The organism is Ensifer adhaerens, assembly GCF_002940685.1.
Taxonomy (GTDB): Bacteria; Pseudomonadota; Alphaproteobacteria; order Rhizobiales; family Rhizobiaceae; genus Ensifer; species Ensifer adhaerens_E.
Genome location: NZ_PNFP01000014.1, coordinates 56,156 through 112,440, shown reverse-complemented (window position 1 = coordinate 112,440; position 56,285 = coordinate 56,156). Strand labels below are relative to the sequence as shown.

Here is a 56,285-nt window from a genome sequence, read left to right as displayed (position 1 = left end):
CCGCCGTCATCGATGGTCCTGCGCCGCCGCAGGGAGTGGCCGGAGCGCTCCTCGCCTCCATCGGCGTCGCGATGCCACCCCGGGCACGCGGCAGTGCCTCGGAGATCCTCGCCTGCGCTGGGATCCGCCTTCGCACCGTTCAGTTGCGCCAAGGCTGGCAGACAAGTTCACAAGGCGTCATGCTGGCGCACTTGCGCAAGCAGGAGGTGGCCCTTGTTCCCGGGAGCTTTTCCGGATACCGCATGGTCACGACGGAAGGTTCGTATCCGGTCACGATGGCTCTCGCCGAAGAACTGGAGGGCGAGGCCTACCTGCTGCACGCCCCCCTTCCGGACGGCGCCCGGGAATGGCGTGCGCTTGTGCAGTTTGCAACCTCAGGCAGCAAAGCCGACGGGCTTCACATTGCAGCACTTGCGACGGCGGGCGCGTTGCTTGCTTTGCTGCTGCCGATCGTCACGCAACAGATGTTCAATAACGCCATTCCCCAGGCGGATGTCTCATCGATCGCACAGATCGGCTTCCTGCTGCTTGCCGCCGCTCTCGGCAGCGCCGCGTTCGCCGCGCTTCAGGGATGGGCGGCCTTGAAGGTAGAAGGGCGGCTCGATCCTCGTGCGCAGACGGCTCTGTTCGACCGACTGTTGCGGCTTTCGCCACGGTTTTTCAAGAGTTTCACCATCGGTGACCTGACGACGAGAGCTCTCAGCATACAACGGGCTCGCGCGATTGCTTCGACCTCGGTGTTTCAGGTGCTCATGGGAGCAGCGACCGGAATACCGAGCCTCATGCTCTTGTTTTTTTATGACGCAAGACTTGCCGCCGTTGCAGTTCTGCTCGCCGCGTTCGGCGCGCTGACCTTGACAGCGATTGCCCGCCGGCAGATCAAGGCTGGCGAAGCGGTGGTGGAGAACGGCGTTAGCGGCCTGACACTGCAAATGCTTTGCGGAATGGCAAAACTTCGGGCAGGACAGGCCGAAGAGCGGGCTTTCAGCGTCTGGCTTTCGCACTATGCAAAGCTCCTGCGTTTACGGCACAAGGAGCTTGCCTGGGGTAACCTCACGGAAGTGTTCTCCAATAGCTACCCGCTCCTCGCAAATCTCATCGTCTACAGCCTTGCGGCCTACTTCCTGAAGCAATCGCTTGCCGAGGGAGGTGCCGCAAAGGCGATGAGCGCCGGCACCTTGATTGCCTTTTCGACGGCCTTTGGCCAATTCATGGAGGCTTTGACCTCCACCGCGCTTTCAGCGACCCAACTGCTTTCCGCTTTGCCTCACCTCGCACGCGCCAAGCCCATTCTCGAGGCCCAACCCGAAGCCACCAGCTCGGCGCGCGACGTCGGCAAGCTCGAGGGCACCATCAGCCTTAACGCGGTGTCTTTCCGTTACACGCCACAGACGCCGCTTGTGCTCGATCGCTTGAGTCTCGACATCCGGCCCGGGAGCTTCGTCGCAGTTGTCGGGGCTTCCGGCAGCGGAAAGTCGACCCTGTTGAGATTGCTGATGGCATTCGACGTGCCCGAAGGCGGCGACATTCTTTACGACAATCAGCCACTTGCAACCTTGCGCGCGGAGACTGTGCGCCGACAGATCGGCGTTGTGCTGCAGCACGGTCAGGTCCTTTCCGGAACCATCCTGTCCAACATCGTCGGCGCCAGCGGGCGTGGAATTGATGAAGCCCGCCGCGCCGCGGCGATGGCGGGTCTTGATCGCGACATCGACGCGATGCCGATGGGCTATCACACCGTAATGCAGGCCGGCGGGGCAAGCCTTTCCGGAGGACAGCGCCAGCGGCTCTTGATCGCCCGGGCGCTGGTCAACAAGCCTGCCGTGCTGTTGCTCGACGAGGCTTCGAGCGCTCTCGACAACGTTACTCAGGCCTTGGTGATGGAGACACTGGCCAGCCTTTCCGCAACGCGGATCATGGTGGCACACCGCCTCTCCACCATCAGGCGAGCGGATCGAATTCTCGTCATGGAGCGCGGTCGGCTGGTTGAGGATGGTGCCTATGACGATCTCATGCGCAAGGATGGCGCCTTCGCTCGCCTTGCGCAGCGACAACAGCTTTGAGGACAGCAGCATGCGAAAGGTACTTTATATTCTTGGCCAACTCACCGATGAGGATGTGGAATGGCTGGCCCGGTCGGGCGAGAAGCGCTCGCTGTCGGCCGACCATGTGCTGATTGCCGAGGGCGAAGCTGTGCCCGCCCTTTTTGTCCTGCTTGCCGGTGAACTGGATGTGGAGGTCCGCGGCATTGGCCAAGTGGCGCGGTTGCTGCCCGGCGAAGTCGTTGGCGAGATGAGCTTCATCGACAGAGCTGCGCCTTCAGCTTCGGTCGTTGCACGCGGACCCGCGCAGGTTCTCTCCGTCGCCAAGGCTGCAATCGAAGCCCATATCGATCGGGACCCGGCCTTCGGGATGCGCTTTTATCGTGCGCTCGCCACCTTCCTTTCCGATCGCCTGCGGGGCACAGTCAAACGGCTCGGCTACGGCGACAAGGCGGTCAGTATTGCCGAGGAAACAGCCGACGAGCTGGACGACGCTGTGCTCGACGGCCTGTCTCTGGCTGGAGAACGGTTCAACCGCATGATGGAAATGTTGAAGGCCTGATCGTCCTGCACATCCGTCGGTCCGAGGTCGCTTCGGACCTTATGTCGACCTGCCGAAACCGACCGCGAGATCCGGTCGAAACGAGCTCCGCGTGGCCCGTCACAAACGACGAGCGCCGCGGACTTGGTAAACAGGTCCGCGGCTTCGGTACAAACAATCCGTGCAAAACTGGCACCGACTAGACGTCAGAGAAGCAGGAGTAGTAGGTCAGCCTCGCTTCGGAGTCGACACATAGGGGCGACCACATGAATCCGTCGGGCCACGAACCTGGTCGTAGCCCCCGGAGACAATCTCCAGTTCCATTTCCGTAAGTTCGTCGCCACCAGCGACCTGTTGAACGATGGCGCCGAGGTCGGAAAGACCGGCCCTCACAAGTTCCTTTGAGGGAGCAAAACCACGCTTTTTGGCTTCATCCATAATCAGTTCGATGAGTTCGGACTCGCTTGCCGCCTTCGCCAGGCGATCGAGTGTTTCGCGATCCTTGCGGATCGCAGAATAGAATTGAACGGTCTGTGTATCGGTCATTTGCACATTCCTTGCGAGTGGAGGCTTAAGCTTGCGCAGCAGCCAGTGAGGTCTCTTACTTGCAGCCGGTGCCCGAGCGCCGGCCGCCCTCGTCGAAGAGAACAAAGGAGCTGAAGGAGACCCCGCCGGAGACGATTTCCAATTCCACTTCGCTGAGTTCATCTCCTTTCGACGTCTCCTCGATAATCATCGGCAAATTATCGAGCCCATTCTTGACGAGCTCGACCGTCGGATCGAAGCCGAGCGCCTTTGCCTCATCGAGGATCCGTTCAATGAGTTCGGTTTCGCTCGCTGCCTGGCCAAGACGGGCGAGCACCGCCGGTTCCTTGCGGATTGCGGCATAAAATCTGACGGACTGTGGTTCAATCATTGTCGTTCCTTTCTGCTGCCACCTTGGAGCAGTATCGGTCACACGTGCCCGACTGGCCCCGAAGCCACGGCACCTTCGCAGGCGGATGTTCGGACGTTCGATCGCCGGAGGAGACGCGGTCGCGGTCTCAGCGCCTCCTCCGCCAGGTCACTTGCAACTTAGCGTTTGGGTCGTTCTGTGCTCGCGGAAGGTTGAGAACATGGTGCCGCCGGAAACGATCTCGAGTTCAAGCTCCGTCAGTTCTTCACCGCTTGCCGCTTCCTTCACGAGAGTGCCGAGATCCGCAAGCCCAGCACGAACGAGATCCGCCGTCAGCGCAAATCCACGCGCGCGCGCTTCGTCCATGATGAGTTCGATGAGCTCGGCTTCGCTCGTCGCCTGCCGGAGCCGCGACAAAGCCTCGGCGTCGCCGCGGATTGCGGCATAGAAGCGAACATTATCGCTATTCGTCATATCTGGATCCTTTCTCAGATCGCTCGGCTTTGTTGCCGATCGCCGTGATCATTGGCGATGATCCGCACCATGGAAAGAACGGAGCGCTATGGCATTCGGGCAGCGGCTATGGAAATCGCAGCATGGTGAGCATCATTCATAGTCGTGCGCGACCATTCATAGTTCGGTCGGCAGGACGTGCCTGTCGCGGCGCCCCTATGATTGCGGAAAGCCCTCCGTACTCGCGTGGTTGTCATGCTCAATGATGTCGACACTTCCTTGCTGTCCCCCGTCGCGCGCATGCCGTGGCTGACCTTGAAAGACGTCTGCGACGTCACGGATGCGCAGTTGCAAACGGAAATCGACCGCATCCGCCAAACACATGCCTGGGCGCTCGTCGAGGGCAACGATCTTTGGGACGACGTCACGCTCTGGCACCGTCTGACGGCCGCGCAGCGAACGGACGGTGGCCCCCTGCTCCTTCTCCTCGCGCCTGCCGCATGGCCCCTTCCAGACGACCGGACACTTGCCGCGGCCGCGACGGCTGGATTGCTCATGCTTACCCTGCGGCTGGACGGCACCGAGATCGATGCAACCTTGCCGGATGAAATCGCTCGCCTCGCGCGTCACGGCATTGCGACGGAGATCGTCACCACTGGCAGTGCTCGTCCGTTCGCGCGCTGGCCCAATCTGCCGGTGCCACGCATTGCCCCCGCGGACCCCGACGTGGATTTCTCCGACTGGCGCGCACTCAATGCGGCGGACCTCTATACATCCCGCGTCCAGGCCCTCCTTGCGACGCTGTGCCCCCCCGAATCTGCCATACGAAAAGCCGACGCCCTCTCAAGAGGCACAGACGCCCGACCGCAAGCCACGCTGATGCGACTGGGCGAGCGGCGGCTGGTGGAAGTCCTCATGGATCAGAATGTCGTCGATGGTGGCACGGCCGCGCTCATCAGCTTTTGCCTCAATCAGCGTCTGAGAGACCTGCTGACCTGGGGCGGCGCCACCCTTCCGCCGCCGGTTCGTTTTCGGCGGCGTGGCACGGACGGTGTCACGCTCGAAACCCTTGATGCTCCAGAGCCCGGTTGCATGCCCCTGACCTACGGTCGCTTCTGGTTTCAATGGTCCATGCGGCGCCCGGACTGGCTGGCCATTGCGGCGCGCGACGGCGATGGCCAGATCGTGGGACTGGCACTGCTATCGGAGCCCCTGTCCGTTGAGGGCAGCGTGGGGCGACGCCTCTTGTCTCTTTCAGTTAGCAACGCCCATCGTCGCCGCGGGCTTGGACGCAGCCTTCTCACGGCCGCATCCGAGGCTGCGCAGGCGAGCGGCACGCCGGCCTTGTTTACGACCTACTCGCATCACATGGCCTCGCGTGCCCATTTCGAGCGCACCCTGGCTGCAGCCGGATGGAGCACTCCTGAGCCAATGGAATACACGATTGTCGGCCAGGCCAAATGGGTTCGTGCAGCAGAAGAGCAATGGAAGCCGCTCTTGGCCCGCGCTGCTCGGCAAGGGTTTTCCATGCAGCCCTGGACTGAGATCACCAGCAGTGACCGAATGGAAATCGATGCCACCATCCACCAGGGTGAGGCTCCGGCGGAATGGCATCCCGACCTCTTCCTTAGGGAGGGTGGCGAGGCCCTTTCGCTCCTCCTTCGCTACCACGGGAAAATCATCGGCTGGATCATTGGCGAGCGGGACGGCGATCTGTGTGTGCACTACCGACGCGGCTGCCTCTTCCCCGCCTATCGCAAACACGGGTTTCTCATCGTCGGACTGTTTGAGGCCTGTCGTCGCCAGGCGGAACTGCTGGGTGAGCACAGCGTTTGCGTAAACTGGGCGAGTGCCGGTTCCGACATGGCCCGCTTCATGGAGACGCGGTTGCTACCGCTCCTGGACGGAAACTTCGCATCTCCGCCGCAGCTGGCCGCGACCCGTTCAGAACGCCCCGGCGGCTACCTTGAGATTCGCTACCTCGCGCGTCACCAGGCCGGTACACAATCCGTCTGTCTGACGGCAATTTCATAGTCTTTGCTGCTGTCTCATAGCTTTGTTGCACGGATTTCCGCCGCCTGGGCCGATAACGTACAACTGAAAACCAGGACAGCTGTCATGCCCGCCTTCACATCCGAGGAAGTCCGTCGCGCGCTAGCGGCCTTGCAGGATCTCGTCGATTACGACGAAGAGTTCCGGCAGGCGGCACGTCAGGACGCACGCTTGGCGGTTGAGCAGGCATTGGGGTTGACGTTGCCAGCCGATCTCGATGTTCGGCAGCAGGAGGCGGGCGGGCGAATGCGCCTTGCCGCTGACTGGCAGCCAGCGGAAGAATTGAGCGACGAGGAACTCGAGGTCGTAACCGGCGGATTGATGGATCCTTCGACCTCCGCACGGGAAAAAAGTGTGGTTCAGCGGACTTGAAGGAACCGCTAACCTTCGAGGTGATGGAACGGCCGGAAGTCGGCTGCAGATCCCTTACCTACCCAAGGTTCTGGAGTTTCTGGTCGTGCGGAGGCTCCGGTTGGCTGGGGATCATGGCACGGAGAGTAGACGGCAGGCCTGCTGGGCTCGCGCTATTGGGAACCATCCACGCGCACAACGGCAAGACAAGTCGGCGGCTGCTTTCACTCGCGGTGGACCGATCGTCGCGCAACGCAGGCATTGGCCGCGCCCTGCTCAGGCTGGCCGAAACAGTGGTGCGACGTGACGGCCTTGAGGAGATGTTTGCTCTCTATTCAGGCCACATGACTTCGCGCAACGCATTCGAAAGCGTCCTCGCTGCATGCGCCTGGGAGGCGCCGCGCGCCAGCGAATACATGCTGAAGTGCGAAGTGAAGTGCGCGTTTGGTGCCCTCGACGAATGGTCCTTTTTGCTTGAACGTCTAAAACGGGGTGGTTTCCGCACGGTATCTTGGCAAGACCTTTCCACAACCGATCATCGAGCAATCGCCGAGACATCCGCCACTGGTCGAGTCCACTCCGACTGGCAGCCAGGTGCTCATACGGATCAGACATCCGCCGACTTCTCCCTTGCCATGTATCACGACAAGGAGATTGCGGGCTGGATTGTCGGTTGCAGGAGCAGTGAGACCCAGGTTCATTACCCACTCGGCTACACGTTGCCTCGATTTCAGCGCCGGGGCTACCTCATTGCCGGGATGTTAGAGAGCTGTCTCCGCCAAGTTGAAAAACTGGGCGGCGACAGCGTGGCCGCCCATTGGACCCTTCCTGGCTCGGCAATGCACAGGTTCATGGAAACGCGCCTCGTGCCGCATCTACGTGGCCAGGGGGATTTAAAAGGACGGTCGATGAACGCGACCGGCAGCAGCACCACCGGTGTTCGCTACCTGGCGCTCAAGCGGCTCTGAATACGTTCAATTGACCTCGTCCCTCATCAAACATCCGCATCCACGCGCATCTTGAGTAAAGCGGGTCAAACGACCCGTCTTGCCACGAACGGTTTCCTCCAGGCCCACCAGCAACTCCTCAGTCGGTACAATGGTACGTGGCAAGGTGACGATATCGGCGCCATCGGAGCCGCGTCGCGTATTGACGAGGAGGGTGCGCCCTCCCTCCGGATAGAACAGCGGATCGCGTCGAAGGTCGCCGACGAAAGTCACGGGAACAGGGAGGCCTCCGACGTCCGCAATCAGCGGAGAATGCGGCACAGGTTGCGGCCACAGCGGCAGACGGGAAGGCGTGGTTGTCGGAACTGTCGGAACTGTCGGAACTGTCGTAGCCGGTAAAATGCTCAACAGACCATCCACCCACGTTATCGCATAGTTCGAGGAACTCAGTCCGGACGCCGACAAGGTGTAGACACCAGGAGATACTGCCCCTTGCGCGGAGCCTCCATAGACGAGCGAACCGGACAACACCGCGGCACCCTCGCCATTTACGAAACCGGAATAGCTGACGCCATTGCCGCCGGAATAACCGATCCCGCTGTAGTTGCGGCTGCCGCCATTAGCCGTGACCGTAAGCGCTGCCGGGGTGATCGAAAGCGTGCCGGCAACGTAGGAGATATCGTACCCGCCCTGTCCGGAATAGAGGCCGGTGGGTGTAAGAGTGTAACTGCCGGCATTGCTGCCAGCGCCCCCGATCGACGGCGTTCCCATCAGGAGGCTCGTGTCCACAGTGCCGCTAAGAGAAGAATAGCTCACCCCCAGCGTCGGAACACCACCGCTGTAGATGGCGGTGCCCGAATTGGCGGTGACCGTCACCGGTTTCAAAAACGCTGAAAGGAGCGGAGCTGTCTGCCCTTGGTAGATCCGCCAGATCGTCTTTTGCCCCCCGCTTGAGGCGATTTCCCAGGTGGAGAACGTCGATGGATCCGTTAGTTGCGCACTACTGATTGCAACGCCGTAGCCGTTGTCGGGAGCGGTGTTGAGGAAGTAGCTGGCCGAAATGGTGGTCCCCGAGGATTCCGCTATCAGGCCGCCGGTTGTTGCCGCGGAGACGGCGCCGGTCGCATAGGTGTTGGTAACGCTTCCGCCCATGCTGTCTCCGACGAGCCCACCCGCACGGGTGACTGCGGTGACCGCGCCGGTGGCATAGGAGTTGGCAATCACCCCCTGATTGATGCCAACGAGGCCGCCCGCAGAAGCGCTGAAGCCGCTTGCACCATTCGCTGCCACATTGCCCGTCGCGTAGGAGCCGCGGATAATGCCTTGATTGCGGCCGACCAAGCCACCCGCCCCGTCGTTGTTGGAGGTCACCGTGACGCCTCGAACGCCGACGTTGACGATTTTCGCCGCGCTCGCGCCAAAACCACCACTGGAAAGCATGCCGGCCGCAGCACCGACGGTATAGTTCCCGGTGACGGCTCCGCCTGAGATCGTGAAATTGCGGATTACGCCGTCGCCGCCGACAAAGCCAAAGAGGCCCACGCCCTCAAGCGTCGGCCTGTTGATGTTGAGGTTGGACATCGTGTGCCCCAATCCGTCGAAGATGCCGACGAAAGCATCCCGCCCCTCTGGCTGAAACATGCCGCTGATGTTTACGATCGGTGCGAAATTGGTGATGGAAGACAGGTCGATATCCGACCCGAGGACATAGTAACCGGGAACATTGCTGAGGTTCGACGCGTCACCTATGGCCTGCAGCTGAGCGGCCGAATTGATGATCGAGTAGTTGATGATAGACCCATTAAACCCCTGTTTCGTCTGGAAGGACGACGTCGACGCCAGATTGACCGCTCCCCTGACCACGTAAGTCGAGGTGTTGCCGAGAGCCGGCGTTGCCTGCCCATAGTTGAAAACGAGACCACCGGTCCCGCTCACATTAAGGGCACCGTTCACGACAATATCGTTCTGCGCTTCGAGCGTGAGCGTGCTGCCATTGCCCCAGCTCACGGTATCGTTGACGTAAATGTCGCCTTCGGTGCCCGACGCGCCGCTCACCGATTGAATGGTTACGGTCCCATTGCTCGCCAGCAGGCTCGTAAGCATGGAGCCGGTCATGTCTCCGCCAGAGGCTGCGATGGTGTAGTTGGTGGGGTCTATAAGCAGGTGGCCAGACCTGCCATGCGCGGATCGGGTCGTGACCTTTGCCTTCTCGGAAATGCTAACCTTCCTGGCGGAGGTCTCGATGAACCCCCCATTGCCATGTTCCGGGGCGGACGCATCCAGCGTGCCGGAGACCTTGACTGTCCCGGATGCCATGTCACCCAGAAGCAGGATGCGGCCATTCTTGTTGACCATGCCCTTGGCTTCCACAGTTCCGGAATTGTTGATGACCGACGCCTTGGCTGCAGTTGCACCCTTGGCGGTGAAGATGACGGTGCCGCCAGGCGCCTTCACGACCCCTCTGTTGTCGACAAGGGTCGCAAGCGTCGATTCCTCGACCTTGACCGAGATCAGTCCATCTCCGCCAAAGTCCAGCCCCACCTTGGTCCCGGCCGCCAGGGCGGTGTCACCGGTAATCGTGCCCGCGTTGGTCACTTCCGGCGCAATCAACGCCACGACCTTGCCATTGAGGCTGCCGTGGTTCGCGATGCTGCCACCAGAACCTGAGAACGTGTAGCTCCCTGAAAGAAAATCTCTATTGGCGATATCAAGTGTGGAGGCGACGAGCGCTGCAGTATTCACCTGCGAACCCGCACCGAAAACGATCCCGTTCGGATTGACGAGGAAGACCTGACCGTTCGCGCTAAGCGACCCTCGTATCTGGCTCGGTTCCACGCCGGTCACGCGATTGAGGGCAACCGAAGAGGACGAAGGCTGCCGAAACACCACCGAATTGGCACCGCCGATCGAGAAACTGTTCCAGTTCGTGACCAGCCGGTCGCTTGTCTGATGAACCGAGAGCGTCGAGCCTTGCGTGGAAATGCTCGCCGAGCCGGAAACGACAGTACCGCCGGTCGGCAGATCGCCAGCCAAAGCGGGCGCCGCAACCGCCGCGCTGCCGAGGAGCGTCATCGTCACGCTGGAATAACGTATAGCCAAGTTGGTTCCTCCTAGAAGCTAAGGCGACCCGACAGCCAGAGCTGATAGCGGCCAGTGCCTCCATCCACATTGGTACCGTTCGTGTTTCGCCCTGGATTGTCGCCGAGGCCCATGCCCCAGCCGGCGGTCAGCGCGAGATTCTCGCGCTGCCAATCGAGAGTGAGGCCTGCGGCGAACAGGGCATACTCATTCTTCCTGGTGGCGGTGGAGAGCGTGACACCCCCAGGGCGGGCATTGATCTTTGCATAGCCGCTATCAAGGAAACCGCCCAATTGAAGCTGTCCCCAGCCCTCTGGTACGGCCAGATCGTGGCGCAGCTCGAGTGTCCCGATCGCGCCCATGTCCGCAGACGCCTCCCCGACAGGCCAGCCACGTACGCCATAGGGTCCGCCGAGCGCAATTTCCTCGGATGATTCAAGATTCTTCGAGGCCCATTGCCCACTCACACGCGCGAGCAACGTCCAACGGTCCGCGAGGTTTTGCTGTCGCTCGATACGCGCATTGAGGCGCGCAAATCCACCTTCGGTCTTGAGGCCCGCGGCATCCGCCGCAGCCGAACTTTCGATGCGCGACAGATCAAGGACGCCGTAGGTGGCATCCAATCCCCAGGTCGTTGCCCCATCAAAATCCCGGCGAACGCCACTCAAGGACAGGGTGCCGGTGAGCAGGCGCTTGTCGTCGAGTTCGCCTGCGGCAGAATCATTTCGCAGTGCCTTCCCCGTCACAGCTCCACCGAGGGTCAGTTCCGTGACCCGGTCGCGAAGCAACGGATGGGTGAGACCGAGAACCAATTGATGCCCATCCCCATCAAGGTCCGCGGCACGCCCCGTATCGGTCACATCGTGATAGGTCAGATAGCTGTAGGCGCCATTGAAAAAGGTCCCTGCCGTGCCGACCGGAGCACTTGCCGAGAACCGGCCGTAAACCAGGCCTTGCGAGGTGACGCTCTGAAGTCGGAATTGCTCACCATAACCCCAGGGATCGGTAAAATTGAAGAGCGCATTGCCTTCGGCCCGACCAGTACTCGCCGAACCGAAATTGTCTGCCCAGACCTGTCCCGAGAACATCGGTCCTTCCTCGATACCGATCGAGACCTTCGAGGTGCCGGGGCTGTCTCCTGCTTCTACGCTTGCCCGAACCTTCAGGCCGGGCAGACTGTTCATCTGCAGCAACGCCGCCTCGAGCTGCGGTTCCGTCATTGAAGAGCGGTCCGTGAGGTAGCGTTGCTCGATCCCGCGCAAGACCTCTTCTCGTACCCGCACGGACCCGACCCGCACCAGCCCGATCTCCTCGACCCGGGCTTCCATCAGGGCAATTTCCACGACGCCTTCGGTCACGTCCTGCGGCGGTAGAAACGCCCGCGCAAACAGATGCCCCTTTGTTTGCGCAAGTCTTGTCACCTCTGTGGTGAGATCGCGCAGACCAGCAAGATCGAAGGCCTTTCCGGCGACACCATCGACCAGCCGTGCGCGTTCATCCGGGGTGAGGAGGCTGGTCTTGCCGGAGAAAATCAGGTGGGTGACCTTTACGGTCACTCCTCCCGGCGCGGTACGCTGCCCGTCGGCGCGAATGTCTTCCACTTCCGCTCGAAGCGCCTCGGGAAGCGGCTGCACCGACTGGAGCTCACGGTCGCGCAGAAGTGAGCCGGCGTCCTGGGCAAGCGCCGGAACATCGAGCAAGGCGGCAATCGCAAGGCCAAGGAATACGACGCGGGACACAGGGCCAACCTTTCCGGAACGGGGTGCTGTCCATCCGCTGACACGGACTGGGCGCGCGCGGCAATGCACCCGTCCGGCATTCATAGTTCTTGTCGAGGAATCATAGTTTGCGAGGTACCCGCACAGCGCACGACCGATATGCCGGATGAAGGCATCATCTTCCGATGCGGCCGATCCAGTGACTCCAGGCCGAGTCAGCCTCCTCGGCATGGGGGCCATATGCGAGCGCAAAAGCAAGGCCGCGCACTTCTCGCGGCGTCATTCCGAACAGGCGACGAAACGCGCGACTGAAATTTTCCGGGTTCGAGAAGCCGTGTTCCTCGGCAATCGTAGCGACGGGCACATGGCGGGTCTCGACGGCCCGCAAGGCAGCGTGCGCTCTGCGGAGCCGCCGTTCTTGCACATAATGGATAAAGCCCCCCGTCGGTTCGAACATTCTGTAGAGGCTGCGACGGGAGACCCCAAACGCGGCGGCGACGCCCTCTGCGTCCAGATTTGGATCCAGGAGATTGGCTTCGACGTGCCTGCGAATGCTGGCAAACAGCGCCATGTTGAGGGAACCGACCTTCTCCTCGTCCGCTTGGCCGCCAATGGCAAGCGCGGCCAAGTCGAGGAGGGGCCGCAAGACGGCCTGACTGTTGTCGACGGACATCTCCTTGAGGTTCTGGAAATAGCTCGCCATCGTGTCCCGCAAGAGCGCGACCATGGGCAGTCCAGCCGGCAGCACACGCTCGTGGCATTCATCCGGCGCCTTGAGCAGCGGAGCTAGCATGCGACGCGGCACGATGAGATTGAGATGAGCGTGGTCCGTCACGCTGGTGGAAATTGGCTGCGCTATATCCAGGATGTAAAAATCGCCCGGCCGCGCAACATGCCCGCCCTGGCGATCTTCACTCGTTCCTTGGGTGTAGAACTGCAGGATGTATCCGTCCATGCCGTCGCGACCGATTTTCCTTCGCGAACGGTCAAAGAGTTGCGCTCCACTTCTCATAAAGCCGACAGCAACATCGCCAACGAGGTAGGCGTCGACGGAAGCGAAGAAACCTTCCTCAACGGATTTCCGTGGGCGCGATTCAAAGAGCACGGAAATCTGCTCGTGCCACAGGCTAAGCGCGACCGGCGCCGGGAAAAGGCGAGTGTCGAAACGAGATGACGGCAAAGACATAGGAATGGCAACCAGCACGTGGCAACAAAGACGACCTCGGCAATACGGTTGCTCAGCCTACCTGCAGACGGCAAAGAACTGATTTCATGATGTTTCCCCAAGAAACTGATCTCTCATAGCGAGCGGGTAAGAGCTTGATCAACAAATAAGCGGGCCCTGGGTCAGTACACCCAAAATTGAGTCACACAAGTACCGACCCCATACTATGACGCGATACGGCATGGGTAACGATGCCGGAGGGGATACCATAATCGAGGGCGTGACAGATGAGCATAGTAACTACCGACTGCTCGAAGGCGAATGCGTTTGAAGTCGCAGCGACTTGTTCGAGTGTAAGCGTGACGTGATGGCCGCCTACCGGCGCAGCCCTGGAGTGAGATAGGTCCACCAAATTCTAAGTGGACACTATGGCGGTATCCGATGTCGGGAACAAGCGAAGCGGCGAAGCGCGGTCGACGAAACTGGTCGCTGGAAGACAAATGGCAAATTGTTGAAGAAGCGCGGCTTCCCGGCAATTCAGTTGCGGAGGTGGCGCGCCGGCGCGGTGTCAACAGCAACCTGCTTTTTCGCTGGAGGCGGACTGACGAGGCTTGGCAACTCGGTCACCCGTCGACTTCCCTTATGCGTCTGCCGAAACCCACGTTAGACTTCATTCCGATCGGCGTGTTTGGCGAGGTGATGACGAAGGACCAGCGATGGCAATACCGGGCACCCCCTGCTGCGCCCGTTACCTCGGTGGAGAGTTCGATGCGCCCAAAATCGGTGTTGCCGCCCAAAGGGCCGACATTCGACGGACGCCCCGGCGTCATCGAAATAGAGGGCGGGAGAGAATCTCTACGAACGGAGAACGCCAGGAGAGATTCAACATGGTGCTCGCCCCCCGGCCCCCTAAGGCGCGAGACATTCCTCGCAAATGCCACAGCCGTCGACGTCCATACGTGAGGCTGGGAACTTTTTATGACAACACAGACACATCGCAGTGCTCCGCGCTTTCCGTTTTTCGGGCGCAGGGGGAATGATCTCGATCACGCGATCGGCAGGGAATTTCATTGTAAGCTGTTCCATCTCGAAGCTCCATGTCCAGGCTTCATGTCGAGGATGAGGCGCCAGCGCCGGGGCAATGCCGGATGACATCGTCTCGGGCTGGCGCTTCGGGGGTCACGACCTTCGCCATTCTAAATTGGGGAATGGTGTCCGCCGACATCAGGTTTGGCCCCGAATGGGCTCTCGGCATCCGTCGACAGTCCGGCGTCTCGGCAAGCCTCAACGAACGCTTCGCGGGCGATGGCAACCGGCGTCATTCGGTTAAGCGCCCGCCGACAAGTTTGAACCGCCCTGTTGTGCTTGCGGCCCCTATAAATAGTCCATTCGCCTTCCAGGAAATCGAGGACGTCGTTGACAGACGCAAAGACCTGTCGTGTACCGTCCTTCATCTCAACCGAGATGGGTGCCATGAGCAGCAGTTCGGGATTAAGCATGGTGATCTCCCTTCGCATTGATGCCAAACGAAGACTCTCCAACGCTTGTGCGAGGAGCAGTGCCGATCTGAAAAGTCGGCGGCGCAAATCCGACGCTTGTGTCCATTACTGGTGCCAGCAGATGGTGTCTTTCGGCGAAGGCGACGAAGAGGCCCCGCACAGTCTCTGCTTCAACCTCGCCGCGCAATGCAGCCAGACAGGCCTTAAGCGCCATCGAATGCGCCGCGTCCCCAGAAGGGGCTCGCCACTCTACGAGGAGACGGTAAGCGTCCATCACTGAGCGGATTTCTGCGGGAAAACCGAGACCCACAAGGATGCCAACTGGCCGCTCGAACATATCGGGTTTCATCGTGCTCTCCTTTCCAACCCGGGATGTCGATGGGCGCCTTGAGACCGGCGCCCAGTTGATCGCCGTCAATCACGCGGCATTCGATGCCTCGATTTGCATCGGCGCCTGTGACCGTTCAGCCGTCGCGGCGCTTTCGATCGCGATTTTGCGCGGTTTCATCTCCTCGGGGATTTCCCGCACCAGGTCGATCTCCAGGAGACCGTTGTTCAGATCAGCGCCTGTCACCCGGACGTGATCGGCAAGCTCGAACCGGTGCTCGAACGGTCGACCGGCGATCCCGCGATGCAGATACGCATCGGAAGAGGGTTCCTGCTTCTTGCCGACGACCGTCAGAAGATTGGTTTGAAACGTGATGTCGAGATCATCGCGGGTAAACCCGGCAACCGCAATCGAGATCCGATAGCTATCATCTCCGGTCTTGGCGATGTCGTAGGGGGGCCAATCGCTGATCGAACGCGCGCGCTGGGTTTCGAGCAGATTGAAGAGCCGGTCGAACCCCACAGTCGAACGGAAAAGCGGTGCGTAGTCGTAAGTTGTTGCCATAACCATATCCTCCTCGAGCAACATGGGTACGGAAGCGCCGAAAGACGGCGCTTCCAGCAAGTCCAGCCCTCATTCAGCGGCTGGCGGCAAGCGATTTGGTTAGGCACAAGTTTGGTTTCAAGGGGCCGGAAGAAAAAATCTACAAAGCCCTCAACCGCCCTTAGGGCGCAGCCCCTGTGCGGACCCGGCTCCTTTCAAGGAAGCGTCTCAATTCACCCTGAACTCGCCATCCACGCGGCGCCATTCATTGGGACCTATTAGACGTTGATGGGAATACCGTACGGAATGCAGGGGGCCATCGAGATTGGCTTGCCAGAAATCGAGGAACTTCTGCATCTCAGGAAAGTCAGGTGCGAGATCGTAGTCCTGCCAGACAAAGGTCTGCAGAACGGATTCGAAATCGGGAATGCGGTAAAGGATGTGCGCGGTGGTCAGTCCATAGCCGTTTATTTGACGCTCGAAATCCGATGAAAATGGCATGCTTCATCTCCGTTTCTCAACAAGCGCCAAGGTGGCGCAATTGTTCGCGGTCATCAATGGAATTCTAAACGCGACGAGGACTTTGTTGTTCCTTTACAGCGTGTTAGCAGCCATGCGGAGCGAGTGCTGATTTTTTTGGGGCGCCCTCTTGAAATCAAAAAACCGCAAAACCAGATGATTTCGCGCAAGATGCTCAAACGAGGTTTTGCACCCGTCCGGACCGGTCATCCGGTCCGGTGATGGGGAACAACGTCATACCTGTTTGTCCATGGAGGAAAACATGACTTTCCGACCGCTGCATGACCGCATTCTCGTCCGCCGGGTTGGCTCAGAAGAGAAAACCAGGGGCGGGATCATCATTCCCGATACGGCGAAAGAGAAACCGCAGGAGGGCGAAGTCGTTGCCGTGGGCGCTGGCGCCCGCAACGAAGCGGGCCAGGTCCAGGCGCTCGACGTCAAAGCAGGCGACCGCATCCTGTTCGGCAAGTGGTCAGGCACCGAGATCAAGATCGACGGGGAAGATCTGCTGATCATGAAAGAAAGCGAAGTCCTCGGTGTCCTCGAAGCCCAGGTTGAGAGCAAGCAGGCAGCCTGAGCCAGCCTACGAAGTCCATTAGTCAAATAGCTGCCTATTGAGGAGTTAGAAAAAATGGCTGCGAAAGAAGTCAAGTTCCATACCGACGCCCGTGAACGCATGCTGCGTGGGGTCGATGTCCTTGCCAATGCCGTCAAGGTGACGCTCGGCCCAAAGGGGCGCAATGTCGTCATCGACAAGTCTTTTGGCGCCCCGCGCATAACCAAGGATGGCGTGTCAGTTGCCAAGGAAATCGAACTGGAAGACAAGTTCGAAAACATGGGTGCGCAGATGCTGCGCGAAGTCGCCTCGAAAACCAACGATCTCGCCGGCGACGGGACGACCACGGCCACCGTGCTAGCCCAGGCGATCGTCAAGGAAGGTGCCAAGGCGGTCGCTTCTGGCATGAACCCGATGGATCTGAAGCGGGGCATTGATCTTGGTGTTGACGCGATCGTGGAGGAACTGAAGAAGAACGCCCGCAAGATTTCCAACAACTCCGAGATTGCCCAGGTCGGCACCATCTCGGCCAACGGCGACGAAGAGATCGGCCGTTACCTCGCCGAGGCGATGCAGAAGGTCGGCAATGAAGGCGTTATCACTGTCGAAGAGGCCAAGACTGCGGAGACCGAACTCGAAGTCGTCGAAGGCATGCAGTTCGACCGCGGCTATCTCAGCCCGTATTTCGTGACGAACGCCGACAAGATGCGCACCGAGTTTGACGATCCCTATGTTCTCATTCACGAGAAGAAGCTGTCCAACCTTCAGGCCATGCTGCCAGTTCTCGAAGCCGTGGTGCAGTCAAGCAAGCCGCTGCTTATTATCGCCGAAGATGTCGAAGGCGAAGCGCTCGCAACGCTGGTCGTCAACAAGCTGCGCGGCGGCCTGAAGATCGCAGCAGTCAAAGCACCAGGCTTCGGCGATCGCCGCAAGGCAATGCTGGAAGACATCGCCATTCTCACCGGCGGCACGGTTGTGTCCGACGACGTCGGCATCAAGCTCGAGAATGTCACGCTCGACATGCTCGGCCGGGCAAAGAAGGTCACGATCGAGAAGGAGAACACCACGATCATCGACGGCGTCGGCGCCAAAGCTGATATCGACGGCCGTGTCGCACAGATCCGTGCCCAGATCGAGGAAACCACATCGGACTACGATCGCGAGAAGCTGCAGGAACGACTTGCCAAGCTCGCCGGTGGCGTTGCGGTCATTCGCGTGGGCGGGTCGACGGAAGTGGAGGTGAAGGAAAGGAAGGACCGCGTCGACGATGCGCTGCATGCTACCCGGGCAGCGGTGGAGGAAGGCATTTTGCCGGGCGGCGGCGTTGCGCTGCTGAGGGCGGTCAAGGCGCTCGACAATCTCCCTTCGGCCAATCCGGATCAAAAGGTCGGCATCGAAATCGTCCGTCGGGCCGTGGAAGCACCGGTTCGACAGATCGCTGAGAATGCCGGCGCCGAAGGCTCCATCATCGTCGGCAAGTTGCGTGAAAAAACGGACTTCTCCTACGGGTGGAACGCTCAGACAGGTGAATATGGTGACCTCTATGCCCAGGGCGTCATCGACCCGGCCAAGGTTGTGCGCACCGCGCTTCAGGATGCGGCGTCGGTCGCAGGTCTTCTGGTGACCACCGAGGCGATGATCGCAGAAAAGCCGAAGAAAGATACGGCTCCGCCTCTGCCCGCCGGTCCGGGCATGGACTTTTAAAGCATTGTTCAGGCCCGTTCTGCCATGGGCGGGCCTGACGGAAACCGATCGGCGCCGCCGCCTAGTAGCTAACAGGCTCTTCAGGTTGGCGTTGTGCCGCAGCCACTCAGTGAGGGAGAAATGCAAAGGAAGATGTTTGACCGGCCAGTTTACCTGCGTGAAAGGAAGGATCTGGTCGTCGAAATCACAAACCTGGACGATGCGATCGATTTTCTTGAGGAATGGTGCAAGGGAGACCGCGACATCATTCACGACGCGACCTTGAAGACGTGCTACCTAGCACATGACGGACACAAGCCAGTCGAGGTTGCGCGAGACGCCCTTCGCTCCTTCGCGAAGAAAAAGGGTATTCTCGTCAAGGCTCCCGCGGTGCTCCCGTGGATGATCAAGGCGAAGTCCGGTGGCGGTCGGATCTCGCCGTGAACCAATCTTGCCGTGAGAGGCTGCGATCGCGGCCTCTCCGCTCGTATCGTCGCGTTCGATACATCGAAATTGGAGTTACCGGGGACAGCCTCGCTCGTCGTGCAAACAGCAATCAAACCGCGACTTGAAATTGTGGCCACAAGGGTTAGGTTAGCGAACGCTTGAGGGGGCCGACATGCAGACACGACGCATAGCCGCAACCGGACGCGCCGCAGTTCACCTTGCCGGCGTTTTCTCGCTTGCGCTGCTCGGCTCGACCGCGGTGCGCGCCGCCGATTTCGACCAAGCGCGAATGGCCCCCGTAAACGACTGGACGGTGATCGTCAGCCCCTATGTCTGGGCGGCCAGCCTGAAGGGCGACGCGTCGCTTGCCGGCTTCGATACGGATGTCGACGTACCCTTCAGAGATACGCTCGACCATCTCGATCTGGCGCTGATGGGCAATGTCGAGCTGACCAACGGTCAATGGGGCGTCTATTTTGACGGTCAATACGTCCGTACCAGCCAGGACGAAGCGCTGCTCTCCCATGAGATCGGCCTCGATATCAAGATGACGACGCTGGCCTTCGGCGCGTTCTACCAGATCTACGAGCAGGAGCTCGGCGGCAATACCGCCTTCGGCAAGCCCAGAACGCTGTCGATCGAACCGACAGTCGGCCTGCGCTGGACAAAGCTCGAAGCGGATGTGTCCGTGGCCGGCTTCAACACCAGCAAGAGCGCCGACTGGACCGATCCTTTCGTCGGCCTACGCCTCAACGCCGATCTCAGCGAACGCTGGAACCTCGTTGCCGAGGCCGATGTCGGCGGCTTCGACGTCGGCTCCAAGCTCAGCGTCAACGCCCAAGCCTATCTCGGCTACCGGACAGAAATGTTCGGCCAGCCGACCATCCTGCGCGCCGGTTACCGGATGCTCTATCAGGACTATGAAAGCGACGACTTCACCGGGGCAAACAAGTTCCGCTGGGACGTGAACCAGCATGGCCCGGTCATCGGCTTCTCCATGTTGTTTTAAAGCTCCGCGCGTCCTTGAATGCACGAAGGACGCGGCACGACCCATTCAACCCAGGAAGGAAAATGGCATGCTGTTCAACGGAACGTCCGCTGTTCGCTCGGTGACCGCGGCGCTTGCCGCCCTTCTTATGTTCGGGCAGTCAACCGCTGACGCCTGCACGCGCCTCGTCTATCTCGGCCCCGAAAACAACATCATCACCGCCCGCTCGATGGACTGGAAGAGCGACGTGGCGACCAATCTCTGGGTGCTGCCGCGCGGTCTCGAACGGAACGGACAGGCCGGTCCCAATTCGTTCAAGTGGACGGCGAAATACGGCAGCGTCGTTGCCACCGGATATGACGTCTCCACCACCGATGGCATCAACGAGGCCGGCCTCAATGCCAACCTGCTCTGGCTCGTCGAATCCGAGTATCCCAATTTCGACGACAAATCGAAACCGGGTCTGACGATCGCCGCCTGGGCGCAATATGTGCTCGACAGTTTCGCGACCGTCGAAGAGGCAGTCGCAGCGCTCGACAAAGAACCCTTCACCATCGTCACCGACAACGTTCCCGGCGAGAACCGGCTGACGACTCTGCACCTTTCGATTTCCGATAGCACCGGCGACAGTGCCATCGTCGAGTATATCGGCGGCAAGCAGGTGATCCATCACGATCGCAAGTACCAGGTGATGACCAATTCGCCCGTCTTCGACCAGCAACTGGCACTCAATGCCTACTGGAAGCAGATCGGCGGCACGGTGATGCTGCCCGGCACCAACCGGGCATCGGACCGGTTCGCACGCGCCTCGTTCTACGTGAACGCCATTCCGAAGGACCAGAACCCCGACCGGGCGCTTGCCAGCGTCTTCAGCGTCATTCGCAATGTCTCGGTGCCCTATGGACTGAACACGCCGGAGGAACCGAACATCTCCTCGACCCGCTGGCGTACCGTCGTCGATCACAAGCGCAAGCTCTATTTCTTCGAGTCCGCGCTGACGCCGAATACCTTTTGGATCGACCTCAAGAAGGTCGATTTCGCCAAAGAGACGGGCAAGGTGATGAAACTCGACCTCGGCGAAAACCAGGATCACACCTATTCGGGCGACGCCACAGGTGATTTCAAGCCGGCTGAGCCGTTCAAGTTCCTGGGTCTTCAGCTGTAAGTGCTCGGATCAAACGCAACCGGAGGGTTGATTTTCGAACCCGCGGCTGAGGCAGACAATCAAAATCGATCATGTCCCAGGTGACTCGACATTTGTCACGAAGAACCCGCTCGCTTGTTTCAAAAAACGAAGGTCTCCCGGTGGGGCGCGACGAGGCCAAGTGGCCTCAATGATGAAGCCCGGTTGTGCTCTCAATGCCCGGAGTGCGGGAGTACATGCGCAATAGCTGATGTAGGGCGCGGATCTCCATTCGCCAGCGCCGCCCGAGGGATTGCAAAAGAATGGCCTCGTCCGGGGAGAGACGAGGCCATGAGGCACCTATCGAACTTCACATCCGGAGGGATTGATGAAGGCGAAACCCTGATCGGGGGCTCATGGGTCTCACAGGCCTGAAAACGCCGATATCGGAAATGAGTTCCCGCCGGCTATAAAAAAATGGCCACGAAAGCGACCCAGGGCCAACACGCGGGGCCCGCGATCGAAACGGATGAGCTCGAATCTAGTTCCGGGCCTGCTTGATTTTTGCCTCGGCGCCGTAACATCCTAAGCCATGTCCAAGTCCTGCCATGCGCGGCGATCAGGATGAGACAAGAGTCTCGTCGCGTTCTGATTGCCGCGCTATACATGCCAGGCCGCACAGGTCTAAGTCCAGGGGCCCGATTGGCTGGGAACCAAAGCCCTCCCCATGGGTCAAGGGATAGACAAAAGGCCCCTCAGGAGGAAGTTGAAACTGCGCTCATCAGCCGTTTCCATGGTCGCGACTCCCTTGATCCTTAGTCTACGTCCACCGGTGCCCACGAGTTCTGGCGAGGGAGCAAATTGCGGTCCCAACGACGCCACGCCGACTGTTTAAAATGAGCGCTTTCCGTGGTAAATTTACCATTCGAGCATGTACAATGGACCCACGCAAAAGATCGATGACCGGTGTCAATTCGCCAATCGTCTCCGAAGAAGAAATTGCTCTCTACGATGCCATCGAACGAGCGATCGCGAATGTTCGCGCGGCTCTTGCTGAAATCGATCGCGCCTGGGTTCGCATCACTGGGGAACGACCCAATCCGAGTGCGGCTGCTTTCGCGGCCCTCGATACGGCAGACGAGATGCTGACCGTCGCCCGAGAAGATCTCGCCCGCGCCCGCGCTTCGCTGAAGTCGTATCCCCGGACGAGATCTCTACAGTAGTCGTACCAAGTGAGGCGGTCCGCCACATCTCACGACCGTGAAGTCGATGTCAGGTCGCCTTCACCTCGATCTTCCTAACACGCGACAGCGCTTCGTCAGTTTTTGGAAGCGTCACGGTCAGAACGCCGTTCTCAAACTGGGCGGCTACCTTGTCCGCGTCGACGCCCGACGGCAGCGGGATCGAGCGGTAGAAGGACCCGTATGAGCGTTCCAACAAATGATACCCCTTCTTGCTTTCATTTTGCTCACGCTTCTTTTCTCCCTTTATCGTGAGCGCGCTGTCCGTCAGGGATACATCGACATCCCTCTGGTCAATTCCAGGAAGTTCGACCGAAACTTCGATGGCACACTCGGTTTCGGTGACGTCCGTTCGCGGCCCACCGGTATCCCAACGCCCGAAAGCGCCGAACGGCTGATCGAGCCGCCTCCAGAAATCCTCGAAAATACGGTTCACGTCGCGCTGCAGAGAAAACACGGGGTTCCCCTCGTCAGACTTCGCCATTTCGCTACCCTTGTTACTGCCCCAGGGGATCAGATCTCTAATCTGCATGGTCAACCTCCTTTCTCCGGACGATTACGCCATCTTCAGCTTGATCTTTCTCGCTTTCGCCGGCGCGGCCTTCGGCAAGACCAACCGCAGTACGCCGTTCTTCTGCGATGCCTCGATACTGTCCCGATCGATATCCTCGGACAGGGTGAAGACACGCTCATAATTGCCGGCGCCGTATTCGGCATAGATTTGGCGATAGTTGTCGTGCTGCTGGTCCGTCGCGAATCCGCGAATCGCCAGCGTTCGCTTTTCAAGCGTGATGTCGACGCCCTCCGAGGCGACGCCGGGCATGTCGACGAGAACAACGACATTGTCCTCTGTCTCATAGATATCGGTGCGCGGCATAAACACCGCACGCGCACGGGTCGGTTCGCCACCGTCAAGCTGGCTTGGAGCCCGGCGTTCGGTCGTTTTCAGTTCCTGAGCCATTTTGTCCTCCTTAGCCTTTGATCTGGATCTTCTTCGGCCGATCCGTCTCAGGCCGGTGCAGCTCGACTTCAAGAAGCCCGTTTGCGAAACGCGCCTCGACCTGTTCTGGATCGACGCGGAAAGGCAATTGCACCGTTCGAGAGAAGTTTCCATACACTCGTTCGCGCCGGTGCCAGACGGGTTTCTCGTCCTCCATCGGGGAAGCGCGTTCGCCCCTCACTGTCAACGTATTCTCGCGAACCGTGAGGTCGACCTCGTCCGGCGCGATCCCAGGCAATTGAGCAGTCACCGCCACGCTGTCCTCACCCATCCAGAGGTTGACGGGTGGAAACTCCTGGGCGGCTTTGGCTGTCATGTCCGATAAGCGCTGATTCATTTCCTGCTGCATTCGCCGCATTTCCAGAAATGGGTCGAACCCGGCGCGGCTATAATCAGATACCAGCATGTACATCCTCCTTTCGCTGCGTAATCAGCCACAGTTGATTTGCGACGTGCCAAGTACGTGCATGCCGGAGGCCGCATGATCGGAGATGGACGGAATTGATGATCAAAAGACCGAGACGGTCGATCGCACAATACCTTCGCAAAGGGGTCGGGCAAACGCCGGACCATATCCTCCTTGCGAAGAGATATGAACCGAACCCGGTCAACGCATAAGCGGACCATCATTCCCGTGCCAGGATCCGAGAAGGCATCCGGCACAAATGAGGTAGGTGAGCAGAGCGCGCGTTTCAAGGGCCGATCTTGCTGGATCATCTTTGCTCGCGCAGCCTTTGATCTCACCGGAACCAACGGCTTGGCTGGCGGGCCTTGATCGCCGCAGCGATTTCGCGAAGGTCGCGATCAGCGTCGGACGATTGTCTGTCCTCTAGAGCGGATTTACGACGTGGGGAGGCTTGGCAGCAAATTTCTGCCGTGCGGTCTCCAGCCTTTGCATTCCGACCCTCACTGGCTGCCGGCCACCGGGCGTTCGCTTCCGCGACTGGGCCATTGTTCCGGCATGGACGTTGCCACCTTTGTCGCTGGCGATAACGCCGCAGCTACCGCGGACTACGGCGAGTGGCGTCCATCGACCTTCGAGATATTCCTCACGCGGCAAGTGAGGCGCATCAGTTGTCGCCGTCTCCAGGCCGCCGGCACCTGGGGATCCTGCGCGAGTATCTGACCTTGGCGCCCTAGCACTTCCTGGCGCTAATGGCGCGCATTCAGGAGATGGAATGAGGCGAATGGCCGGCAAATCGGATTGTGAAGCCGCCAGCGTGCAGTCGGCGGCGCAGCGCCATACCCATTTTCTCGACAGTCCGCTCATGGCGGCGGTGATAAGTCGGTCGCATCGGCGGCAGTCCGTACGCGACGGACGGTCCGTCCACTATGGCCTTCACTCCTTGCATGCATGAGCATGGGGCCGGAGCATCGCCCAATCAGAATCACTTCAATGCTGATCCAGACTGATCCAACCGCACCCAGGTCTCGTAATTCAGCTGACAAAAACAACGGGAGCGAACGAACGACCATGTTCCGAACCGCAATAGCGATCGCAGCTGTGTGCGCAGCCGTTCCGTCAGGGGCCGCCGCGGAGCGATACAAGGCAAACGAGATCGAGGGAGAAATAGTCGGCCGCCGCATTTTCCTTGCAGCACCGCTGGGTGGAGAATTCCCCCTGAACTATCGAAGGAGTGGCAGTGTCGACGGGGACGGCGAAGCCCTGGGCCTTGGTCGGTTCGTCAAGCCGAAGGACACGGGCAAATGGTGGATAGACTCCGATCGTCTCTGCCAGCGGTTTCGCAGCTGGTACGACGGTCGCCCGATGTGTTTCGAGCTGTATCGAGTCAACGAACAGAAGCTGAAGTGGATCCGGAACGACGGAAAGACCGGTATCGCCCGAATCGGCCCCGAGCTTTGAAATGGCACCGGATACGGGGAGTGGAATTGATGCTTATGCCGCGCAATTCCGTTTGACGGAGAACGAGCATGAACACCATCTGTGTTTTTCTCACGGTCATCGCTATGAACCTCGCATTTGTTACACCCGCGGCCGCCGAAACCTTTTCGCTTGAGCGCTTCTTTACCGGCAGGTCGAGCGCCGAGGGCAGCTTTCGCAGCATCACCGGAGTCAAGAAGACCTTCCAGGTTCAGTTGCTGGGCAAATGGGATGGTCGAACCTTAACGCTCAGGGAAGATTTCACGTTTGATGACGGCGCTCGCGATCGCAAGACGTGGCGTTTCGTCAAGGATGGACCCGGCAGATACAGGGGTACGCGCGAGGACGTGATCGGTGAGACTGAGGTGCGTATTGAGGATAACGTCGCACGCTTCAGCTACCTGTTGTTTCTGGACCCGAAAAACCGCAGAAACAAAGTGCGCTTTCACGACACCATGACGTTAAACACTGATCGTCGCGTCCTCAATACCGCCTATGTGACGAAGTTCGGATTGCCGGTTGCCTGGACGCGTGTCGAGTTCAGGAGACGGTGACGATGGGGGAAGCATCGGGCGGAACAGCCTACAGGTCGCAGGCATCGACACTCATCCTCTATGCACTACCAGCGTTTCCGTTGGCCGCGCTAGCTTTGCCGATTTTCGTAATCGTTCCAACATTTTATTCCGAAGTGATGGGACTGCCGGTCGCGGCCGTCGGGGGCGTACTTTTTGCGATTCGTCTTCTTGATGCCGCGAGCGATCCGATATTCGGCTGGCTGGCCGACCGGTGGCATGGCGTCGGCGGTCGCCGTCGCGGGTTTTTTATCGCGTCGATCCCGGTGACTGCAAGCGCCGCCTTCATGCTTTTCTGGCCGCCGCAAACGGTCGGACTTGGCTATCTGGTCCTATGGGGCGGGCTTTTGTCTCTTGGCTTTACCTGGACCTCTCTTCCTTACACCGCCTGGGGTGCAGAACTTTCAAGCGACTATGCCGAGCGAACACGCATCGCCGCTTTCCGCGAAGGGGCCACACTGATCGGCACCTTGGCGGCCATAAGCCTGCCATTCGTTTTCGGGACGACAGCCAGCAGTGGTGCGGAGGGCCTAGAGACGATAGCCCTCCTCGTTGCGGTGATGCTTCCGATCACAAGTCTTGCGGCATTCGTTTTCGTCCCCGAACCCGTCAATCGGTCGACGCGGCAGCTTGGCTTGATGCAAAGCCTGGTTTTCATGTCGAGGAACCGGTCGTTCCTGCGTCTCATCACCGCTTTTCTTTTGAATGGATTTGCCAACGCAATCCCAGCCACTTTGTTTCTCTACTTTGTGTCAGAGCGGCTGGGAGCTCCGGAGTGGCGCGGCCCGTTTCTCCTGGTCTATTTCGCATGCGCAATGCTTGGCGTACCGCTCGCGGCAAAGGCTGCAAGGCGCTGGAGCAAGCACAAGGCCTGGAGCGTCGCTATGCTGGCGACGTGCGCCATCTTCGGCATATCTGGATTTCTCGGCGACGGCGACCTGGTCGCCTTCGGTGCGATATGCGTGTGCACCGGGCTTCTGCTCGGCTTCGACCTGGTCCTGCCGCCGTCCATGCAGGCAGACGTCATCGACACCGACACCGCAGTCTCAGGTTCTCAGCGTTCCGGCATGTATTTCGCCGCGTGGGCGCTTGCCACGAAGCTCTCTCTCGCGACAGCCGTAGGAGTGACGTTTCCCGTGCTCAGTTTGCTTGGCTTCGACCCGGCTCAAGATCGTCCGTCGTCCGACGCCCTCAACGGTCTTTCGATGCTTTACGCCTGGGCACCGATCGTTCCGAAGCTTGGAGCTATCGGACTGATGTGGCGCTTTCCGATCGATCGTGTTGCCCAGCGAGAGGTTGTTGGACGGATATGACGATATGGCGCCCGTCTTCGGCTGCGGGCTGAAGACATTTTTTCCATCGCCGACTGAGGTAGGTTTTTAATGACGATCGATCGCGATTTGATCAACAATCACGCCTTCCACGAGACCGATCGGCGAAAGGTGGCGTGGGTTACGGGCGCAAGCTCCGGCATCGGGAAATCGCTTGCAATCCGTTTGGCACATGACGGCTGGACCGTCGCCGTCAGCGCGCGCAACTCGGTGGAGCTCGATACTCTCGCACAATCGCCGGAAAATAAGATCCACGCCTTTCCCCTCGATGTGACCGACCGCGAAGCGACAGAAATCACCGTACGCGATATTGAAATGCGTCTGGGTCCAATTTCCTTGGCGGTTTTCGGCGCAGGAACGTACCGGCGCGACAGCCTGTCGACTTTCGACGCCGCGGCGATCGGAGAGATGGTCGGGCTCAATATCATGGGCACCGTCAATTGTTTGCAGGCGATCATGCCAGCAATGACCGCGCGCCGGTCGGGTCGGATTGCAGTCATGGCATCTGTGGCGGGCTACACCGGTCTTCCTGGTGCCGCGGGCTACGGCGCAACGAAAGCCGCCTTGATAAACATGTGCGAAGCCCTTTATCCCGAACTAGAACGGCAGGGCGTTCAGATGACAATTATCAATCCAGGATTTGTCGATACGCCGTTGACGCGTCAGAATGACTTTCCAATGCCGTTCCTGATCTCTTCGGAACGTGCGTCGGAATACATCATGCGCGGGCTTGAGCGGGGGAAGTTCGAGATCGCATTCCCGTGGAGGATGAAAGTGGTCTTGAAGCTATTGAAGGCACTTCCTCCAAGCCTGCGGTTCGCCTTGACGCGCCGCATGTTGCGTGAGGACCACACCTGACCTCCGTCACGTTGGTTCGAGCCGGAACTGGTAGACATCGATGGTACCGTTGCGAAAGCCGGCGGCGCAGTAGTGAAGGTAGTAGCGCCACAAGCGCTTGAACCGTTCGTCGAATGCAGCGGATTCAATCTTGTGCCAACTTTTGAGGAAAGCACCTTCCCACAAGAGCAGGGTTTTCTCGTAGTCACGGCCGAAGGAAAATGCGTCCAGCACCATAAATCCGGAGGTGACAGCCTTCTGCCTGAAAACTGCCGCAGAAGGCAGCATGCCACCGGGAAACACATAGGTTTGAATGAAATCGGCGTTTTGCCGATACCGCTCATACCGCCTCTCGTCGATCGTAATCACCTGGATCAGCGCTTGGCCGCCAGGAGCGAGGTTCGTCCGCAGCTTCTCGAAGTAAACCGGCCAATTCTCCTCGCCGACGGCTTCGAACATCTCTATCGAGACGATCTTGGTGAAACGTCCTTCACAATCCCTGTAGTCCTGCAGCCGCATCTCGGCCAACGGAGACAATCCCTTGTTTGCCAGCCGAGCTCTCGCAAAGTCGGCCTGCTCCTTCGACAAAGTCAGCCCGGTAATGCGACACCCCGTGCGCGAGGCAGCGTACTCCATAAACCCGCCCCAGCCGCAACCGATCTCAAGAACATGATCTTGCGGACCGATTCGAAGCTCACTTAGGATCCTGTTGTACTTGGCTTGCTGGGCTTCACCGAGTGACTGCCCTTGCCGCTCAAAGATGGCGGCAGAGTAGGTCATCGTCTCATCGAGCCATGCGCGGTAGAAACCGTTCCCGAGGTCGTAATGGAACGCGATGTTTCGGCGACTCCCGGCACGGGAGTTTCGTCTGAACAGATGCCGGAGATAAGCGAGGCGGCTTAATAGCGGGCGAGAGGCGAGCGCAGGCTTGAGGGTCTCTTCGTTGGCAAGCGCCAGATCCATGAGCGCACCCAAGTCTGGCGTCTCCCAGTCCCCATCGAGATAGGATCGCGAAAACCCAAGGCTGCCGCTCGTGAGCATACGCCAGACCGGTCTTGCATTCGTAAAGACGATCGCTGCAGTGGGACCGGGGACGGTGCCTTTCACCACATGCACTGCGCCGCAGGGGAACTCCGCGCGCAATTGCCCACGTTCGATCCGGTCAAGCCAACCGCATACTATTTTCTGCCACAGCGGGCGGCCCGACGATATTGAGAACGCCGCACTCCGGTCAAGCTCGCTCATGCATCAGGTCTTTCTCTTCCGAACTGGAGACAATCGTTGTGGCGACCCGCAGGTCCGCCGGCCGATGGCGATGCACCGGCACGCCCTTTAGCCAGATTTTGAGCGCCTCCCAGTGGATCGCACTCATTACTTTGACAGTCATGAGGGGGTGTTTCAGGAAGGTCAGAAGAAGCCTCGTGTCCGAGATCTCTTCCCTTTTTCCTGAAAACGCCGCCTTGAGAAGCCGTCCGTCACGATCGTTTTCGGTTATGTCGACGAGCACACTTTCCCCCGGCGGTGTGAGGTTGAACTCGTAGCGGCAATCCATGGGTACAAACGGAGAAACGTAAAGTTCCTTGGCGCACGACTGGCGGACCGCTCCAAGGTGGCCGTCGCTCACCGGAATGACATAGGTGTGACGTTCGTGGAACGTGTTGCAGACCTCATAGAGGACGGCCCGGACTTGGCCATCGTCTGTTTCGCAGTAAAAAACAGTCAACGGGTTGAAGACGTAGCCGAGTATGCGGGGGTAACATAGCACACGGATCCGCAGCTTCTGCGCGTGCACTCCAGCCTCGGAAAGCTGCCGCTCGACCCAACTGCGAAGCGCGCCCACTTCACCGCTCCCGTGATCGCTGTCGCGAAAACTGAACAGAGCCCAGCGATTATGGCCGAACAGGCGCAGCTTGCGGTCCAAAGACGCCAACTCATCCAGATCGAGAAGCAGCGAAAAGACTCTGTAGGAAAGCCGATGTCGGCGGGGCCGAAACCGAACGTGCCACACGTGCCCGCTGTAAAGAGCCGACATTGACATCATTGAGCCGCCGCGTAACCGATCTCGGAGGGGATCCGGCCAGAATCGTCACGGACCGCCCACGGACGCCGCATGCCGGAGATGGCCTCGGCAACAGCAAGCCCGGACTGCAGACCGTCCTCATGGAATCCGCTCCCGAAGTGCGCCCCGCAAAACCAGACACCGCCACGTCCCTGGAGACGCCAAAGCTCCTTTTGAGACGCCAAGGCTCGCTGATCGAACAGAGGATGGTCATAGTCGAACGACGCGATTATCCGCTCACTGGCTATCTTTTGATGCGGGTTGAGCGTCACAAAAAGTGGTGTTGCCGGATCGATACCTTGCAACCGGTTCATCCAATAGGTCACACACAGCTGGCGTTCACCGTAATCATCCGACGCGCCAATGTAGTTCCAGCTCGACCACACATTTCGCCGCTTGGGCATCAATGAGACATCCGTGTGCAGAACCGCCCTATTGCTCGTGTAACCGATTGCCGACAACAGCTCTCTCTCACGTGCGTCAGGCTCAGCAAGCATCGCCAGGGCCCGGTCGGCGTGAGTCGCGATGACCACATCCGTGAACGTGTCACGATTGCCATCACGATCGGTTATGGCCACCGTCCCCACCTCGCGGCGGATCTCGCGGACTGCCCTTCCTGTTCGAAGCTCGCCGGAATAGTCCGCCATTAACCTGTCAACATATTCTCGGCTTCCGCCGGTCACCGTTCGCCAGCGAGGTCTGTCCGTCAATGCAAGCAAACCATGACTGTCGCAGAACCGAATGAAGGCATGGAGGGGATAATCGCGCATGCGCGTGGTCGTCGTAGACCAGATCGCAGCGCCCATGGGAAGGAGATGGTCGGTAATGAAAGCCTGGCTATAGCCATTCTCGTCGAGATACTCGCCCAGTGTCTTGGCAACCAAATTCCGGCACTTGAGGGCCCCGGGAGCGGCGCGATAGAAGCGCAAAATGTCTGACAATATCCTCCAAAAGCGCGGACGAAGTGCGTTCAACGGCTGAGCAAACAAGCCTGACAAACCAGAGCCCGAGTATTCGAATGCCCCGCCATCCAAAGACGCTGAGAACGACATGTTGGATGCTTGGGTCGGGACGTTGAGGTGGTCAAACAGCGCAACAAGGTTGGGATAGTTGCGATCGTTGTAAACAATGAACCCTGCGTCGACGGGAACCGGCCCAGAAGCCGTAGGGGCGACAACTGTATTGGCATGACCTCCGGGCTTATCGCCGGCTTCGTATAGCACCACCTCCAAGCTTTTACCGAGTAGCCAGGCCGCGGACATACCCGAAATACCGGCGCCAATGACAGCCACACGCCGTTGTCCGAATTCACCCCTCATACCCCGATCAAATCGCATGTCGTCCCCTCATTTTGACCAGCAATTACGAACGCACTACGGAAAAATCTCCCGATCGGATTGAACCCGTCGGAAAATTTTGATCGACCATGATCCAAGAAGCGGAAGGCATCGTAACTGGTGCCATGGAGACAATTCTTGCGATTTCGGCTACCGCTGGTCCAGATATCCCATTTGTTCGACCTGAGCATGAGTCGCTGGTCGAGCTTGGGAGGTACAAGAAGCGTGGACGCATGATAGAGCCGGCCGGGGAACTGACGAACGATGAAGCCTGCTCGCTGCTGGAGGCTGTTGGCCGCGACGGGGACATCCAATCTTTTGAGACACTGTTCCGGTATTACGGTCCGCGCGTTAAGGCCTATATGGCGCGCCTCACGCGTGATCCGAACATCGCCGAGGAATTGATGCAGGAAGTGATGATCACTGTTTGGAACAAGGCAGGCCAGTTCGAAGCGACACGCGGTAACGCAGGCACGTGGATCTTCACGATTGCCCGCAACCTTCGTATTGACGCCTACCGCAAGAACCGGAGGCCGGATTTCGACGTCAATGACCCAGCATTTGTGCCGGACGATACCAAAAGCGCGGAGAACGCGCTGGCAGATCGCCAGGATGCGACGCGGTTGAAGGACGCGATGAAGGACTTGCCTCAGGAGCAGATCCAATTGCTGACGCTGTCGTTCTTCGACGATTGTTCTCATAGTAAGATCGCCACCAAGCTGAACCTGCCGCTTGGAACGGTGAAGTCGAGAATCCGACTTGCATTTGCCAGGCTTCGAGCTGCGCTGGAGGACGGAAAATGAATATCCGTCATCATCTGAGCGACGAACTGCTGGTGGGATTTGCGTCCGGCACGCTTGAAGAGGGTTGGCGACTGGCTGTTGCAACGCATCTTGCCCTGTGCCCGAACTGCCGGGCGAGGCTGACGCTGATGGAAGACGCGGCCGGAGAGCTCTTTGAGAGCATATCGCCAGTACCAATCGAGGTCTCGTCCTTCGATCGGTTGAAACAGCGCATACGAAACGGGGAGAGAAACCGTAGCGCCTCGCCGAGGCAGCCGACGGAAGCAGTCAAAATGGTTTCGCCACCAACTATCCCGGAACCGTTGCGAACCTATCTTGGGGGAGATCTGGCGGACTTGAAATGGAAGTCCCTGGGACGTGGCGCGTATCATATTCCGATCAAGCTCGCCGATCGGTCGACAACGGCGCGTCTGCTTCGCATACCCGCTGGAAAACCGGTGCCTGAACACAGTCACGGAGGGCGCGAATTAACACTGGTGCTCCGCGGCAGCTTCCACGACGGTGAACTCTTGTTCGCCCGCGGTGATATTGAGGAGGCAGACGCGAGCGTTGAACACCAGCCCGTGGCAACGCCCGGCCAAGACTGTATCTGTCTGGCGGTAACCGACGCGCCGCTCAGGTTCTCGAGCTGGTTTATGCGTTTGCTACAACCTGTGCTTCGGATCTGATCGGAGACGACCGGATGACCTACGCGATCTCCTACGTGGCGACAGCGATCGTCTTCCTCGGCTTAGACTTCTTATGGCTGACCGGGTCGTCGAAGTTCTATCGCAGCCGAATTGGAGAACTTCTGCTCGACCACCCAGATTTCATTGCCGCAGCGGCGTTTTACCTCATCTATGTCACCGGCGTTTCGTACTTTGCCGTCATGCCTGCGCTCAGCGCCGGACGTTGGACGACAGCACTGGTATCGGGCGCTGTGCTCGGCCTTGTCGCTTTCGGCACCTACGACATGACAAATCTGGCAACGATCAAGGGGTGGTCGTTGGAGGTAAGCTTGGTGGACATTGGTTGGGGTGTGTTCATAACCACGGCGTCCGCTCTCGCCGGGTATTTTTCCGCTTCGGCGGTGCAAAAGTTGATATGATCCGACTTCTCCAGATCACCCAACTCGGAGAAGCGGCCAGGGGCGCTCAATTCGTGTGCCGCGAAGAAAGAAAGCTTTGAAGACGTTCGGAACTCGGATTGCTCAGAACGTCGCGTGGATGGCCCTGTTCCTCGATCACACCCTGGCTGAGAAAGATGACATGATTGCCAACGTCGCGCGCAAACGCCATTTCGTGGGTGACGACGATCATCGTTCTTCCCTCCTCGGCCAATCCCCGCATGACCCGAAGCACCTCGCCGACAAGTTCGGGATCAAGCGCCGAGGTGGGCTCGTCGAAAAGCATGATCTCCGGTTCCATCGCGAGCGCCCGGGCGATCGCTACGCGCTGCTGTTCTCCGCCTGAGAGAAATGCCGGAAAGGCGTCCCGTCGATGCGATACGCCAACTTTCGCCAAGTACCCATCGGCTAGCTCAGCGGCCCCGGCGCGGTTTATCCCCTGAACTCGCATTGGCCCCAGCATCACGTTCTCCTTCGCCGTCATGTGGCTCCACAGGTTAAACTGCTGAAAAACCATCGACAAACGAGAGCGCATCGAAGCGATGCATCTCGGCGTCCTGTACCATCAGGTCACCATTGGATCTGCGCCGCGACCACGTCCGCCAGGCTGATATATTCGGAGTTCGACATTTATTGCTCCGAGTACAATGTTTAGATTGCGCCGAGCATTCTCTGCGATCATTCTTCTCCCATCAACCCACTTCCACTGAAAAACGCGAGACGCTTCGGCGTCGCGGGCGCGTCGACGCGGAGCACCGTAGGTTTGAGAAGGGTCACAACGAAAGCATACGCCGGCGCATTGTCGATGTCGCGTCCAAGCGCTTTCGAAAGGACCGCGCTTCGGCCACCGGATTGGCGGGCATAATGGCGGATGCCGGTCTGACGAACGGAGCATTCTGCACCCATTTTGAATCCGAGGAGGCGCTTGTCCGAGAAGCCCTCTCCGGCGCCCGGTCTCATCAATATGATGAATTGAAGCAAGAGGATGCAGCTATCGGGCGTGGAAGCAGCGCTGATACTGGCTCGAAAGACGGAGTGAACAGCCAACGGGGATGTGCTGGGCGCCGCCCCCTTCCAGTCGATACATTTTGCGATCCACAATCGGATTCACCTGGGCATTCCACTCCGGGGACCGCCTGCGGCGTTCAGTAGACGTGTTGGATGATACGCGGGTTCCCCTAAAGCGCTGTCGGTCTGAAGTTTCATTTAAGTGCGACCAGACCTATAATCCGGTGGGTTAGGCTGAACCAATGGACCGCAAGCTTTCCGCTATCCTCGCTGCTGATGTCGTGGGCTATTCCGCGCTGATGGAACGCGACGAGTCCGGCACATTCGAGCGCCTTCGTGCCCGACGCAAGGAACTGTTTGAGCCGGAGATTGCCCGCCATCACGGCCAGATTTTCAAGCTCATGGGTGACGGGATGCTCGCCGAATTTGGCAGTGTGGTGGACGCCGTGGAATGCGCCGTCTCGCTGCAGCGCGGTCTGGCGGAACGGAATGCCGCCGTTCCCGAGGACCAGCGGATCCGAGTCAGGATTGGGATCAATCTCGGCGAGGTCATCGTCGAGGGCGAGGACCGGTATGGCGAGGGCGTCAATGTCGCGGCCAGGCTTCAGCAACTGGCAGACCCGGGAGGCATCTGTGTCTCGGGAAAGGTCACCAGGGAGGTTGAGAAGAAGCTGGCTTTCGGCTTCGAGCCGATGGGCGAACAGAAGGTGAAGAATATCGTCGAACCGGTGCAGGCCTTCCGCGTCATCCTTGAGGGACGAGCCGCTCGCCGACCAGCGCGGTCATCGCCGCCGCGCTGGGTTTGGGCAGCAGCAGCCTTGCCAGTCCTTATTCTGTTTTTGGCCGGGGCGGTCTGGCAATTCTGGCCGACTGCAATAGAAAGCGGCAAACCTTCGGTAGCGGTGCTGCCATTCGACAACTACGGCGGCGACGAGGCGACCGGACGCCTCGCCGATGGCCTCACTGAGGACATAATCACCGATCTGGCGGGGTTCCCTGAATTCCAGGTGATCGCCCGTAACTCGACCGAACAATACCGGGACAAACCAGCCGGGCCGAGGGAAGTGGGTAAGGCGCTTGGCGCCGGATTTGTGGTCGAGGGCTCCATCCAGCGACAGTCTGAGCGCGTAAGAATTACGGCGCAGCTCATCGACGCCAAAACGGGCAAACATCTTTGGTCGCAGCGCTGGGACCGGCCGGACGAGGACTTGTTTGCAATCCAGATCGAAATTTCCGAGCAGATTTCGAACCGCCTTGGCGGTGGCGCAGGTTTGGTCCAGGAGGCCGGCCGCATCACTGCCCACCGAAAGCCGCCTGAGAATCTCAATGCCTACGAACTTTATCTGCTGGGCACCGAAAAACTCGAGCAAGTCAATCAGGCAGATGTCGAGGAGGCCGTCAGGCTGCTTACCCGCGCAGTCGAACTGGACCCCGGCCTTGCCCGCGCCTGGGTCGAACTTAGCCATTCCCATGGTGTCTTGACCGGTTTTGGGGTTGAACCCGAAAAGAACCGGGCTCTGTCTGCCGAGGCTGCCGAGCGCGCCGTCCAGCTCGACCCGCGCGATGCCGAGGCGCATGCTGTTTATGCCATCATTTTAGGTGACAGAGGCGAAATCGAACGCGCCAAGGCAGAGTTCGATACCGCGCTGCGCCTCGCTCCCGGTCAGTTCGAAGTTTTGACATTCTATATAGATTGGGCCTCGACCTTCGGCGAGCCCGAGCGCACCGCGGAACTGGTCGACAAGGCGATCAGTCTCAACCCCGGTTTCCCGATGTGGAGCGCCAGGATTTTCACTCATGCCTACTTCATGGCTGGCCGGTATGAGGATGCGCTGCGGATGCTGGACCGTTTGACGCCGGAAAACTATGGCAGGAAACACTGGGTGATGCGTTCTGGCGCGCTTGCGGCTCTTGGCCGAACTGAAGAAGCGAAGGTCTCAGTAACGGACGGACTCAAGCGGTTTCCCAATTTGACGGTCGAGGGATTTGTCAACATTCCCGGTTTCAACGAAGCGGAGCGCCAGCGGTTGATCGAAACCATGCGGCTGGTCGGCTTTCCTGATTGCGCCAAGGCGGAAGAGCTCGCGAAGATGGAGAAGCCGTTGCGCCTGCCGGAATGTACTTCGCCCCAACCGCATTGAAGGACCAAGCCAAGCAAGTCAACGGGACCAAGCTCCATCGCCTGATCGTCCATCCCAGAAGGTACATTCTAATTCGAAGTGCGATGTCAATTAGTGACAGTAATCGGGATAAGGTCATAAGGATGCCTGCGCAAGACCCAAGATCGAATCTTGAACCCGCGACCAGGCGCACACGCCAATTTTCCTGCCCGACGGCCGCCCGCTGAGCTGACGGATGACTGTCGCGGACCCAGCAATTGATGGGCGACATCGCGAAGCTATCGTCCGCATTGGACCGAATTGACGAACCTCTCGCCTTGAAAGGAATCGAACTGGCGACGCATGTCTGGGGGTGCCAAAGTATCCGTTGACCCCGAGCCCATGGGCGGAGAACAGATAGATCTTCTGGTTCGTCAGCGAGGCGTCGAGAACATAGCTTGCACGGCTGGCAGCGTGGGATAAACAAACCAAGCGGCGGCCGCAGCCGCCGCTCCTCTATCCGTTATGCGATACTGGGTCGATTTATCGTCAGGAAGTGACGAACGACAGGCCTGTCGGGGCCGACATGGTAAGCAACTATCTTGCCCTGCAGATCGGCGTCGGCGTTGGACACCCGCCTGTGCTGGCGAAGGTGCTCAGCCCAGGACTCAACCATGAACCACTCAACGATCTTCTCGGGGTCGGCTGAGTCTTCGGTGACACCCCATCCATAGGCTCCATCGCGCCGACGCTCGTAGGAGAGATCGTCGAGAGCGTGCAGGAATGCGCTGCGGTGGTGCTTCTCGACACGATACTCGATGAGTATCAGAACCGGGCCACGGTCGTGGGCGACAGGTTCGGCGACAAGAGGTTCCGGCCAGTGGTTCGACGGCACCATGTCGGCATCGCCTGCCGGGAGTTTCACGCGATGCATGACGAACCCGGCGATTAGGAGGCCGACGGATCCGATGACCAAGGTGGACTGAATGCCGACAGCCTCACCGACAGCGCCCCAGCCGAGGCTTCCTGCTGTCATCGCGCCGTTGAAGACCGTCAGATAGACGGCGAGACCACGACCTCGCACCCAGTTTGGTAGGACGGACTGCGCGGCGGCATTGAGTGTCGTCAGGGCGGTGATCCATGCGCCCCCGAGGAAAAGAAGTCCGATGAGCGCGGCGAGTCGCGGCGGAGCAAGCGACAGAACACCCATGACGATGGAAGTGATCACCGCTGCACCAAGAAGAAGACCGTCGGAACTCAGGCGTTCGCGCAATTTTGGCATGACCAGCGCACCGCCGATCGCACCTGCTCCGACAGCACCAAGGAGGATGCCGTAGAAGCTGGCATCACCACGGAGCAATTGGCGGGCAACGAGTGGCAAGAGCGCCCAGGCAGCGCTGGCGAAGGCGAAGAAGACGGCCGCACGTATAAGAACGACGTGGAGCGGCCTGCTGGAGCGGGTGTAGCGAAGTCCTGCCCGGAAGGCACCGAAGAAGTTCTCCTGAAGCGCGTCATTGGCATTCTTCGCACGAGGCCACCAAACGAGAGCAGCAATCACCACGATGTAGCTGGCAACGTCCGCGCCATAGGTGATCCCGGCTCCGAAGGCGGCTAGAAGGAGACCACCCGCCGCAGGACCGATGGATCGGGCAATGTTGATGCCGAGCGAATTGAGAGCAACTGCACTCTTCACGTTCTCGCGGTTCACCAGTTCCGGAACGATTGCTTGCCACGTCGGTCCCATGAGCGCGGCACCGATGCCGCCGAGGAAGGTCAGGCCGATCAGCGCGCTGACCGAGAGCATGCCAGTCTGAGCGAGCACCATCAGGGAGATACTGACGGAGGCCAACAGCACCTGGATGGCGATCAGGAACCTGCGACGATCGAGGATGTCGGTGAGAACGCCCGCAGGGATTGCAAGCAGGAAGATCGGCAGGGTTCCCGCCGCCTGAACCATGGCGACTGCGGCAGGGGATGCCGACAGGTCTGTGATCAGCCAGGAGCTTGCGACATCGCGCATGAAGCTTCCGGTGTTGCCAAGGACGGTTGCGACCCAGAGGACCGCGAACACAGGCTGAGCGAGGGGAGCGAAGGTGCCCCCAGATGATTTTGCGGCCCTCATTTGCCAGCTGCCATGGACAAGTCGAATGCGGCGACGAAGAGGAATGCGCCACAGAGACCGAGATGTTCGAAGAAGGCGTTGGTCGCCATCATGCGGTCCAGACCCGGAGCCATCTCCCAGAAGCGCAAAGCGATAAAGGTCGCGAGAAGCGTGAAGCCGGCCAGCGCCAGGGAACCCGCCCACCGCAGGAAGCCGGAGATCACCAGGGCGGAAGCCGTCAGTTCGAATGCGATAACGGCGATTGCGAAGTACGCGGCCGGCTGCAGATCGAAATGATCCATCTCCGCCAACGCGCCATTGAAGTCGAAGATCTTGGTGAGCGGACCCTGGACATAGGCTGCGCAAAGCGCGAGCAGCGAAACCGTCCGCACGACAGGCGAGGCGACGACGCGTGTCAAGCCACTCCGGACTGAGTGGGATTTTAGAGATTGGTAGGTCATATCTACTCCTGCGTGTTCACCGCGAGCCGTTTCATTCTATGGAGCGATATTGTCTGGGCGCCGCCCTGCCAACAATTGCAGCAAAAGTTTCGATTTAATTGCATATTCTGCAATTATAGTGTGAAGCTCGGGTGATCCGGCTCACCCGAACTGAAGTTTGTTCAGACCGCCCAGCACGAGCAGCCGAGAGCGCCGAAGAAACCTTTGAGATCGGCGATCGGCAGCTTGGATGTCCAGGCTCCGGCGTGGTCATGGCCGTGAACGCCGCAATCGCTCGCACATCCGCATGCGGAGATCGCGGTGCGGCGCAGGGAACGAGCGCCTGCCCCTTCCGGTTCACCCCAGGCGGCATAGCCGCCGAATTTGCGGACAGGCGACCAGTCGGGCATCGCGGGCGGGATGTCGTTCTCGTCCAGTGTCTCAAAGTCGCCCGCGCCATAGACGATCTTGCCGCCGACCATGGTCAGCTCCGATACTAGGAAGGAGATCTCGTCCTCGGCGCAGGAGAAGAAGTCCTTGTCCGGCACCACGAGGTCGGCGAACTGCCCTTTCTCGATGCGGCCCTTCTTGCCTTCCTCATTGGAGAACCAGGTGACCTTCTCGGTCCACATCCGCAGCGCGGTTTCACGGTCGAGGCAGTTGGCGCGCGGGTAGAGCTGCATGCCGCCGACCGTCTTGCCGGTCACCATCCACGACAACGAAACCCAAGGATTGTAAGAGGCGACGCGGGTGGCGTCTGTGCCGGCCGAGACGTTGACGCCCTTGTCGAGCATGCGGCGGATCGGCGGCGTTGCCTCGGCCACGCCATGACCGTACCGCTCAACGAAGTATTCGCCCTGGTAGGCCATGCGGTGCTGCGTGGCGATGCCACCGCCGAGTGCGGCGATACGGTCGATAGAGCGGTCCGAGATGGTTTCGGCATGGTCGAAGAACCAGTTCAGCCCTTCGAGCGGAATGTCCTTGTTGACCTCCTCGAACACATCGAGGGCGCGAGAGATCGTCTCGTCGTAGGTGGCATGCAGACGCCAGGGCCAGCGGTTTTCCGCCAGGACCCGGACGACCTCTTCAAGCTCGCCTTCCATTTCCGGGGCCATCTCCGGACGCGGCTGGCGGAAATCCTCGAAGTCGGCAGCCGAGAAGACGAGCATCTCTCCAGCACCGTTATGACGGAAGTAGTCATTGCCCTGCTTGTATTTGACTGACTGCGTCCAGTTCAGGAAGTCCTGCTTCTCTTCCTTCGGCTTCTGGGTGAAGAGGTTGTAGGCCAGCCGCACCGTCATCTGGCCCTCGTCTGAAAGCTTCTGGATGACTTCATAATCGTCGGGATAGTTCTGGAAGCCGCCGCCTGCATCGATGACACCTGTCACACCGAGGCGATTGAGTTCGCGCATGAAGTGGCGGGTCGAGTTGATCTGATAGTCGAGAGGAAGCTTCGGACCCTTCGCAAGTGTCGAATACAGAATACCCGCATTCGGCTTGGCGAGAAGCATGCCTGTAGGGTTCCCAATGGCATCACGGGTGATCTCCCCACCAGGCGGGTTCGGCGTATCGCGGGTGTATCCGACGGCACGAAGAGCGGCGCCGTTGAGCAGCGCGCGGTCATAGAGATGAAGTAGGAAGACAGGCGTGTCGGGCGCGACTGTGTTGATTTCCTCGATGGTGGGAAGGCGTTTTTCGGCGAACTGGTGTTCGGTGAAGCCGCCGACCACGCGCACCCATTGCGGCGCAGGCGTGATGGCCACCTGCCGCTTCAGCATATCCATTGCGTCGGCGAGCGAGCGCACGCCGTCCCAGCGCAGTTCCATGTTGTAGTTCAGGCCACCGCGCACGACGTGGGTGTGGTTGTCAATGAGACCGGGCAGGACGCGCTTGCCCTTGAGATCGACGACCCTGGTGTTGGAACCTGCGAGTGCGATGATTTCGCTGTCGGATCCGACTTCCAGAAACAGCCCGTCCTTGATGGCGATCGCCGTCGCATTCGGATTGGTCCGGTCAAGGGTCGTCACGCGGCCATTGTGGAGGATCAGGTCGGGATGCATGGTGTCTACTCCGGTCGGGTTGGGATTGGCGGCTTTTGCCGGGGAGAAGAGGTTCGAGAACGCCAGACTCGATGCGCCTCCAAGAAAGGATCGACGCGTCGTCATCAGCTCCGTTCCTCGGCATTCACCTTCGCCTGATGGGCAATCTCAACACGATCGGTGCCCTTCGGCAGGTGGCCGAACACGTGCGGCTTGATCTGGTGGATCCAGGAAATGGCCGCCGGCTCCTTTGTCCAAAGCGACTTTGCGAGCGGGAGGATCTGCTCGCCGACCAGAATGCCGAGAAGGCCGACCAGGGCAATGACAGGTGGTGCGGGTGATCGGACATTGAGCAGACTGTAGACGATGCCGACGAGCAGGCCTGCGCCAAGTGATAGGAGATAGACTTTCATGGAATGTTCTCCGGTTGCAGAAAAAGCCGCGCCGACGGGGTTATCGGAGCGGCCTGATCGAGCCCTTACTTTGCGGGGTTCGGGCCGATGCGCTTGCCGTGCTTGACGCGTTCCTCTGCGCCGTGAACCATTGTGTAGGCGTAGTCGATGCCCATGCCGTACGCGCCGGAATGCTCCTTCACCAGCGTGGTGACCGCATCGTAGGTTTCCTTCCGCGCCCAATCGCGCTGCCATTCGAGCAGGACTTGCTGCCAGGTGACCGGGATCACGCCTGCCTGCACCATTCGGTCCATCGCGTATTTGTGCGCGTCGGCGGAAGTGCCGCCGGAAGCATCGGCGACCATGTAGATCTCGTATTCCGGAACATCACGGAGAGCGGAAAGAGCAAACGTGGTGTTGCAGACCTCGGTCCAGAGACCGGAGACGACGATCTTCTTCCGTCCACTGGAGGCATTCTTCGCCAGAGCGTCACGGACGTTCTGGTCGTCCCAGGAGTTCATCGAGGTGCGCTCGAGAAGGTCGTTCTCCGGGAAAACGGCAAGCAGCTCGGGAAAGGTGTTTCCAGAGAAGGATTGCGTCTCGACCGTGGTGATCGTGGTCGGAATATTGAAGATCTTGGCGGCCCTGGCGAGGCCGACGACGTTGTTCTTCAGCGTCTGGCGGTCGATCGATTGGACACCAAAGGCCATCTGCGGCTGCTGGTCGATGAAGATGAGCTGGCTGTTCGCCGGGGTCAGGACTTCAAGCTTGGACATGGTTCATTCCTCTTCGGTTGCGGCCCGCGTGCGGTGCCAGAAAATGGTCAGCAGCCGTCGATCGGACGCCCTCGAGAGACACTCGTCCTTCAAATCTTTGAGTGTTGCTGGCTCCGTTCCGGGCCGGTGCACTCGTCGTCTTGGCTGCTGAAAACAAACTTATCGCGCCGTCACCATCCGAGGAATTGCAATAAGACTTTCGATTGAATTGCGTCATTTGAAATAATCATTGGTCGGAGAGCACGTTGGAAACGGAAGAACGCCGCGATCCTTTCGGATCACGGCGCTGTCATTCCAAACTTTCGGTGACTGCTGCTTATGCCGCCAACGGCACGAGACTTGCCTGAATCTGTTCGCGGTATTCTTCGTATCTGACCGGAAGCTTAAGGGCTTCCCCGAGATGGGCCGTATCCTCGTCGCGGTTGAATCCGGGCTCGTTTGTGGCGACCTCGAAGAGGATACCGCCAGGCGTGCGGAAGTAGATGGCCCAGAAATAATCGCGGTCGATGACGGGGGTGACTTGATAGCCGGTGTCCATCAGCGCCTTGCGCACCTCGAGCTGCTTCTCGCGGTTGTCAACGGCGAAAGCGATATGGTGCACTGAACCTGCACCCTGTCGCGCGAACGGTGTCTTTGGCAATGCCATTAGATCGATCGTGTCCGCTCCGTTACCGCCCGGTATGATGAAGCGTACAACGTCGCCCTCCTTCTCGGCGCGCTCGTAGCCCATGAAGCCGAGCAGTTCTTCCGTTGCAGCGGTGTCGTGCAGGCTGAAGCGTGCGCCTGCGAAACCGCGGATGGCCGCATCATCTGGAATTCCATCTGACAGCCAAGGAGCACGCTTGTCGTCTGCGGACTCGATAAGCGCAAAGCTGTCGCCGTCCGGTCCCATGAAGCGGAGTCGGTCGACACCGAAGACAGTGTCGCGTTCCAGACCGTCCACGCCTTGTGTGGTGAAGCGATCCTGCCAGAACTTCAGCGATCCCTCGGGAACGGAGAACTGGGTCTCGCCGACTTCACCGACACCGGGGCGGCCGAGCATCATGTTCGGGAACGGGAAGTAGGTCATCACCGTTCCGGCCGAGCCCGTCTCGTCACCATAGTAGAGGTGATAGACGCTCGGGTCGTCGAAGTTAACAGTCTGCTTGACACGACGAAGACCAAGCGTGTCGGTGAAGAAGCGGTTGTTCTGCCGCGCGTCCGATGCCATCGAAGTCACGTGGTGCAGTCCCTTGATGTCCTTGATCATCTTGAATCCTCTCGATTGTGTTCCGGTGTTGATAAGAGTGTAGACCCGTTGCTCACCGCTCGGAATTGCAATATTCCTTTTGACTGAATTGCAATTTATGAAACAATGCGATGAACGACTACAAAGCTCTCCGAACCTTTCTGCTCGCCGCTGAGAAGCGGAATTTTGCCCAGGTCGCCCGCGAACTGGACATGACGCCAGCAGCCGTCACACGGGCAATCGCCGCACTCGAGGCGGAACTCGGCGTCCAGCTCTTCGTTCGCACGACGAGACAGGTATCGCTGACAACCGACGGCGCAATCTTTGCGGCGCAAATCCAGCCAGCGGTCAAGACTCTGGAGGACGCGCGGCGCGAAGTAATGAACGCGCACAAGGCGGACGAGGGGCGGCTGCGTATCAGTGCGCCGACGTGGTTCGGCAAGACGGTGCTGCCGCCGATCCTGTCTGGGTTCAAGGAACGCTATCCGAAGATGAGCTTCGAGATCTCCCTGTCCGATGGATTGGTGAACATCGTCGACGACGACTATGATCTGGCGATCCGCATCTCGTCGCAGCCTTCGGACAAGTTCACGATCTGGAGGAAGATCCGGGTGGTGCCGCGCATCCTGGTCGCCGCTCCGGGAAGCAGATTCGCCGACATGCAGCACCCGAACGAACTGAAGCCCGACGACTGCCTCGCATACAGCGGCGAAAGCCGGCGCGAGAACTGGGTGCTGTCGGACGGTGGGTCAAGCATCACGATTTCGGCAGGCCGAGCCTTCAGCGCGAACAGCGGAGAGGTTCTGGCGGACATGGCCGCCGACGGCGCGGGTGTCGCACTGCTTCCAGGATTCAACATCGCCGATCACATCACTAGCGGTCGCCTTGTCCACGTCTTCAAGGGATGGGCGCCGCCGGACCTGTGGTTGACGTTGTTCTACCCGCCCTACCAAGCCCTCCCGCCAAGGATTGCGTCATTCTCCAAGTTCTTCGAGGAGCAGGTCGCGGCAAAGATGGTCATGTTGGACTGACGCACGCAAATGCCCTTCACCATGATCTGGCACACCCGTTTCAGGTGCGATCATGCTGTTGGAGTGCTCGAAGCCTAGCTGCGACTATTTGCTGGAGCTGCCACAGGTTTCGATCGTAGATTTTGCGATCCGCCAGATCTGAAACCGTCCGATGCAGGTATTCCGCGCAAGATCCGGCAGGCCCACATGCCTGGGCGATCAACCCTGCCGCCTCTTCGAGGGGGATCTTCTGCGTGAGCGGAGATTGCCTGCCGCTCGCCCAGAACGTCAGCGCCCGTCGCACACCCGTCAGTGTCTTGACCGCAACCCAACGCACCATGTCGCACACTTCGGCATACCGAATCTCTCGTGCCAGAAGAGTACGCAGATTTTCCCTCTTGGTAGTGCACGGAAGCTTGAGGATCAGACCCGAACAGCTTCCTCCTGGCCGAAGCGCGAGCATGAGACCGGGCGCGTCGGAGGTGGCCCTGAGCCGCTCAATCCTCAACGAGAATGCACGGTGCCAGCCGTAAGCGACCGCCTCTTCGCTGGCGGCCACCTCGAAGCCCGGGTTCCACATCAAGGATCCGTACGCGAACACCCATATCTCCTCGCCACCAGCCTCTTCCTCAACCCTGCTGACGAGGTCGTCGAGCTGCTCGGGCGAGATCGGATTCCAATTGGGTTCCGGTCCCTCGTCTTCGACAATTCTGATGGTCGTGGCGACGAGGTCCGGGGTAAGTTCCATGGTAGCAGGTGCGGGCGCCTTGGCGGACGGTGCCTTTGACATCGTGTGAACCGTTCAACGAGTTTGCCGCCGCAGGCCCATCGCCTCAGGCAGTTAATGGAGTGGTGGCCGCCCGATCAATGAGCAGGCCCGTTGATGATTGCCCGGAAGGTGATTTCGACGATCTGCTCGGGGAAAGCCAGCGCGGAGACCCCGATGAGGTTGCTGGCGCACTGAGGCACATCCGTGCCATACATTTCCTTGCGGACCTTGGATGCGGCCGCAAACGCGCTAGGAACATCCAGCACGTACAGTGTCTCTTCAACGACATCGTCAAGGGTCGCGCCATATCTGGCGAGCAAGGTCTTTGCGTTGACGTAGGTCTGGCGGATTTGGCTCTCCATCTGCGAGAAGTCCGAAGGACGCCTATTCTCATCGAGTTCCGCCGGAGCGACGAGATTGCCTTGGTCATCGTGGCTCAACTGGCCCGAGACATAGATCGTGTCCTTGACCTGCACGGCCTGAACGTATCCGAAGGCACGCTCCCAGGCGACGCCATGGTTCTCAACTTTCTTGGACGGGTGGTTGCTCTTCGTCATGATGGATCCGTTCATTGAATGATGGCGTGCCGAGTAGGCACTTGTGGTTCATGGAGGCGACGGATGCGTGGGAGGAAGCACCCGCCGCCGGACCGATCAGGCCTTCACGAAGGCAAGGAGATCGGCATTCAGGACATCGGCGTTGACGGTCAGCATGCCGTGCGAGAAGCCGGGATAGGTCTTGAGCGTGCCGTTCTTAAGGAGCTTGGAAGACTTCAGTGCGGAGTCTGCGATCGGCACGATCTGGTCGTCCTCTCCGTGTAGGACCAGCGTCGGCACGGTGATCGCCTTCAGGTCTACCGTCTGGTCGGTTTCGGAGAAGGCCTTGATGCCGTCGTAATGGGCCTTCGCGCCGCCCATCATGCCCTGGCGCCACCAATTCTGGATTACGCCTTCCTGGACTGTGGCACCATCACGGTTGAAACCGTAGAATGGGCCTGCCGGAACGTCACGGAAGAACTGCGCGCGATTGGCGGCAAGCGCCGAACGGAAACCGTCGAACACTTCGATCGGCAGGCCTTCCGGGTTGGCTTCGGTTTTCAGCATCAGTGGCGGAACTGCGGAGACGAGAACCGCCTTGGCGACGCGGCCCGACGGCTGGCCGTGCTTGGCAACGTAGCGGGCGACTTCACCGCCGCCGGTGGAGTGACCGATGTGGACGGCATTCTTAAGATCGAGCGCCTCGACGACGGCGAAGGCATCCGCGGCGTAGTGATCCATATCATGGCCGTCGGAAACCTGGGCGGAACGTCCGTGACCACGGCGGTCATGGGCGACGACGCGATAACCCTTCGACAGGAAAAACAGCATCTGCGCATCCCAATCGTCCGACGACAGCGGCCAACCGTGGTGGAAGACGATCGGCTGAGCGTCCTTCGGACCCCAGTCCTTGTAGAATATTTCGACGCCGTCCTTGGTGGTTACAAATGCCATTGTCTTGGTTCCTTCGGTTGAGCTGGATGCTGATACAGTCTCGGCTGCTAGATTGAGAGACGGCGAAATCGCCATGGCTGCGACGGCGGCACCGGCGGAAATGAGTGCGCTCCTGCGTGTCATGGAAGAAAAGGTCTGGGTCATTTCGGTTGCCTGCGGCTTCTTCTTTGAGGCATCAGGCGACACTGAATTCGTCTGACGGCCTGATAGTGCCGCAAGCGTGGGGCGCTCACAATTGCGCCAATAGTTTCGATTTTATTGCGGTATCTGAAATGGTGGCGGTTGTTGACGATCCCGATGGTTCCTCAACATTTCGTCACGCTACGGCCCCATCAGCCCAGTTTCTGAATGCTCAAGCCGAGGCAAACGCTTTCTTCTTCGCCCATCCCACGAGCAGGATTCAACTGGTCGAGCGAGAGGATGGCCTGTCAAAGGCCGCCCAGCAGGTAAGGAATTCCATCAAAAAGCTCTGAAAAGGCAGGGCTTTACTTTACACCTCTGCCAATGCGCGGAGCTGAATGCGAAGCAGAGCGATGGCCGTTGCTCACGCTGGTGCAGAGTCCGCTCGGTAAATTATGCGGACTTCTGCAACGATTATGCTTGCAATAAAATTAAGGCGCTTCGCGACCGTTGAATGTCCACACGCGCAACAACCTCTTACCAACTCATACCAAGCTATGGGCGGGGTCCGATGAGCACGGTACGCGCTGCGACTGCAGCCATGTACACGCCAGCCTTGTTTTGCACGCGTGGAGTGCGGAGCATTTTAAGCCGGATATCATGGATGATTGTCGTCAAACTTTCGAAGCGGCGCAATGATGAAGGCAGCGAAGAAGACTTGCGTGTGGGAGCGTCGCTCTCTCGGGTCAAGGGCCTCTAGTTCAGGATCTGGTTGAGGAACAACCGGGTACGGTCGTGGCGCGGGTTTTTGAAGAATTCGTCGGGATGGGCCTCTTCGATGATCTGACCGTGATCCATGAAGACGACGCGGTCGGCGACCTGACGCGCAAAGCCCATTTCGTGGGTCACGCACAACATTGTCATTCCTTCCTCGGCGAGCGAGACCATGGTTTCAAGCACCTCCTTGACCATTTCCGGATCGAGCGCCGAGGTCGGCTCGTCAAAGAGCATGATTTTCGGGTTCATGCAGAGCGAGCGGGCGATCGCCACGCGCTGCTGCTGGCCCCCCGACAGTTGCCCCGGATACTTACCCGCCTGGTCCGGGATCCTCACGCGCTCAAGATAGAACATGGCGTTCTCTTCGGCTTCACGTCGCGGCATCCTGCGCACCCAGATCGGCGCCAGTGTGAGGTTTTCCAGGATCGTCAGGTGCGGAAACAGGTTGAAGTGCTGGAACACCATGCCGACATCGCGGCGGATCTCCTCGATCCTTTTGAGATCGTTGGTGAGTTCGACCCCATCGACAACGATCCGACCTCTCTGATGTTCCTCCAACCGGTTGATGCACCGGATCATGGTGGACTTGCCAGATCCGGAAGGGCCGCAGATGACCAGCCGCTCTCCGCGCCGCACTGTCAGATCGATGTCGCGCAGGACGTGGAATGCACCATACCATTTGTTCATTTCGCTCATCTCGATGGCGATCGTTGGATCCGCAAACGGCGCAGGAATTGAGGCAGGGGAAGCGCTCATGACGATGTCCCTCAGTGAGAAACCGGGCCGCGCCGCTCTAGAAAGTCGGCGAAGCGGGCGAAGGAGAACGAAAGCGCAAAGAAGATCGCGCCGATGAAAAGAAAGGTTTCGGCTGCCGGCGACGGCCATTCTGGATCGGCGAGTGCGGCCTTGCCGGAACTAATCAGGTCAAACAGGCCGACCACCAGGACCAGGCTCGTGTTCTTGATCATGACGATGACGGTGTTGGCGAGGGCGGGAATGACGACACGGATCGCCTGCGGCAGGATTATGAGATATTGCATCGGCCAGAAGGGCAAACCAAGTGCCGCTGCCGCTTCATACTGGCCCTTCGAGATGGCCTGGAGCCCACCGCGGATGACCTCGGCGAGATAGGCAGCCGCGAAAATCGTAAGCGCAACCAGAGCGCGGACGAATTTGTCCGGCAGCAGCGCCTCCGGCAGGAACAGGGGCATCATGATCGATGCCACGAAAAGGATCGACAGGAGCGGCAAACCTCGAACGGACTCGATCAGAACCACTGCGCCAATACGCACAGCCGGCATGGTCGATCGTCTGGCAAGGGCCAGCAGGATTCCGACCGGGAAGGCGATGCCGATCGCCACCACCGTCAGGATGAGCGTCACCGGAAGCCCACCCCACGATGCGGTCGGCACCTCGGCAAGCCCGAAACCACCGCCCATCAGCCAGACGATGAATGCGAGTGTTGCGATCCAGAGCGCGAGGAGCCGCGCCGTCCAGCTTGCCGGCCGCACCGACCACCCGAGCAGAGCCAGGATGACCAGGCAGACAATCGCCGGACGCCAACGTTCGGCGAGCGGATAGATACCGAACAGGAGCTGGCCGGACTTTGCGTAGACAAAGCTCCAGCAGGCCCCGACCGCTTCCCGGCAGGCATCTGGATCCGGATCAAAAAGCACGGCATCGATGATCAGCCAGCGCAACATGGGGGGTACCGTGACGACAAGCATTGCGCCGAAGAGCACCGTCAGAAGGCCGTTAAGCGGCGTACCAAACAGAAGTTTTCCCAATCGCAGCAGCGCGGTGAAACGAACGCGGCGCGGCAGGGCTTCTGCGGGCATGGGGAGGGACAAGGCTTTCATGGTTCAGCGCTCCACGATGGAAATGCGGCGGTTGTACCAGTTGGCCGCGCTCGACAGGGTGAGATTGAGAAGCAGATAGACGCCGAGGATGATGAAGACGCCCTCGATCGAGTGGCTGGATTTGCTGATAATGGTGTTCATCACCGCCAGGAAATCCGGATAGCCGACCGCGATCGCCAGCGTCGAATTCTTGACGACGTTGATGTACTGGCTGTTGAGCGGCGGCAGGATCACCCGAAGCATCTGCGGGATGACGACCAGGCGCAGGATCTTCCCGCGCGACAGGCCGAGCGAATGGCCGGCATCCCACTGACCGCGGCCGACCGACAGTATGCCGCCGCGCACAATCTCGGCGATGAAGCCTGTCGTATAAATCGTAAGCCCGATGAGGATCGTGCTGAGCTCCGGGGTCAACTCGTTGCCGCCCGAGAAGTTCGATCCGGTAAAGGTCGGCCATTCAACGTCAAATCGAATGTCTGCAACCCATAGCGCGACGACAACCAAAAAGAGGCCGGCCGGTGCGAGCGCGAGGCGCGAAATCATGTTCCTCAACACAAGCAGACTTGACATGCCCAGCACCAGAAGCGCGATCGCCGTAAGCAGCCCTGCCGTGCTGAGATTGACGCTGACGTCCGGGACCACGAACCCGCGCATGGAGGCGTAAACTCCCGGTAGCGGGTTGAGCGCCTCTCCGACCGGCGGCAGAACCTTCCACCAAAGCGAATAAAGAAAAATCAACAGGACGATCGGTGGAGAATTGCGGGCAAGCTCCACCCAGACCCGGCACGTCCCGGAAGCAAGCGGATTGCTGCTGAGGCGCGCTATGCCGACGATCAGCCCGAGGATCGATGAAAAGACGATGACGAGCGTTGAAAGGAAGATCGTGTTGGCAAGCCCAACGGCGATCGCCCAATAGTAGGGGTCCCGGGACTTGTAGGTGAGGATCGCCTCGGAAATCACGATCCTCGACGGCATCGCCAGGAAGTCGAACCCGACCGGGATCCCGCGCGCTCTGAGATTGGCGAAGGTCGTGTGAACCAGCAAGACGGCGAAAGCCGCGACGGCCGCCACCAGCACGATTTGGATGAGAATGGATCTGGTCTTGACGTCGCTCAGCATGCTGGCCTCGCAGTTTCGCGGTTTTCAAAAGCGTGTTGGGGCGCGCAGCCGCGCGCCCCAGGACCGCTCACTCCCAAGGGAAGGGATAGTTCAGACCGCCGTCGCTCCACAGTGCGTTCAAACCGCGCTCGACCTTCAAGGGACTGTCCTTTCCGAGGTTCCTGTCCCAGATCTCTGCGTAGTTGCCCATCTGCTTGATGACGTTGTAGGCCCACTTGTCGTCCAGCCCGAGCGGCTTGCCGAAACCGGCCTCCTCTCCGAGCACGCGCTTTACTTCGGCGCTGCTGGAGGCGAGCTTTTCGTCGATATTCTGCGACGTAATGCCGTTGGCCTCAGCCCAGAACAGAGCGTTCATCGTCCAGCGCACCACGTCGAACAGTTGGTCGTCGCCACGAGCAACGGCCACGCCATTTGGCTCTGCCGCATGACCAACCTTGATGATGTCGTAGTCGGCTGGGTTCTTGGCGACGGATGCGCGCTGGCCGGCGGCAGCGGTACCGTCGGTGACATAGGAATCGCAACGCCCGCCAAAAAAGGCGTCACGCGCCTGGATCGTCGAGTCGTAGTAGACCTTCTTCATCGCAATGCCGAACTCTTCCTCCGTTTCCTCGATCGCCTTTTCGGTCAGCGAGCCGCCGCCCTGCAGGCAAACGGTTTTTCCGTCGAGCAGTCTCGGTTCGGTGATCTTGTCGGCCTTGCGAACCAGCAGTCCGTCGGTGTCGTAGAGATTGATCCAGACAAATCGCACGACCGCATCGCGGCTGTAGGTAATCGTCGAGGTTCGCGACAGAATGTCGATCTCGCCTGTCTGAAGTGCCGGAAACCGCTGGCCGGCAGTGAGCGGCACGTAGCGGATCTTGTCCTTGTCTCCGAGCAGGGCCACCGCGAACGTGCGGCAGATGTCGGAATCGAAGCCGCGGTAGTATCCCTTCTCGTCCGGTCGCGAGAGGCCGGGCACGCCTTGGCTCGCGCCACAACTGACGTAGCCGCGTTCCTTGATCTTGTTCACCACAGCTTGTGCGGCCGCGTCATCAACGCCTGATGAAAGGCCGGCAAGTGTGACCACAGCCCCCGCAAGCATCTTCAGAGAATTGCATTTCATCTCAGTCCCCTTTTTTTGTTAAGAGAGATGTTCATTCGGTCGCAGCAACCGGCGTGAGCACATGGTCTGCGAAGTGTTCAAACGCCTTCGCGAGATCATCCTTGAGGTCTCCGACCGTTTCGAGCCCGATGGACAACCGCCACACCGGCCCGGGTCTTAGCCATTCGAGATCCGTACGGCCCTTTCTGGGATCACTGACGGCCACCAGCGAATGAACTCCTCCCCAGCTGGCGCCGAGCCTGAACAGGCGCATTCGGCTGAGCGCTTCGGACTGCAGGCGCTGAAACTCTGGTCTAAGCACGATTGAGAACACGCCGGCAGACCCGGCAAAGTCGCGTTTCCAAACCGTGTGCCCAGGGTGATCGCGGCGGGAAGGATGCAATATCTGCGCGACTTCAGAGCGTGTTGAGAGCCAGTCCATGATCGCCTCGGCCGTTGCCGCAGCGTGCCGCATGCGCAGGGGCAACGTCATCAGACCGCGCTCGCACAGCGCGCAGTCCTCTGGGGACACGCCGTAGCCGAGAAAGCGGGCGGTGTCCTTGAGGCGCCGGAAAAGTGCTTCGTCGCGCACGGCGACCGAACCCATAAGCAGGTCGCCGTGGCCGCCGGCGTGCTTGGAAAGCGCTTGCATTGCGATGTCGACGCCGTGTTCCAGCGGCCTGAACAAGACGTGGGAAGCCCAGGTGTTGTCGGCGGCGACGAGAGCCCCTGCCCTGTGGGCCGCAGCGACGATTGCTGGAACATCCTGAACCTCGAAGGTTGCCGAACCGGGTGACTCGACCCAGACGAGACGCGTCCGCTGGTCTATGAGCGGGCCGACACCGGCGTCGAGCCTGGGATCGTAACAGACGGCTTCGATCCCGAGCGGCCGCAGGAGCCGGTCGGCCATGTCTCGGGCCGGTCCATAGAGGGACCAGGGCATCAGGACACGATCGCCACCTTTGCAGACCGCAAGCGTCGAAAGGGCGATGGCAGCCATGCCCGAGGAGACGACGAGTGCTCGGGTCGCCCCCTCAAGTGCTGCAATGTGGTCCTCCAGCTGCCGGCTTGTCGGCGTACCGTAGAGCCCGTAGCTGAAGCCGTCATAGAGGCGTTCAGCTCGCCGTTCGAAGGCTTCCAGATCATCGAAGATGACGGTTGAAGCCCGCTCAACGGGCATCACCAAGGCCTGAAAGGGCTCGCTCGAGCGCTTGGGGGGATGGACGTGGGAGGTGTCAACGTTTTCGGTCATGCATGGACGGTAAGCCTCTCAGCCATTGCCTGCCATGGCCAGAATGATAAACTCCATTCGTTTTTGATATGGGTGGCCCTCCGGTGAACCTGCGCGACATCGATGTTTTCAATGCGATCATGATCACCCGTGGCGCAGGTGCGGCGGCAAACCTGCTCGACACGTCGCAGCCAGCCATCAGCCGCTCGCTGGCCAAGCTCGAAGCCGAACTCGGCTTCAAGCTCTTCGATAGAATCCACGGGCGGTTGGTGCCGACGCGTGAGGGCGAACTGTTTCATGCAGAGGTGAGGGCCAATCTTGTCGGGCTCGATCGGCTGAGGTTGCGCGCCGCCCAGATCAAAGAGGTCGGCACAGGCACCGTCCGCGTTGCCAGCCTATCCGCGCTCGGACACGGTCTCGTGCCCCGCGCGATCGTCGCCTTCGCGCGCAAACATCCTCAGGTAAGGATAAGCTACCAGGTCCGAACCTCGAACGTCGTACGCGACCTCGTCGCATCCGGAAGCTTCGATATCGGTCTCGCCGCCGATGAGGTCGATACCAGCGGCGTGCTGCACAGCGTCTTTACAACGCCGCGCGCCGTGTGCGTGATGCCTAGGGATCATCGGCTGGCGAGGAAGTCCGTGATCTCGCCGTCGGACCTTGATAACGAGCCTTTCCTGGCCTTGTCGCCCGAGGACACGGTCCGTCTCGCCATGGACAAGATCTTCGCCGAGCATGGTGTGCGGCCGCACATCAGAATCGAAACCCCCTATGGACTGACGATCGCGATCCTGGCGGCAAAGGGAATGGGGATCGGCCTTGTCAATCCATCCGTAATTGCGGATCGCATGATCGCAGGTATCGTTGCCCGCCCCTTCGATCCTCCGGTCCATTTCCGCGCACTCATCTTGCGCCCACCCGATGGCATCAACTCCGCCCTCGTTACCGACTTCGTTGCCGAGCTCTATGCCGCGCGAAATTCTCTGTCGAGCGAAAGCTAGACTAGGAGATGGGTGCAAGGTAGGCCGCCTTCCAGAGATCGGCTTTCCAGTCGACCGTACTTCCGCCCGAGATTCGCACCGGGTAGACGACACCTCGGACCGAAGCTTTGGCTGAATCCTCATGGCGAGGGAACGAAAGCAAGGTAGCGCGCGCTTGAAAAGCAACGTTTGCGCCGAAGCCCCACGATCCAAGGTCGCCGCATCAACACGATACCTCAAAGGTATCAAAGTAGACCGGGATAGTGTTGGACGACGGACCAGGGCCGACCTAGCATCCCTCCAAGACCATTCGCAGGAGGGCGTTCGGGATAAACACTCATCACGCAACATATCCCGGTCGCACGAATGCGCGAGCCTGCCACGGCCCGCACGAACTCGAACAAGAGGCGTAAAACGTTGACCACAACAGTTCCTTCCCTTGAAGCGCGGCTCATCACCGGCGAGCGTCTCTCCGGCACGATCTACTCTGCTGGTTGGCGCGAAGCGAAAAGCGCCAGCGACATTGTGGAGCCGGCGACCGGCAACGTGCTTGGTCGTATCGGCCTTGCTGGGCCTGAAGACATCGGGCGAGCATCGGCTGTGGCCGTGACGGCGCAGCGCGACTGGGCGAGCGTGAGTTACGAGGAACGTGCGAAGCTGATGCGCAACGCAGCGTCCGAGCTCGAACGGAGTTTTTCGGATGTGGTTGAATGGCTCGTCCGAGAGAGCGGCTCGACACGCGGCAAAGCGGCTTTCGAAACCCAGCTAAGCATCAAGGTTCTGCATCAGGCCTCGGCGCTCGCTTCACAACCGCAGGGACTGGTACTGCCGGCAGAAGCTGGCCGCACCAGTCTTGCCCGGCGCCGGCCGCATGGCGTCGTCGGCGTCATCTCGCCTTTCAATTTTCCGCTCTACCTTGCGATGCGTGCGGTTGCGCCAGCACTGGCTCTGGGCAACGCCGTGGTGTTGAAACCTGATCCGCGCACCGCGGTCTGCGGCGGCCTGGTCTTTGCCGCGCTGTTCGAACGGGCAGGTCTGCCGGCGGGACTACTTCATGTTCTCCCGGGTGGCGGCGAGGCGGGTGCCGCTTTGGTGACCGACCCGAACGTCGCGATGATTCAGTTCACCGGCTCGACCAAGGCTGGCCGTCTCGTTGGCGAAAGCGCCAGCCGGCATCTGAAGAAGGTATCGTTGGAACTTGGCGGCAAGAACACGCTGATCATCCTTAAGGACGCCGATCTCGATCTCGCGGTAAAGAACGCTGCATGGGGAGCCTGGTTGCACCAGGGTCAGATCTGCATGGCGTCCGGGCGAATCCTGGTCGAAGCTCCGCTATTTGATACCTTTGTTGAAGCCCTCGCCGAGAAAGCAAGGAGCCTGCCTGTGGGAAATCCCGCCGATCCGGATGTGGCTATTGGCCCAATCATTAACAAGGATCAGCTCAACCATATCGACAGGGTCGTGAAAATGTCGATCGAACAGGGCGCGCGGCTGGCTGCCGGCGGCACGAGCGAGGACCTATTCTACGCTCCCAGCGTTTTGAGCGACGTCCGGCCGGGAATGGCAGCGTTCGAGGAGGAAATCTTTGGTCCCGTTGCCTGCGTTACACCTTTCGTCGGGGACGCCGAAGCGGTGGAGCTCGCCAACCGCACGGAATACGGCCTGTCGGCGGCGGTCATCTCGCCCGACATCGGCCGCGCCATGGCGATCGGAGACCGCCTTCGCACCGGAATTTTGCACATCAACGATCAGACCGTAAACGACGAAGTCGTCAATCCCTTCGGTGGCGTCGGTGCCTCAGGCAACGGAACCAGCATCGGCGGTGCCAGCAGCATCGACGAGTTTACTCATTGGCAATGGCTGACGATCAAAAACACGCCACCAGCCTATCCGTTTTAGGGTACGAGATCGCCGGATCGGCGATGATGTCGATGTCCTGATAGAAATCCGCCCCTTCACCATGTTGCGGACGTACCAGAGGAAACGACGGCCATGGTGCGGGCGCCATTGCTGAACCAGATAGCGGAGCCGGCGAGCTGATTGTGCAGAAAGTCCATCGCCGAGACATTGCTCGGACAGATGCAACCTGACGGTCATCCCGAAGTTTTGCCTACACCCAACGCTTGGGATGCTAGTTGAGCAACTGAAGGCCTAACGCGCTGTCAATCCTGCACGCCGCTCCGGTAACGGTAGACCATGCGCAAGCCCGGGCTCCGCTTGAGGGTCGCCGGCACTCAAATCAGCCATGTCCCAGGCGAAGGCGTGTCTGAATTTGGATCATCTCGCTCAGTCGCCTTCATCCATCTAAAGCGTCCGTGAACCGCTTTTATAAACTCTATGGCGGCGGCTCTGTTCGACCAGATTATCGCACGGTAGTGATGAGTGCGATATCTCGCATAAGTTGCTGTGGCGCTTATGAGATCATGCTTCTGGGGATACTTCAACGAGGGGTGCGAGTATGGGCGCGGAGCTTCCTGTCGGCTCGGTGGTTGCGTGGTGTGGATCAAAAGATCGAGTGCCTCAGGGCTGGTACTATTGCGACGGGCGGGTGCTGGAAATCGCCCCGCATCAAGCTTTGTTTGATGCGATCGGGCATTCGTTCCGTCGATCAACCACCTCCAGGCCGTTCGACGAAAACAAATGTTTCTGCCTTCCTGACTTCCGCGGCTAT

At 59.6% G+C, this 56,285-nt stretch carries 55 protein-coding genes and 3 pseudogenes (2 of these 58 running past the window's edge); 26 read left to right on the top strand and 32 right to left on the bottom strand.

All coding sequences use genetic code 11. From position 1 onward, the window contains the following. A protein-coding gene (locus tag C1A35_RS25200) for an NHLP bacteriocin export ABC transporter permease/ATPase subunit (protein ID WP_104667002.1) crosses the window boundary here: on the top strand, positions 1–2,063 show its 3' portion. Its footprint begins 22 nt before the window's first position; only the last 2,063 of its 2,085 coding nucleotides appear in the window; its start codon lies off the left edge, out of view; it ends in the stop codon at positions 2,061–2,063. Beyond that, on the top strand, positions 2,041–2,604 hold the full coding sequence (locus C1A35_RS25195) for a cyclic nucleotide-binding domain-containing protein (protein WP_234823002.1): 564 nt from the start codon (positions 2,041–2,043) through the stop codon (positions 2,602–2,604). The genes C1A35_RS25200 and C1A35_RS25195 overlap by 23 nt, the downstream gene beginning before the upstream one ends. A 207-nt stretch (positions 2,605–2,811) precedes the next feature. Here the strand turns inward: C1A35_RS25195 and C1A35_RS25190 are convergent, their stop codons facing one another. The 3 genes from C1A35_RS25190 to C1A35_RS25180 form a co-directional block, all read right to left on the bottom strand. Continuing rightward, the gene (locus C1A35_RS25190) at positions 2,812–3,129 is read right to left on the bottom strand and encodes a hypothetical protein (RefSeq protein WP_104667001.1); all 318 of its coding nucleotides are present in this window, start codon (positions 3,127–3,129) and stop codon (positions 2,812–2,814) included. Positions 3,130–3,184: 55 nt separating this feature from the next. Then, complete coding sequence (locus C1A35_RS25185) at positions 3,185–3,499, bottom strand: hypothetical protein (RefSeq protein ID WP_104667000.1); 315 nt, start codon at positions 3,497–3,499, stop codon at positions 3,185–3,187. Positions 3,500–3,646: 147 nt separating this feature from the next. Further along, on the bottom strand, positions 3,647–3,952 hold the full coding sequence (locus C1A35_RS25180; RefSeq protein WP_104666999.1) for a hypothetical protein: 306 nt from the start codon (positions 3,950–3,952) through the stop codon (positions 3,647–3,649). Between the two features lie 234 nt (positions 3,953–4,186). On the opposite strand from C1A35_RS25180, the gene C1A35_RS25175 reads away from it, so the two are divergent. From C1A35_RS25175 to C1A35_RS25165, 3 genes are all read left to right on the top strand, one after another. Continuing rightward, a complete protein-coding gene (locus C1A35_RS25175; protein WP_104666998.1) occupies positions 4,187–5,965 on the top strand; it encodes a GNAT family N-acetyltransferase in 1,779 nt (592 codons plus the stop codon). 84 nt (positions 5,966–6,049) lie between these two features. Next, positions 6,050–6,355, top strand: coding sequence for a hypothetical protein (locus tag C1A35_RS25170; protein ID WP_104666997.1), 306 nt, complete (start codon positions 6,050–6,052; stop codon positions 6,353–6,355). 113 nt (positions 6,356–6,468) lie between these two features. Further along, positions 6,469–7,302, top strand: coding sequence for a GNAT family N-acetyltransferase (locus C1A35_RS25165; RefSeq protein WP_158665163.1), 834 nt, complete (start codon positions 6,469–6,471; stop codon positions 7,300–7,302). A gap of 6 nt (positions 7,303–7,308) precedes the next feature. Here the strand turns inward: C1A35_RS25165 and C1A35_RS25160 are convergent, their stop codons facing one another. From C1A35_RS25160 to C1A35_RS25150, 3 genes are all read right to left on the bottom strand, one after another. Continuing rightward, complete coding sequence (locus C1A35_RS25160) at positions 7,309–10,380, bottom strand: two-partner secretion domain-containing protein (protein WP_158665162.1); 3,072 nt, start codon at positions 10,378–10,380, stop codon at positions 7,309–7,311. A gap of 11 nt (positions 10,381–10,391) precedes the next feature. Next, positions 10,392–12,098: a ShlB/FhaC/HecB family hemolysin secretion/activation protein gene (locus C1A35_RS25155; protein ID WP_158665161.1), complete on the bottom strand. Its 1,707-nt coding sequence runs from the start codon at positions 12,096–12,098 to the stop codon at positions 10,392–10,394. Between the two features lie 154 nt (positions 12,099–12,252). Next, on the bottom strand, positions 12,253–13,281 hold the full coding sequence (locus C1A35_RS25150) for a helix-turn-helix domain-containing protein (RefSeq protein WP_234823001.1): 1,029 nt from the start codon (positions 13,279–13,281) through the stop codon (positions 12,253–12,255). Between the two features lie 402 nt (positions 13,282–13,683). On the opposite strand from C1A35_RS25150, the gene C1A35_RS25145 reads away from it, so the two are divergent. Further along, the gene (locus C1A35_RS25145) at positions 13,684–14,205 is read left to right on the top strand and encodes a transposase (RefSeq protein ID WP_104666993.1); all 522 of its coding nucleotides are present in this window, start codon (positions 13,684–13,686) and stop codon (positions 14,203–14,205) included. 233 nt (positions 14,206–14,438) lie between these two features. Here C1A35_RS25145 and C1A35_RS25140 read toward each other — a convergent pair whose 3' ends face one another. The 4 genes and pseudogenes from C1A35_RS25140 to C1A35_RS25125 all read right to left on the bottom strand — a co-directional run bounded on the left by C1A35_RS25140 (position 14,439) and on the right by C1A35_RS25125 (position 16,113). After that, the gene (locus C1A35_RS25140; RefSeq protein WP_234823000.1) at positions 14,439–14,741 is read right to left on the bottom strand and encodes a DUF982 domain-containing protein; all 303 of its coding nucleotides are present in this window, start codon (positions 14,739–14,741) and stop codon (positions 14,439–14,441) included. 100 nt (positions 14,742–14,841) lie between these two features. After that, positions 14,842–15,090, bottom strand: a pseudogene (locus C1A35_RS25135) (DUF982 domain-containing protein); the annotation flags it as partial. Between the two features lie 69 nt (positions 15,091–15,159). Next, entirely contained in the window at positions 15,160–15,633 is a 474-nt protein-coding gene (locus C1A35_RS25130; protein ID WP_104666990.1) for an Hsp20 family protein, read from the bottom strand. Between the two features lie 207 nt (positions 15,634–15,840). Then, positions 15,841–16,113 carry an usg protein gene (locus tag C1A35_RS25125; protein WP_104666989.1) on the bottom strand — a complete coding sequence of 91 codons (273 nt, stop codon included), beginning with the start codon at positions 16,111–16,113 and terminating at the stop codon, positions 15,841–15,843. Positions 16,114–16,393: 280 nt separating this feature from the next. Between C1A35_RS25125 and C1A35_RS25120 the strand changes: the two genes are divergently transcribed. From C1A35_RS25120 to C1A35_RS25095, 6 genes are all read left to right on the top strand, one after another. Further along, the gene (locus C1A35_RS25120) at positions 16,394–16,708 is read left to right on the top strand and encodes a co-chaperone GroES (RefSeq protein ID WP_104667106.1); all 315 of its coding nucleotides are present in this window, start codon (positions 16,394–16,396) and stop codon (positions 16,706–16,708) included. Between the two features lie 54 nt (positions 16,709–16,762). Further along, a complete protein-coding gene (groL, locus tag C1A35_RS25115; protein WP_104666988.1) occupies positions 16,763–18,391 on the top strand; it encodes a chaperonin GroEL in 1,629 nt (542 codons plus the stop codon). A 120-nt stretch (positions 18,392–18,511) separates the two neighbouring features. Then, positions 18,512–18,814: a DUF982 domain-containing protein gene (locus C1A35_RS25110; RefSeq protein ID WP_104666987.1), complete on the top strand. Its 303-nt coding sequence runs from the start codon at positions 18,512–18,514 to the stop codon at positions 18,812–18,814. Between the two features lie 175 nt (positions 18,815–18,989). Then, the gene (locus C1A35_RS25105) at positions 18,990–19,826 is read left to right on the top strand and encodes a hypothetical protein (RefSeq protein WP_234822999.1); all 837 of its coding nucleotides are present in this window, start codon (positions 18,990–18,992) and stop codon (positions 19,824–19,826) included. Between the two features lie 127 nt (positions 19,827–19,953). After that, on the top strand, positions 19,954–20,970 hold the full coding sequence (locus tag C1A35_RS25100) for a linear amide C-N hydrolase (protein ID WP_440271563.1): 1,017 nt from the start codon (positions 19,954–19,956) through the stop codon (positions 20,968–20,970). Between the two features lie 917 nt (positions 20,971–21,887). After that, positions 21,888–22,151 carry a hypothetical protein gene (locus C1A35_RS25095; RefSeq protein ID WP_104666985.1) on the top strand — a complete coding sequence of 88 codons (264 nt, stop codon included), beginning with the start codon at positions 21,888–21,890 and terminating at the stop codon, positions 22,149–22,151. A 49-nt stretch (positions 22,152–22,200) separates the two neighbouring features. Here the strand turns inward: C1A35_RS25095 and C1A35_RS25090 are convergent, their stop codons facing one another. The 3 genes from C1A35_RS25090 to C1A35_RS25080 are packed head-to-tail and all read right to left on the bottom strand — an operon-like array spanning position 22,201 to position 23,575. Further along, complete coding sequence (locus tag C1A35_RS25090; RefSeq protein ID WP_104666984.1) at positions 22,201–22,701, bottom strand: Hsp20/alpha crystallin family protein; 501 nt, start codon at positions 22,699–22,701, stop codon at positions 22,201–22,203. A 24-nt stretch (positions 22,702–22,725) separates the two neighbouring features. Continuing rightward, positions 22,726–23,130 carry an Hsp20/alpha crystallin family protein gene (locus tag C1A35_RS25085; protein WP_104666983.1) on the bottom strand — a complete coding sequence of 135 codons (405 nt, stop codon included), beginning with the start codon at positions 23,128–23,130 and terminating at the stop codon, positions 22,726–22,728. Between the two features lie 10 nt (positions 23,131–23,140). Then, the gene (locus C1A35_RS25080) at positions 23,141–23,575 is read right to left on the bottom strand and encodes an Hsp20/alpha crystallin family protein (protein WP_158665160.1); all 435 of its coding nucleotides are present in this window, start codon (positions 23,573–23,575) and stop codon (positions 23,141–23,143) included. Between the two features lie 677 nt (positions 23,576–24,252). On the opposite strand from C1A35_RS25080, the pseudogene C1A35_RS36805 reads away from it, so the two are divergent. From C1A35_RS36805 to C1A35_RS25060, 5 genes and pseudogenes are all read left to right on the top strand, one after another. After that, positions 24,253–24,470: pseudogene (locus tag C1A35_RS36805) on the top strand (type IV secretory system conjugative DNA transfer family protein); the annotation flags it as partial. A gap of 173 nt (positions 24,471–24,643) precedes the next feature. Continuing rightward, positions 24,644–25,033, top strand: coding sequence for a hypothetical protein (locus tag C1A35_RS25075; protein WP_104666981.1), 390 nt, complete (start codon positions 24,644–24,646; stop codon positions 25,031–25,033). Positions 25,034–25,101: 68 nt separating this feature from the next. Then, on the top strand, positions 25,102–25,605 hold the full coding sequence (locus C1A35_RS25070) for a DUF3833 family protein (RefSeq protein WP_104666980.1): 504 nt from the start codon (positions 25,102–25,104) through the stop codon (positions 25,603–25,605). Between the two features lie 2 nt (positions 25,606–25,607). Next, on the top strand, positions 25,608–26,936 hold the full coding sequence (locus tag C1A35_RS25065) for an MFS transporter (RefSeq protein ID WP_104666979.1): 1,329 nt from the start codon (positions 25,608–25,610) through the stop codon (positions 26,934–26,936). A gap of 69 nt (positions 26,937–27,005) precedes the next feature. Continuing rightward, a complete protein-coding gene (locus C1A35_RS25060) occupies positions 27,006–27,812 on the top strand; it encodes an SDR family NAD(P)-dependent oxidoreductase (protein WP_104666978.1) in 807 nt (268 codons plus the stop codon). A gap of 6 nt (positions 27,813–27,818) precedes the next feature. Here C1A35_RS25060 and C1A35_RS25055 read toward each other — a convergent pair whose 3' ends face one another. Genes C1A35_RS25055 through C1A35_RS25045 form a run of 3 tightly spaced genes read right to left on the bottom strand, consistent with a single transcriptional unit; the run spans position 27,819 to position 31,187 of the window. Continuing rightward, entirely contained in the window at positions 27,819–29,036 is a 1,218-nt protein-coding gene (locus C1A35_RS25055) for an SAM-dependent methyltransferase (protein WP_104666977.1), read from the bottom strand. After that, positions 29,023–29,823: a DUF1365 domain-containing protein gene (locus tag C1A35_RS25050; protein ID WP_337442001.1), complete on the bottom strand. Its 801-nt coding sequence runs from the start codon at positions 29,821–29,823 to the stop codon at positions 29,023–29,025. The genes C1A35_RS25055 and C1A35_RS25050 overlap by 14 nt, the downstream gene beginning before the upstream one ends. Positions 29,824–29,828: 5 nt before the next feature. After that, complete coding sequence (locus C1A35_RS25045) at positions 29,829–31,187, bottom strand: FAD-dependent oxidoreductase (RefSeq protein ID WP_104666975.1); 1,359 nt, start codon at positions 31,185–31,187, stop codon at positions 29,829–29,831. Positions 31,188–31,276: 89 nt separating this feature from the next. On the opposite strand from C1A35_RS25045, the gene C1A35_RS25040 reads away from it, so the two are divergent. Genes C1A35_RS25040 through C1A35_RS25030 form a run of 3 tightly spaced genes read left to right on the top strand, consistent with a single transcriptional unit; the run spans position 31,277 to position 33,077 of the window. Then, entirely contained in the window at positions 31,277–31,990 is a 714-nt protein-coding gene (locus C1A35_RS25040) for a sigma-70 family RNA polymerase sigma factor (RefSeq protein WP_234822997.1), read from the top strand. Then, positions 31,987–32,658: a ChrR family anti-sigma-E factor gene (locus C1A35_RS25035; RefSeq protein WP_104666974.1), complete on the top strand. Its 672-nt coding sequence runs from the start codon at positions 31,987–31,989 to the stop codon at positions 32,656–32,658. The genes C1A35_RS25040 and C1A35_RS25035 overlap by 4 nt, the downstream gene beginning before the upstream one ends. Positions 32,659–32,672: 14 nt before the next feature. Further along, entirely contained in the window at positions 32,673–33,077 is a 405-nt protein-coding gene (locus tag C1A35_RS25030; protein WP_104666973.1) for a DUF2177 family protein, read from the top strand. A 46-nt stretch (positions 33,078–33,123) separates the two neighbouring features. Here C1A35_RS25030 and C1A35_RS25025 read toward each other — a convergent pair. Together C1A35_RS25025 and C1A35_RS37220 are read right to left on the bottom strand one after the other, a co-directional pair. Beyond that, positions 33,124–33,645: pseudogene (locus C1A35_RS25025) on the bottom strand (ATP-binding cassette domain-containing protein); the annotation flags it as partial. A gap of 128 nt (positions 33,646–33,773) precedes the next feature. After that, positions 33,774–34,196, bottom strand: a complete 423-nt coding sequence (locus tag C1A35_RS37220) for a hypothetical protein (RefSeq protein ID WP_158665159.1) — start codon at positions 34,194–34,196, stop codon at positions 33,774–33,776. Between the two features lie 149 nt (positions 34,197–34,345). On the opposite strand from C1A35_RS37220, the gene C1A35_RS25015 reads away from it, so the two are divergent. Then, positions 34,346–36,244 (top strand): adenylate/guanylate cyclase domain-containing protein, encoded by a 1,899-nt coding sequence (locus C1A35_RS25015; protein WP_104666971.1) that lies wholly within the window; start codon positions 34,346–34,348, stop codon positions 36,242–36,244. A gap of 481 nt (positions 36,245–36,725) precedes the next feature. Here C1A35_RS25015 and C1A35_RS25010 read toward each other — a convergent pair whose 3' ends face one another. The 6 genes from C1A35_RS25010 to C1A35_RS24985 form a co-directional block, all read right to left on the bottom strand. Then, positions 36,726–38,324, bottom strand: coding sequence for an MFS transporter (locus tag C1A35_RS25010; RefSeq protein ID WP_104666970.1), 1,599 nt, complete (start codon positions 38,322–38,324; stop codon positions 36,726–36,728). Continuing rightward, positions 38,321–38,764 carry a DoxX family protein gene (locus C1A35_RS25005; protein WP_104666969.1) on the bottom strand — a complete coding sequence of 148 codons (444 nt, stop codon included), beginning with the start codon at positions 38,762–38,764 and terminating at the stop codon, positions 38,321–38,323. The genes C1A35_RS25010 and C1A35_RS25005 overlap by 4 nt, the downstream gene beginning before the upstream one ends. 161 nt (positions 38,765–38,925) lie before the next feature. Beyond that, a complete protein-coding gene (locus tag C1A35_RS25000) occupies positions 38,926–40,908 on the bottom strand; it encodes an amidohydrolase (protein WP_104666968.1) in 1,983 nt (660 codons plus the stop codon). Next, the gene (locus tag C1A35_RS24995) at positions 40,908–41,195 is read right to left on the bottom strand and encodes a XapX domain-containing protein (RefSeq protein WP_104666967.1); all 288 of its coding nucleotides are present in this window, start codon (positions 41,193–41,195) and stop codon (positions 40,908–40,910) included. Before C1A35_RS24995 ends, C1A35_RS25000 begins: the two co-directional genes overlap by 1 nt. Before the next feature lie 65 nt (positions 41,196–41,260). Further along, complete coding sequence (locus tag C1A35_RS24990) at positions 41,261–41,950, bottom strand: hydrolase (protein ID WP_104666966.1); 690 nt, start codon at positions 41,948–41,950, stop codon at positions 41,261–41,263. 316 nt (positions 41,951–42,266) lie between these two features. Further along, positions 42,267–43,199 carry a VOC family protein gene (locus C1A35_RS24985; RefSeq protein ID WP_104666965.1) on the bottom strand — a complete coding sequence of 311 codons (933 nt, stop codon included), beginning with the start codon at positions 43,197–43,199 and terminating at the stop codon, positions 42,267–42,269. 110 nt (positions 43,200–43,309) lie between these two features. Here C1A35_RS24985 and C1A35_RS24980 point away from each other — a divergent pair, with 110 nt between their 5' ends. Continuing rightward, on the top strand, positions 43,310–44,209 hold the full coding sequence (locus C1A35_RS24980; RefSeq protein ID WP_104666964.1) for a LysR family transcriptional regulator: 900 nt from the start codon (positions 43,310–43,312) through the stop codon (positions 44,207–44,209). A 40-nt stretch (positions 44,210–44,249) separates the two neighbouring features. Here the strand turns inward: C1A35_RS24980 and C1A35_RS24975 are convergent, their stop codons facing one another. The 3 genes from C1A35_RS24975 to C1A35_RS24965 all read right to left on the bottom strand — a co-directional run bounded on the left by C1A35_RS24975 (position 44,250) and on the right by C1A35_RS24965 (position 46,447). Continuing rightward, positions 44,250–44,936, bottom strand: a complete 687-nt coding sequence (locus C1A35_RS24975; RefSeq protein WP_199773016.1) for a gamma-glutamylcyclotransferase — start codon at positions 44,934–44,936, stop codon at positions 44,250–44,252. 116 nt (positions 44,937–45,052) lie between these two features. After that, positions 45,053–45,514 (bottom strand): Rid family hydrolase, encoded by a 462-nt coding sequence (locus C1A35_RS24970; RefSeq protein ID WP_104667103.1) that lies wholly within the window; start codon positions 45,512–45,514, stop codon positions 45,053–45,055. Between the two features lie 96 nt (positions 45,515–45,610). Then, positions 45,611–46,447 carry an alpha/beta fold hydrolase gene (locus C1A35_RS24965; RefSeq protein WP_234822996.1) on the bottom strand — a complete coding sequence of 279 codons (837 nt, stop codon included), beginning with the start codon at positions 46,445–46,447 and terminating at the stop codon, positions 45,611–45,613. Positions 46,448–46,499: 52 nt separating this feature from the next. On the opposite strand from C1A35_RS24965, the gene C1A35_RS36795 reads away from it, so the two are divergent. Continuing rightward, a complete protein-coding gene (locus C1A35_RS36795) occupies positions 46,500–46,646 on the top strand; it encodes a hypothetical protein (RefSeq protein ID WP_234822995.1) in 147 nt (48 codons plus the stop codon). 677 nt (positions 46,647–47,323) lie between these two features. Here C1A35_RS36795 and C1A35_RS24960 read toward each other — a convergent pair. The 5 genes from C1A35_RS24960 to C1A35_RS24940 all read right to left on the bottom strand — a co-directional run bounded on the left by C1A35_RS24960 (position 47,324) and on the right by C1A35_RS24940 (position 52,655). Continuing rightward, positions 47,324–48,100 (bottom strand): amino acid ABC transporter ATP-binding protein, encoded by a 777-nt coding sequence (locus C1A35_RS24960; RefSeq protein ID WP_104666961.1) that lies wholly within the window; start codon positions 48,098–48,100, stop codon positions 47,324–47,326. A gap of 11 nt (positions 48,101–48,111) precedes the next feature. Then, positions 48,112–49,203, bottom strand: coding sequence for an amino acid ABC transporter permease (locus C1A35_RS24955; protein WP_104666960.1), 1,092 nt, complete (start codon positions 49,201–49,203; stop codon positions 48,112–48,114). Between the two features lie 3 nt (positions 49,204–49,206). After that, positions 49,207–50,322, bottom strand: a complete 1,116-nt coding sequence (locus C1A35_RS24950) for an amino acid ABC transporter permease (protein ID WP_104666959.1) — start codon at positions 50,320–50,322, stop codon at positions 49,207–49,209. A 67-nt stretch (positions 50,323–50,389) separates the two neighbouring features. Beyond that, on the bottom strand, positions 50,390–51,424 hold the full coding sequence (locus C1A35_RS24945) for a transporter substrate-binding domain-containing protein (protein ID WP_104666958.1): 1,035 nt from the start codon (positions 51,422–51,424) through the stop codon (positions 50,390–50,392). A gap of 31 nt (positions 51,425–51,455) precedes the next feature. Next, on the bottom strand, positions 51,456–52,655 hold the full coding sequence (locus tag C1A35_RS24940; RefSeq protein ID WP_104666957.1) for a trans-sulfuration enzyme family protein: 1,200 nt from the start codon (positions 52,653–52,655) through the stop codon (positions 51,456–51,458). An 83-nt stretch (positions 52,656–52,738) separates the two neighbouring features. Here C1A35_RS24940 and C1A35_RS24935 point away from each other — a divergent pair, with 83 nt between their 5' ends. The 3 genes from C1A35_RS24935 to C1A35_RS24925 form a co-directional block, all read left to right on the top strand. Then, the gene (locus C1A35_RS24935; RefSeq protein WP_104667102.1) at positions 52,739–53,635 is read left to right on the top strand and encodes a LysR family transcriptional regulator; all 897 of its coding nucleotides are present in this window, start codon (positions 52,739–52,741) and stop codon (positions 53,633–53,635) included. Between the two features lie 396 nt (positions 53,636–54,031). After that, positions 54,032–55,513: a benzaldehyde dehydrogenase gene (locus tag C1A35_RS24930; protein ID WP_234822994.1), complete on the top strand. Its 1,482-nt coding sequence runs from the start codon at positions 54,032–54,034 to the stop codon at positions 55,511–55,513. 559 nt (positions 55,514–56,072) lie between these two features. Next, positions 56,073–56,285 carry the 5' portion of a tail fiber protein gene (locus tag C1A35_RS24925; RefSeq protein WP_104666955.1) on the top strand. Its footprint extends 276 nt past the window's final position, so the window shows 213 of its 489 coding nt (coding positions 1–213); it begins with the start codon at positions 56,073–56,075; its stop codon lies beyond the right edge, outside the window.

Bases quoted from the DNA above. Each gene is read 5' to 3' on its own strand.
- C1A35_RS25180 (WP_104666999.1), bottom strand. From the start codon at position 3,952: ATGACGAATAGCGATAATGTTCGCTTCTATGCCGCAATCCGCGGCGAC.
- C1A35_RS24960 (WP_104666961.1), bottom strand. From the start codon at position 48,100: ATGAGCGCTTCCCCTGCCTCAATTCCTGCGCCGTTTGCGGATCCAACG.
- C1A35_RS25125 (WP_104666989.1), bottom strand. From the start codon at position 16,113: ATGCCATTTTCATCGGATTTCGAGCGTCAAATAAACGGCTATGGACTG.
- C1A35_RS24945 (WP_104666958.1), bottom strand. From the start codon at position 51,424: ATGAAATGCAATTCTCTGAAGATGCTTGCGGGGGCTGTGGTCACACTT.
- C1A35_RS25035 (WP_104666974.1), top strand. From the start codon at position 31,987: ATGAATATCCGTCATCATCTGAGCGACGAACTGCTGGTGGGATTTGCG.
- C1A35_RS24965 (WP_234822996.1), bottom strand. From the start codon at position 46,447: ATGGCATTTGTAACCACCAAGGACGGCGTCGAAATATTCTACAAGGAC.
- C1A35_RS24980 (WP_104666964.1), top strand. From the start codon at position 43,310: ATGAACGACTACAAAGCTCTCCGAACCTTTCTGCTCGCCGCTGAGAAG.
- C1A35_RS25045 (WP_104666975.1), bottom strand. From the start codon at position 31,187: ATGCGATTTGATCGGGGTATGAGGGGTGAATTCGGACAACGGCGTGTG.
- C1A35_RS25105 (WP_234822999.1), top strand. From the start codon at position 18,990: ATGCAGACACGACGCATAGCCGCAACCGGACGCGCCGCAGTTCACCTT.
- C1A35_RS25120 (WP_104667106.1), top strand. From the start codon at position 16,394: ATGACTTTCCGACCGCTGCATGACCGCATTCTCGTCCGCCGGGTTGGC.
- C1A35_RS25085 (WP_104666983.1), bottom strand. From the start codon at position 23,130: ATGGCTCAGGAACTGAAAACGACCGAACGCCGGGCTCCAAGCCAGCTT.
- C1A35_RS25095 (WP_104666985.1), top strand. From the start codon at position 21,888: ATGACCGGTGTCAATTCGCCAATCGTCTCCGAAGAAGAAATTGCTCTC.
- C1A35_RS24995 (WP_104666967.1), bottom strand. From the start codon at position 41,195: ATGAAAGTCTATCTCCTATCACTTGGCGCAGGCCTGCTCGTCGGCATC.
- C1A35_RS25065 (WP_104666979.1), top strand. From the start codon at position 25,608: ATGGGGGAAGCATCGGGCGGAACAGCCTACAGGTCGCAGGCATCGACA.
- C1A35_RS24990 (WP_104666966.1), bottom strand. From the start codon at position 41,950: ATGTCCAAGCTTGAAGTCCTGACCCCGGCGAACAGCCAGCTCATCTTC.
- C1A35_RS25190 (WP_104667001.1), bottom strand. From the start codon at position 3,129: ATGACCGATACACAGACCGTTCAATTCTATTCTGCGATCCGCAAGGAT.
- C1A35_RS25000 (WP_104666968.1), bottom strand. From the start codon at position 40,908: ATGACGACGCGTCGATCCTTTCTTGGAGGCGCATCGAGTCTGGCGTTC.
- C1A35_RS25005 (WP_104666969.1), bottom strand. From the start codon at position 38,764: ATGACCTACCAATCTCTAAAATCCCACTCAGTCCGGAGTGGCTTGACA.
- C1A35_RS25170 (WP_104666997.1), top strand. From the start codon at position 6,050: ATGCCCGCCTTCACATCCGAGGAAGTCCGTCGCGCGCTAGCGGCCTTG.
- C1A35_RS25070 (WP_104666980.1), top strand. From the start codon at position 25,102: ATGAACACCATCTGTGTTTTTCTCACGGTCATCGCTATGAACCTCGCA.
- C1A35_RS25080 (WP_158665160.1), bottom strand. From the start codon at position 23,575: ATGCTGGTATCTGATTATAGCCGCGCCGGGTTCGACCCATTTCTGGAA.
- C1A35_RS25055 (WP_104666977.1), bottom strand. From the start codon at position 29,036: ATGAGCGAGCTTGACCGGAGTGCGGCGTTCTCAATATCGTCGGGCCGC.
- C1A35_RS25100 (WP_440271563.1), top strand. From the start codon at position 19,954: ATGTTCGGGCAGTCAACCGCTGACGCCTGCACGCGCCTCGTCTATCTC.
- C1A35_RS24985 (WP_104666965.1), bottom strand. From the start codon at position 43,199: ATGATCAAGGACATCAAGGGACTGCACCACGTGACTTCGATGGCATCG.
- C1A35_RS25130 (WP_104666990.1), bottom strand. From the start codon at position 15,633: ATGGCAACAACTTACGACTACGCACCGCTTTTCCGTTCGACTGTGGGG.
- C1A35_RS25145 (WP_104666993.1), top strand. From the start codon at position 13,684: ATGTCGGGAACAAGCGAAGCGGCGAAGCGCGGTCGACGAAACTGGTCG.
- C1A35_RS25090 (WP_104666984.1), bottom strand. From the start codon at position 22,701: ATGCAGATTAGAGATCTGATCCCCTGGGGCAGTAACAAGGGTAGCGAA.
- C1A35_RS24955 (WP_104666960.1), bottom strand. From the start codon at position 49,203: ATGAAAGCCTTGTCCCTCCCCATGCCCGCAGAAGCCCTGCCGCGCCGC.
- C1A35_RS25010 (WP_104666970.1), bottom strand. From the start codon at position 38,324: ATGAGGGCCGCAAAATCATCTGGGGGCACCTTCGCTCCCCTCGCTCAG.
- groL (WP_104666988.1), top strand. From the start codon at position 16,763: ATGGCTGCGAAAGAAGTCAAGTTCCATACCGACGCCCGTGAACGCATG.
- C1A35_RS25185 (WP_104667000.1), bottom strand. From the start codon at position 3,499: ATGATTGAACCACAGTCCGTCAGATTTTATGCCGCAATCCGCAAGGAA.
- C1A35_RS25015 (WP_104666971.1), top strand. From the start codon at position 34,346: ATGGACCGCAAGCTTTCCGCTATCCTCGCTGCTGATGTCGTGGGCTAT.
- C1A35_RS25140 (WP_234823000.1), bottom strand. From the start codon at position 14,741: ATGCTTAATCCCGAACTGCTGCTCATGGCACCCATCTCGGTTGAGATG.
- C1A35_RS25030 (WP_104666973.1), top strand. From the start codon at position 32,673: ATGACCTACGCGATCTCCTACGTGGCGACAGCGATCGTCTTCCTCGGC.
- C1A35_RS25165 (WP_158665163.1), top strand. From the start codon at position 6,469: ATGGCACGGAGAGTAGACGGCAGGCCTGCTGGGCTCGCGCTATTGGGA.
- C1A35_RS24975 (WP_199773016.1), bottom strand. From the start codon at position 44,936: ATGGAACTTACCCCGGACCTCGTCGCCACGACCATCAGAATTGTCGAA.
- C1A35_RS25040 (WP_234822997.1), top strand. From the start codon at position 31,277: ATGATCCAAGAAGCGGAAGGCATCGTAACTGGTGCCATGGAGACAATT.
- C1A35_RS25075 (WP_104666981.1), top strand. From the start codon at position 24,644: ATGTTCCGAACCGCAATAGCGATCGCAGCTGTGTGCGCAGCCGTTCCG.
- C1A35_RS24940 (WP_104666957.1), bottom strand. From the start codon at position 52,655: ATGACCGAAAACGTTGACACCTCCCACGTCCATCCCCCCAAGCGCTCG.
- C1A35_RS24950 (WP_104666959.1), bottom strand. From the start codon at position 50,322: ATGCTGAGCGACGTCAAGACCAGATCCATTCTCATCCAAATCGTGCTG.
- C1A35_RS25110 (WP_104666987.1), top strand. From the start codon at position 18,512: ATGCAAAGGAAGATGTTTGACCGGCCAGTTTACCTGCGTGAAAGGAAG.
- C1A35_RS25060 (WP_104666978.1), top strand. From the start codon at position 27,006: ATGACGATCGATCGCGATTTGATCAACAATCACGCCTTCCACGAGACC.
- C1A35_RS24970 (WP_104667103.1), bottom strand. From the start codon at position 45,514: ATGACGAAGAGCAACCACCCGTCCAAGAAAGTTGAGAACCATGGCGTC.
- C1A35_RS25175 (WP_104666998.1), top strand. From the start codon at position 4,187: ATGCTCAATGATGTCGACACTTCCTTGCTGTCCCCCGTCGCGCGCATG.
- C1A35_RS25050 (WP_337442001.1), bottom strand. From the start codon at position 29,823: ATGTCGGCTCTTTACAGCGGGCACGTGTGGCACGTTCGGTTTCGGCCC.